The sequence below is a fragment of the Quyinboa sediminis genome, assembly GCF_042219855.1.
Classification (GTDB): Bacteria; Bacteroidota; Bacteroidia; order Bacteroidales; family UBA5342; genus JBHJHP01.
Genome location: NZ_JBHJHP010000008.1, coordinates 230685 through 278783, shown reverse-complemented (window position 1 = coordinate 278783; position 48099 = coordinate 230685). Strand labels below are relative to the sequence as shown.

Below are 48099 nucleotides of genomic sequence, written 5' to 3'. Positions count from 1 at the left end.
ATCCATAAAGATTTACCTGCTGAGAAAGAGAATTTAACTTAGGAAATTATGATTGTAAGTTTGAATTGAATTTCAACTAAAAACTAAATTGAAAAAAAACTGGCGCTAACACTATTCTAAGGGAAAACCAAAAAAATAGCCAACAAATTATGCAGTAAATCTACTTAGATCCACATATGGTGTTTGACGATTTACGACTGCAAAAATCCGTGATACCAGTTTATTTCGAATAATATTTAAAGTGCTCATTTTATTTTTCCCTTCGTCTGTTCGACGTTGATAATATGTTTTGTATTCTCCTTTAAGTTGTATTGCTCCCATAGCGGCAATGTTGAGAAGTGATTTTAACTGCCTATTTGCAAACGGATGGACCCTGGTTCTGCCTCTTATTGTAGATCCTGACGAATACTCAAAGGGAGCGATACCTGAATAGCAAGCAAAACTTTTAGCATTATTTATCCGGGTAAAATTCTCAGTATATATGATGATATATTTGGCCAGAACAGGACCAATACCCCTGACACTTTGAATAAGCTTATAGTTTTTGTTCCATTCTGAAGATGCCATGATAACTTCTTCTATTTTCGACTCCAGGAGGTTTATTTCTGTATTTAGATGTTCTATCATACGCTTTTGTGATTCTTTTATTAAAGTTGTTTCACCATTAAAAAATGAATCATGAATATCCTTAATCGAATTTTTATAGGCTGTCCGGTGGCGAACAAGTTTCTCGCGTAAAGCTAAGAGTTGACGTAATTGTGCGACCATTCCTGAATTAAGCCTGGTAGGGATCAGCTCATCTCTTTTTCGCCAGGCATACAAGGCTATTGCCTTTGCATCAAGTCTATCTGTTTTACCCCTTTTCATACCCATTGATCTTTTTATATCCATTGCCGGGGCCATGGTAAACAGAACATCTGATTCTGACAAGAAAACGGCTAATAAACGACTATAACGTCCTGTATTCTCAAAACAAAAATAAAGATCATTTAATTTGCATTTAAGATGTTTACATGAGGTTTCAAGCAAGCCTGAGAAGCCATTAGGTGTATTAGGAACTACAAAATAAACGTTAACCTGATGAAGGTAGACATCCAAGGTATCTTTTGAAACATCAATACCAATAAATCGCTTGTTTTTCATAATTTTACAATTAACATTTAACAAAGGGTTGCTGTAACTAGTAGCTTTAAAAGGCCTGTTGCCTATGATTCTAAATGGTTCTCAGCAACTAAGAAAGGAATAGGGACTAGAAGTGTTGATAGGTCTGCTAACCTACGCGGTCATAAAGTTCACCCTATTCCTTTTGTGATTATCAACATATAAACAACAATTAACAAAAAAAGAAAAAGTAACAAAAAGAAAAGAATATCAATCACTTACATGATTATATCATTCTTTTTGTTAATAAACAGTTGTAAATATAAAGCTCTTATACCAAGACTGATATCCTTTTTATTTCCAAAAGCTTATAGCAGAAAGAGATCATGAATAATAAAAATAGAATAAGTTCATTTTTATTCGGGTTAAACAGCACATCCTTTATCTGCTTTATGTTAAATTAAACAGTAAAACAAACCAAAGCAAAATTTTTATAATGCTATGAAAACAGCTATCCTAATGACGCTGATTCTCTTTATCCTTTCATCCACATCTTACGGAAAAGAACCGCAGGTACCGAATCCTGAGTATTCCCCGCTTTACACATGTATGCGCTCCTTTAAAACTCAGGATTCAATATCGATGATAGAGAGAGACCGTTTACTCAAAAATGCAGGCATCGAACTTATAAAAGCAGAAAGGAAGTTCTATCTCGGTGTTTCATTTGTGGCGCTGGGTGGTATAACATACCTTGTGGGACAGGGTAATAAACAAATGAATGTGCTTGGATTTGGATTTGGTGCATTTGGGGCACTGTTTTCTCTTGAATATGTATATCACATTGGAAAAGCCGGAAGAATTCTTAGTGGAACCAATCTAAGAGCCCAAAGTGGTATACACATTAAAAGTGCTCCCAATGGCATTGGACTGGCCTTTAAGTTTTGAGCCGGAATCTATTCTACTCTACCCAACTGCTATGACATTTCTTCATATCGCCATACCGTTCATGTGGAAAGGAAAAAACGTTAAGATCTCCATGCCATATGATTCTAATAAAAGGTTCCTTAAATAAGCCCTATCCAATTATAAAAAAAGCCTTCCACATATCTGTGAAAGGCTTTTTGTCGAGGTGGAGGGATTCGAACCCCCGACCCCCTGCTCCCAAAGCAGGTACACTAACCGGACTGTGCTACACCTCGAAAATCATCTGCTTTTATCGCTACAAAAGCGGATGCAAAACTATAACTTTTTTTTATTTCTACAAACAGAATTACATGATAGTGATGAATAAAATCACATCTTACTGTTTAATAGACATATAGAAGTGCCAGATCACAATTCCTGCAGTTATTGACACATTTAAAGAATGTTTGGTTCCAAACTGAGGTATTTCCAGACAACCGTCTGATACATCCACAACCTTCTGCTGAACCCCTTTTACCTCATTTCCCAGAATTACTGCATATTTTTCACGTGCAGAGGGTTTAAATTCGTCAAGACGAATACTCCCTTCAACCTGCTCAACGGCATAAACTTTAAAACCTTCCCTTTTAACATAATCTACAGCATCAAGTGTATCTTCATAATACGACCAGATTACTGCTTCTTCAGCACCTAAAGCAGTTTTATGAATTTCATTATGGGGAGGTGTTGCCGTAATGCCACATAACACAATTTCGGCAATCCTGAAGGCATCGGATGTACGAAATACAGAGCCTACATTATTGAGGCTCCGCACATTATCCATTATAATAATAAGTTCTGTTTTACTGGCAGCCTTGAATTCATCAACCGAAATGCGGTTCAGTTCGTCAATTTTCAATTTGCGCATTGTTATCCTTTTTGCAAAGATGAAGGTTTTGAACCGGACTACACACTATTCTACTTCCCAAACACTACCGGAACGGGCCAGTTCTTCAAATTTTGATATTCTTGAATTAGCCTGAACATCTTTTATCTGCTTTACAAGATTATCATTATAAGTTGATGTTTTTGCAGCTCGAATTACCCCAAGCGCTACCGGAAATGCAGGATATTCCATGTTTGCCAGAGCATTATGAAGTGTAGCATCTCTATCTTCAGCATCATGAATAAGAATATCATCCGCAGTGATTCCATCCTTACCAACTTCAACTACTTTAAGTTTCATTCCATTCAATACCAGTCCCTTGTCCATATTCTGGCCAAACAACATTGGTTTTCCATGTTCCAGTAAAATAGTCCGGTCAGCTCTGTGTGCTTTATCAGTAATGGCAGCATGTGTATCATCATTAAAAATCACACAGTTTTGGAGAACTTCAACCACAGAAGTCCCTTTGTGTTCATGCGCCGCAATGAGTACCTCCTGTGAAAGTTTCATATCAGTATCAATGGATCGGGCAAAAAATGTTCCTCTGGCTCCCAGCGCCAGTTCACCTGGCCGGAAAGGATACTCAATTGTTCCGAATGGTGATGTTTTGGATATAAAACCTTTTTTTGAAGTCGGTGAATACTGACCCTTTGTTAAACCGTAAATCTGGTTATTAAAAAGGATTATATTAATATCAATATTTCTTCTTACCGCATGTATAAAGTGGTTCCCTCCGATGGCCAAAGCATCACCGTCACCGGAAATCTGCCAAACGGTTAAATCCGGATTTGCACTTTTTACTCCCGAAGCAATTGCTGCAGCACGTCCGTGAATGGTATGAAAACCATAAGTATTCATGTAATAAGGCAGACGACTGGAACAACCAATACCTGAAATAACAGCTATATTATCCGGATCAACGCCGATGGTAGCCATTGCTTTATGTAGCGTATTAAGGATTGCATGATCACCACATCCCGGACACCATCTTACATTCTGATCACTTTTATAATCTTTTGGGCTGAATGTTTCTTTAATCTCCATAATCGCTATTATAAATATTTTTTAATTTCGTTTTTAATATCCTCTACAGCAAAAGGTAATCCTTCAATTCTGTTGAACTGATGATAAACCGGCCCCGGTATAGTCATCCGCAGGTAGTCTGCAAACTGTCCTTTGTTGATTTCACATACCACAATCTTTTTGTATTTTTTCATTATTTCAGCGGTATTCACCGGCAACGGCATAATATAGTTAAAATGCGTATAGGCGACCTTAATACCCTCTTCGTGCAACTCTTCGAAAGCAGTTGTAAGATGGCCGTAAGTTCCGCCCCAGCCTACCATAAGAATATCTGACTCCACATCACCAAGAACTTTCTGTTCAGGTATAAACTCTGCAACTTTCTGTACTTTCTCCTGCCTTACATCAACCATTTTCTGGTGATTTGCAGGGTTATGCGATATTGCACCTGTGGTATAATCTTTTTCCAGACCACCAACACGATGACTGAATCCGGGAGTACCTGGTGTAGCCCAATAACGGTTCAGTCTTGCCGCATCACGCTGCATCACTTCCCAGCTATCTTTCATCTCGGGAGTTACCATGGGTGGTGTAATGGCCGGAAGTTCATCCATTGAGGGGATCCGCCAGGGTTGGGATCCGTTCGCTAAAAACCCATCCGTTAACAGGATAACGGGAGTCATGTGCTCCATTGAAAGTTTCGCAGCCATGAATGCATAGTGAAAACAATCAGAAGGGGTACTTGCGGCAATCACAATGGCAGGACTCTCTCCGTTGCGACCGTACAATGCCTGACGTAAATCGGATTGTTCTGTTTTTGTTGGTAATCCGGTTGAAGGTCCTCCACGTTGCACATCTACAACTACAAGAGGTAATTCTGCCATAACTGCCAAACCAATAGCTTCACCTTTAAGTGCAAGTCCCGGACCTGAAGTTGTAGTCACTGCTAAATCCCCGGCAAAACTGGCGCCGATGGCAGTAGAAATACCAGCAATTTCGTCCTCAGCCTGAAATACTTTTACGCCAAGATCTTTCCTTCCTGAAAGTTCCTGAAGAATTTCTGTCGCCGGTGTGATAGGATAACTTCCGAGAAACAACTCCTTTCCACTTTTTTCCGAAGCAGCCAAAAATCCCCAGGCAACAGCCTGATTACCATTAATATTACGGTACGTTCCCTTTTCCTTTTTACCTGATCCTACCATATACGAAGGTGTCATTGCCTGAATGTTTTCACCATAATTGAATCCATCCTGCAACACCTTGATGTTGGCTTCCGCAATTTCAGGTTTCTTTTTAAATTTTCGGTTGAGCTTTTTCTCTATATAATTTAGCGGCTGATTAAATAACCAGGATACCAAACCGAGGGCATACATATTCTTACTGCGAAGTACGGTCTTGTTATCGAAACCAAACTCTTTGAGACTGGCAGCTGTCATCGTAGTAATCGGTGCCTTTACAATGTTAAAGTCAGCCAACTGATCCTCTACAATTGGATCCATTGTTTTATATCCTGCCTTCTCCAGATTTTTATCCGTAAATGCATCTACATCCAGAATGATAGTTCCTCCTGGCTTCAGATATGCTTTGTTTGCTTTCAGAGCAGCCGGATTCATTGCGATTAATACATTTGCAACATCACCCGGTGTATGTACTATTTTCTTCCCTAGATGTACCTGAAACCCACTTACTCCACCAATGGTTCCCCTTGGTGCTCGTATATCTGCCGGATAATCAGGAAATGTAGATATTTCATTACCCAATTCTGCGGATGATTCGGAAAACAATGTTCCGGTTAACTGCATTCCATCTCCGGAATCACCTGAAAACCGAACAACAACATCCTCTAACTCAATTGGTTTTACGCTTTTAGGCATTACTAAATTCAATTTTACAGATTACAACAATTTACTTTTAACAAAAAACGATGCAATTAAATGAAAATTCTGCACTTACAATATTAATTCTGTAATACTTTACAACATATTTTGTTTTTTATATATATTCTTAATTAGGAACTTACGCGGTTTAAAAATGTATTCCATTTGTTATTCTGTTTTGAAGTATTATTTTTATCATACCAATGTCTAAGGAAACAAAACATCACTCCTTCGGTCGCCGGCTGTGGAAAAAATTCTTTATCTGGCGACTGAAACATATCAGTGATCGCCAGTTTATGGCTTTCATCAGTGTCATTGTTGGTATTCTTACAGGAATAGGTGCGGTTGTCATTAAAAAATCCGTTCATTTTATACAGTCCAATATTCACCGGTTCGAAGCCGGTAACTGGTGGTTCATCTTTATGCCACTTATTGGTGTTAGTCTGGCCTTACTTTTTATGAAGTACATCATAAAACGTCCGGTACGGCACGGTGTGCCAAATGTTTTATATGCCAAAGGAAAAGCCAAAGGATTTATGCGGGCTCACAACATGTACTCTTCCATCATCACAAGTGCACTTACTGTAGGATTCGGTGGATCCGTCGGCCTGGAAGGTCCGACTGTTTCTACAGGAGCTGCTATAGGTTCTAACATTGGCCGTTTTTTACATCTGCGGTTAAGAGAGGTTATTCTTTTGCTGGGATGTGCCTCTGCCGGTGCAATGGCTGCTATTTTTAAAGCACCTATTACAGCCATCGTTTTCGCGCTTGAAGTGATTATGCTTGATCTGACAATGGCTTCAATTATTCCCCTGCTGCTGGCTTCCGTTTCTGCGGTTCTGGTTTCATACTCCTTAACCGGACAGGATGTACTTTACCCTTTTACTGTTGAAGATGCCTTTGTTTTAAAAGATATTACCTATTACATCTTACTGGGAATAACAACAGGATTTGTATCTGTATACTTTAAACGGATATATGTTTTCATCACCAGCATTTTTGAAAACATGAAATCCAAAGTTAAACGACTTATTGTTGGAGGTCTCGTACTTGGCGGAATAATTTATATTTTCCCATCCCTTTATGGTGAAGGTTATCAGGTGATCAATTCATGCCTCAAAGGAAACCTTGAATACCTGTTCACTGACACACTGTATAGTTCATTCAGAGGAAATCTTTATCTAACCGTTGCCATATTAATCGCAGTAGGTCTGACCAAGGTAGTAGCAACAACTATTACTTTCGGATCCGGAGGTGTAGGCGGTATTTTTGCACCAACATTATTTGTGGGTGTTCATGTGGGTCTGGCATTTGCATTACTGGCCAATCAACTTGGTCCCCACAATATCAACATCAACAATTTTGCCCTTATGGGGATGGCAGGCATGATTTCTGCCGTTCTTCATGCACCGCTGACGAGCATTTTCCTTATCGCAGAGTTATCAGGTGGCTACCAGCTTTTCGTCCCCCTAATGATCACATCTACACTATCGTTCTTTATTATCCGGCTTTTTGAGAAACATTCTGTATATACGTATCAGCTTGCTAAGAGAAAGGAACTGATTACCCATCATAAGGATCAGGCCATATTGTCGATGATGGAAGTTCCCAAACTTATTGAAACGGATTTTGCCACCATTTCTCCTGATGCAACACTGGGAGATTTGGTACATGTAATTGAAACTGCACACCGCAACCTCTTTCCAGTGGTTGATGCTAATGGCAAACTCCATGGAATGGTAAAGATGGATGACGTTAGAAAAATCATTTTTAAGCCGGAGCTTTACGATAAAGTAAAGGTAAGCGAACTGATGTATATGCCTGAACACTTTATCAGTCCCGATGACAGTATGGAAGAACTGGTAAATAAATTCAGCTCCTCGGCCCGATATAATATTTGTGTTCTTGACAACGGTAAATACCTTGGATTCATTTCAAGAGCCAAGGCATTTACCGCTTACCGTTATCAGATGAAACGGCATTCACAGGAGTAATTATAAGCTGTTTATCTTCCAGGCATCTGCAAATTCCTTACCAATGGTACGGTATTTATTATCCGGCATAGTCAGAATCATGCTTTTCATTTTGCCATAATCAGGGCTCCCCTCAGTCATCAAATCCGGATCACACCACACATTAGTGATTTCACCTACAATCCATAGATTGGATGGCAAAATAATTTTTTCCACCAGCTTACATTCCAGATTTAACGGAGCGCCCTCTATTAGCGGTGATTTCTTTTGATTTCCAAATGTGTATTCGAAAACATGAGATTTATCGGTTCGCTTTGCAGAAACCATTCCCACATAATCTGTTTCCCTGGTGAGATTCTTACCCGGTATGTTCACACTAAACTCTTTGTTTAGCAATACAGCATCACCGGTCAGACGATGCTTGCTGATTGCAAAACCCAACATCGGAGGATCAGCATTCACCCTTGTCATCCAGGCAATCGTAGAAAAATTGGGCTTCCCCTGAAACATTGTTCCAACAATTGCAATTGGCATGGGAAACTGTACATTTAAATCAATATTCTTTTTCAAACCCATAATTGTATTTTTGCAGGTATATAATATACAGTGTTATGTCTTTTATATAAAGACATTAAATATAAAAAGAATTTTCACAGGAACTTCAGCAAAAGGGATGAATGATTAATTTATCTTAAAAGAAAAACATTCAAATAAAAATTTTAACTACATTGTGCTTCCTATAATAAAATTGTTTATTACTTTTGCAGCCCAAATCTTATTGATCTGGAATAACGAATCTTTCAGCGGGGCTCTTGAAAAGAGATCAAAACGCATGGTCCGCCTCCTGGATTTAACAATAAAAAGTAATTAAAATTATGTACGCAATTGTTGAGATAGCAGGTCAGCAGTTCAAAGTAGAACAAGGAAAAAAAATCTTCGTTCACAGACTTGAACAGGAACAAGGTGCTGATCTTGAATTCGACAGAGTATTATTGGTTGACAACGACGGAAAAGTAAAAGTTGGAACGCCTGTTGTTAAAGATGCAAAAGTTGTTGCAAAAGTACTCGATCATGTTAAAGGCGATAAAGTTATCGTTTTTAAGAAAAAAAGAAGAAAAGGTTATAAAGTGAGAAACGGACACCGTCAGTATTTTTCACAGATTGAAATCACAGGAATCGAAGCTTAACTCCAAAATTATAAATTATGGCACATAAGAAGGGAGCAGGTAGCTCAAGAAACGGACGCGAATCGGAAAGTAAACGATTGGGCGTTAAAATCTTTGGTGGTCAGTTTGCCAAAGCTGGTAATATTATCGTTCGCCAGAGAGGAACACAACACCATCCCGGTAAAAATGTAGGCATCGGAAAAGACGATACTCTTTTTGCACTGGAAAGCGGCATTGTTGTATTCAAAAAGAAACAAAACGACAAATCTTACGTTTCTGTAGAGCCTACAGTAACTGAGTAACAGAAAGAATTTTAATGATATCAGATCTCCTGATTTTTTTACCTTTGCGTAAAAATCAGGAGATTTTTTTATTAAACACACTTATCCATGTTAACACTTAAGTATATTTCCGATAACAGAGATGAAGTTATTAACCGTTTGTCCGTTAAAAACTTTGATGCAAAGGATCTGGTTGATACAATAATTGAGGCTGATAAAAAACGCAGGGAGCTTAAAAGTGCGTCAGATGATGCCCAGGCAGAAATGAACAACCTGTCCAAACAAATTGGTTTGCTTTTCAGAGAAGGCAAAAAAGAGGAAGCTAACAAGGCTAAATCAAGAACTGCTGAATTAAAGGAAAATATTAAGTCACTGACAACAGAGCTTGCAGAAGTTGAAACATCCATTCAGGATAAGCTGGTTTTAATACCAAACCTGCCACACAGCTCCGTGCCGCGAGGGAAAAGTGAACAGGACAATGAAATAATCCGTCAGGGCGGTATTATTCCTGAGCTGGAAGCAAAACAACCACACTGGGACCTGATTAAACAATACGATATTATCGACTTTGAACTGGGAACCAAACTCACTGGTGCAGGTTTTCCTGTTTATAAAGGTAAAGGCGCTCGATTACAACGTGCATTAATTAATTTTTTTCTTGACGAAGGTGAAAAAGCCGGTTACAGGGAAGTACTGCCACCTATTGTCGTGAATGAGGATTCCGGGTTCGGAACAGGACAGCTTCCCGATAAAGAAGGACAGATGTACCATGTCACGGCAGACAACTTTTACCTGATCCCCACAGCAGAGGTCCCGGTAACAAATATTTACCGTGATGTTATTCTTACTGAAGAAGAACTTCCTGTAAAGAACATGGCTTATACACCTTGTTTCAGAAGAGAAGCCGGATCATGGGGAGCTCATGTCAGAGGACTGAACCGCCTTCACCAGTTCGACAAGGTTGAGATCGTACAGATTCAGCATCCTGAGAAGAGCTATGATACATTAAATGAAATGGTCGCCCACGTAGAAGGTATCATCTCTAAACTTGGCTTACCATATCGAATTGTAAAACTTTGTGGTGGTGATATCAGCTTTACCTCGGCTCTGACTTTCGATTTTGAGGTCTATTCTGCTGCACAGGAAAGATGGCTGGAAGTCAGCTCGGTATCAAATTTTGAAAACTACCAGGCAAACCGGCTAAAATGCCGCTATAAAGGAAAAGACATGAAAAAGCCGGAACTGGCTCACACCCTGAACGGTAGTGCACTGGCTTTACCCAGAATTGTAGCCGCACTTCTGGAAAACAATCAGACTCCCGATGGTATTAAAATTCCCGAAGTTCTGATTCCATACACCGGATTTTCGATAATTAACTAAGAAAAAACATGATACAAAAAAGAGGATGGCCCGCCGGTCATCCTCTTTCCTTTCTACTTAAGTACTTCTACGGTAAGGTATAGTAAATTTTTATACTCGGCCTCATTTCTGCATAATCATTATCACTTGAAGCAAAAGTTATGCCACCCGGCACATTTTCAGGATAATGTTGCAACATAAATCCATAAACAGGTGTATTTATCTGCCACGACTTTTTAATTAACTCCGTAATATCATAAACTCGGAGCAATGAACTCATCCAGGGCCTGTAATCCAGGTACATCATTACATCATCAGTCGTTTGAGGCTGGTTAAGCCAGGTTACCTTATGCTCATCCCAATCCTGTACAATCGCTTTTAGCACTCCTATATTAATGGTGTCCGTATTCTCATTTAATGGCATCTGTACACCTCCTGTTAAATGTAGCATCAATTCAATCTTCTGTATGGTAGCTGACTTGGGTAGGGCATTATGAAAATCCAGTCTGATCAGGCTCCGTTTGGTTCGCATAACCGTTAGCACAGGTTCAGTTAAAAATGATGCTGATAATTCTTTTACATCGCCGTAATTTTCATCAGGATTCAGATCAGTAATCATAGCATCATCCGTTGAATCAGGAGTTGTTCTGAGAATGATTTCATGGTAAACATTTGAATTACCAACAGTAATCATTAATGGTTTATCTTCTGTTGCATTTATAAGCTGTTCGCTGGTAAATGTAAGTGTTGCGCTATATAACTCTGTTTTAACCGAAAATACGTATTCACCCGGTGTGTTTCTGAGTACGGCTTTATTCCTGCCTGCCTTAAAATCGAACCGGTATACATAGCCATCCGGTCCGGTCACGATTACCCTTGCAGGCACAAGATTCAGTGGTCTCTCCAGCAATGGGTTATCCTCATAAACCATGGCATAAAATACCAGAGGATTTACGATTTGAACTCCAAAGCTGACATATCCAAATTGATCCGGCGTCTGATTATCTACCGGAATTACTTCAACATTCAAACCGGATTCTACTCCGGGTACAACTTTAAAATCCAGAGGCAAAGGATGATTTACCAGATATGCCAGTTCTGAGCCGTGTTTTGGAGATGCATAAACCACCTCTCCATTATTATTCACCACCATAAATTCCGTAAGAAAATAATACCCTTCATTCAATTCAATTTTCTCACTTATATACTGGTTACCAAACATATATAAAGGCACGATCTTCTTCTCGATAACAATATTGCTATCAGCATCAGCAATAGAAATTAACAAACTGAGTCTGGAAACAGATGCGGAATCATCAAAAGTTGCGGATTTTAAGACCTTATTGAATTCATCTCCGATCACCGTAAATCCTATTTTCCCCTTCTGCTCGACCCGGGATGGTTGCTTTTCACAGCTACCCAGTAGCAATAACAAAGAGATCACGACGAAAAGCGGTTTTAATCCCTTATACATATTAGTCTTCATATCAATGACGTTTTGATTAGCTTTTACTTTATCAAATTTACAATAACTAAAGTACTGTATAAACAGATGAACATGGTTATCAAATGGTTGCATCGGAGTTGTAATTTCATGTTCATGCCTGAGCGGAGCAATATTTAATAACGCTACTGGCTATTTGTACTGTACAATTAGCGCAAGAATGATTAATTTTGTGGTATGATATTGATTGCAGACGGCGGTTCAACAAAAACATCATGGGCGCTTCTTTCCATCGATGGTGTTTTAAAGATAAATACCTCGGGTATTAACCCGATGGTACATACTCCTGAGCTTATACAGAAAGTTATTCGGGAAGAACTACTGTCGGTATTATACGAGGAAATCAGCAAAATAGATTTACTTGCATTTTATGGCGCCGGTTGCAACGAAAATGGTTGCAGAATACTAACACATGAACTTCAAACGGTCTTTCAATGTGAAATAAGCTGTAGTTCAGATCTTGCAGGAAGTGCAATTGCCACGATTGGCGATGGTGAAGGGATAGTATCAATTCTTGGAACCGGTTCAAATTCAGGTTTTTATTCTAAAGGGGTTCTGAAAGATCACATCCCTTCACTGGGTTATATACTGGGTGATGAAGGCAGTGGCTCTTATTTAGGGAAACAATTATTAGCCGACTACCTCAAAAAGCAGATGCCTGCAAACCTGGCCAAACATTTTGAAGACTCATACCACCTGCATGAAACCGATGTTATTGAAGCAGTCTACAGAAAAGCAAAACCAAATCAGTATCTTGCGTCATTTGTTCCGTTTATTGTTGCAAATTCAGATGAAGAGTACTGCAAAAGTCTTGTTAAACAGGCATTCAGTTTATTTTTTCAACGCAATATCTGTGAGTATAAAGGTTATAAAAACTATCCCTTAGCCTTTACCGGCTCTGTTGCATTTGGATTCAGAAATTTTCTGGAGGAAACCGCCACGAAATATGGAACCCATATATCTGAAATTCTTCAGGATCCGGTTGACGGCATGATTAATTATTTCAAAAAACGACTATGACCAACAGCATAACAGAATCAGACTCTGTTCATAACAATCTTGAAACCAAAAGCGTCAACGAACTGCTTCATCTTATACACGAAGAAGACAAAAAGGTTTTACCGGCCATTGAAAAGGTGATTCCGGACATACAGGTTTTCGTTCAGGAACTAGTAAAACGCATGAAAAAGGGTGGCAGGTTATTTTATATCGGAGCAGGCACAAGTGGCAGACTGGGAGTGGTGGATGCATCAGAAATCCCACCGACTTTCGGTGTTGGTCACGGTGTGGTGATCGGATTGATAGCTGGAGGTGACGGAGCGATCCGAAAAGCTGTTGAGCATGCTGAAGATGATGCAGAACAAGGCTGGAATGATATTGTACAACACAATCCCAATGAACTTGACACCGTTGTTGGCATTGCTGCTTCTGGCCGAACGCCATACGTTATCGGCGGTGTAAAAAAGGCCCGGGAGAACGGCCTCTTAACCGGATGTATTACCAGCAACCTGAACACAAAGCTTGCCGAAGTGGCTGAATATCCGATTGAACCTGTTGTTGGACCGGAGTTTGTAACCGGATCTACCCGGATGAAAAGCGGGACTGCGCAGAAACTGGTTCTGAACATGATTACAACCACAACCATGATCCAGTTGGGCCGTGTTCGCGGGAATAAAATGGTGGATATGCAACTGACCAATCAGAAACTCATTGAACGCGGAACGCGTATGATAGGCAATGAACTTGGAATAAATGCAGAACAGGCAAAAAGTCTTCTTTTATTACATGGCTCAGTCAGAAACGCCATCGACGCATTCAGGGAGATTAAAAATTAAGCACTTCCTTCAGTCTTTTGGCTCCGCTTTTACTGGTTTTAATGTTTTCTCCACATTTTAATTGCAGAATGAAGGTTTCCTTTTCATAGCGTTCCATGCGTTTAATCTGCTGCGTATTTATGATATAGGAGCGATGAACGCGGATAAAATCATTTTCAGGCAGATTATTTTCAAAGTAATTCATTGTTGCCTTTTTCAGAAACCGACCACGTACGGTATAAAACATCACATAATCATCTTCGGCTTTGATATAATGAATATCTTCAACTGGTATAATCTCTATTTTTGAACGATCTTTTACCACTACCCGGTTCAGTGTTTCGCTGTTCTCCCTGATATCATCAAGAAGCTTTTCCACCTTTTGTGGTTCTTTCTGCTGTAACCTTTCATTGGCTTTCTCCAGTGCCTGGCTGAAACGTGCCGGTGTATAAGGTTTAAGCAGATAATCTATTGCATTCTGCTCAAACGCTTTCAGCGCATACTGATCATATGCAGTAATAAAAATAACGTGTGGTTTTTCCCCTTCATCCAATAACTCAAGCATCTCAAAACCTGTAAGTTTTGGCATCTGAATATCTAAAAAAACAAGATCCGGTGAGTGGTCTTTAATTGCTTTGAATCCATCGAAACCATTATTACACTCATCCACGATCTCATAATCTTCGTGTTGCGACAAGAGTTTTTTCACTAATTCCCTGGCTGGTTGTTCATCATCAATTATAACACAACGTATCATATCTTTTTAAATTGGTATAGTTATTACTGCTTTGAACGTATTTTTTTCCTTTACTGTTTTAAGCAAGCCTTTCTCATTAAAAACCAGTTCTAACCGGTCCGAAACATTCTGCAATCCAACACCTTCTCCTTTTCTTGGAACAGCTTCAGGATCAAAGGTATTACAAATTTCTATATATAGCATATTATTTTTAAACTGTGCAACTGTTTTAATGGTCACAGGATCAAGACTTTCATAGACACCGTGTTTAATCGCATTTTCATAGATTGGCTGCAATATCATTAAAGGAACCTTGACATCACAAACAGCTTCATCTATATCCTCCTGCAGAACCATTTTATCTCCAAACCGCAGGTGTTCCATGTCCAGAAATTTACGGCAGTTTTCCAGTTCGTCACAAAAAGTCACCAGGCCTTCATCCCCTTTCCTCAACGAATATCTTAAATAATCAGAAAGTTTTGCCAGCATGTTACTTGCCCTTTCCGGGTCATATCCAATAAGATAATTGACAGAATTCAGACTGTTAAACAAAAAATGTGGATTAATCTGTGCCTTAAGAGCGTTAAGTTCACTCTCTCTTACCAGACGTTGCATTTTTTCTTCATTCAGTTTTTTCTCTCTGTTTTCGCGGTAAATCAGAATCAGGTAACAGGTGCCGAACAATACAATATAATACGACAATCCAATGGCAATCTGCTCCGTTGTAATGTATGTTTTAAAAACCTTAGCCGGATAGAACTTAGCGAACAGGTTGATGATATAGGTTGTTGAAAAGATCCAGATGCCGACAACAATCGTTGCTCCGAGAATCTGACTTGATGCCACACTCCATGCATCCGCCTTGCCGGGTCTGTTATAAACCGTTAAAGGCCAAACGAGTAAACCCAGAACCGAAAAAATAACTGTAGACGCAGCAGCATCTACAGTTGCATGTTGAATTGGATAGTGTGTTTCGAAATAGAGCCAGAGCAGATGTATAATCCCAACTACAATCCAGACTCCAAAATAGATGATCCGGTTGATCCGGTTATTGAGAAACGGGTGACCCATGATTTAGATTGATTTTATTTCACCTCCTCCAAAAATAGCCACTCCTTTAACAATTAGAGTACTGTCAGTATCCCTGATACCATCAAAGCGTTTGGGTCTTAAATCCTTAAAACCTCCTAATATTCCGGTTACCTCAACTTTAACATTCCAGTTTGCAGGAATAATAAGTGTGTTACCACCAAAAATATTGGTCAGTTCAATCACCTGGATGCCGGGAGCAAGTCTGGCGCCGGTCAGATCAATTTTGGATCCTCCAAAAATAGCAGTCGCTTCACCACCTTTAAATGACTGACTGTCAATTTTCACATCACTCCCTCCAAAGATGGCCACATTATCCAGTATGTCCGTTGAGGATACATCCTTGTAGTTCCTGAATCCCGGTTTACGAACCGTGCGGTTCAGCACCATGGTTAAACCGATAAAGATGACCAGCAAGGGCCAGAATATCTGTTGAAAGCGAATGGAAAAATCGTAAATATCATTCAACAGAAAGAATCCTCCTATCAGTATCAGTATCGACCAGCCAACACCCTGGCCTTTGTTTCCGACCAATCCAACTAAACCTATGGCAATAAGTAACACCTGCCACGAAAAGAGATAATCCGCAAAAACGGGATTTAAACTTCCAACATTTCTAAGGAGCCATAATACTCCAAATACGATAGCGATCACCCCGAAAGCTACTTTTCGCCTGTTAGCTGCTTTTAAATGCTTTATTGTTTCATGTGTTTCCATAATTCGACTTCTTATACAATTAATTACAGTTCAAATATAAGACCATATATACCTTAGGTCCAATATTTAATCGGTAAACGGGGTTTTTTTAGATGGTAAATGAAGCACACATGAAATTTAAAAAGGAGATATTCCGGATTTCCACTTTATGTTACATCCTGAACTTGGTTTCTGATCCTCCTCTGGCATCACTTTTTCGTCGAGCGCCAGATCAAGGGCGTAGGTCAAATCAATACCTGTGGGAACCATTCCGTTTTTATGATTGGATTCATCAAAACGACCATGATATATGCATTCTGCTTTTTCATTAAAAATAAAGAAATCCGGTGTACAGGCAGCTTTATAAGCTTTAGCCACCTGCTGCGTTTCATCGTACAAATATGGGAATGGAAAATCGAACTCCTCGGCAACTTTTCTCATATTTTCGGGTGAATCATCCGGGAAATTTTCAACATCATTCGAACTGATTGCTATAAAGCTTACGCCTTCTGATATATATTTATTTGCGACGTTGACCATCTCTTTCCTGACATGTTTAACATAAGGACAATGATTACAAATAAACATAATAACGGTAATCATTCCTGAACCAAGATCGGAATATGAATATTCTTTATTTGAAGTTACCTCTGTTAATTTGAAATCAGGTGCTTTTTCACCCATTGGAAATTTCTGTGAAAATGTAAGACTCATAATGTTCTGAATTTTGTTATTCTGTTTAACCTTAAATAATCAACCGCTTTGCTGTTTTGCATACCGGCATTACAATTCAAAAGGAATAACATATTAAACCATGTTGCGGTTTAATTAATCATACATATTAACAGATTGGTAAAAGTTTAATCCTGAGAATCCAGATCATAAGGTGTCTCCTGGTAAACATAATAATTTAGCCAGTTGCTGAATAAGAGATTAGCATGACTTTTCCAGCGAACCACAGGAGCCTGTTGCGGGTCATCATCCGGATAATAATTCTTTGGTATTTTAATATCAAGTCCCTTCAGAATATCTCTCTTATACTCCTGATCCAATGTATTTGGAGAGTATTCAGTATGGCCGGTTACAAAAAACTGGCGCCCGTTTTTTCCCATCACCAGATGAACCCCTGCATCCTCAGAGGTAGATATAATCTCAAGTTCGGGAATCCTTTTAATATCTTCCTCACGAATTTCAGTGTAGCGTGAATGTGGGGCAAAGAAGAAATCGTCAAAACCTCTGAAAATAGGCAATTTAGGATCTGAATATGTATGCCGGAATACACCAAACCGCTTTTCATTCAGCATATATTTAGGCACACCGTAAAAATGATATAAGCCAGCTTGGGCACCCCAACAAATGAATAATGAAGAAGTGACATTTTTTATAGACCAGTCGAAAATAGTCTTAATCTCCTCCCAGTATTTAACTTCCTCAAACGGAAGGTGTTCCACTGGTGCACCGGTGATAATCATTCCATCATACTTTTTATGTTTGATCGAATCAAAATCATGATAAAACGCTTTCATGTGTTCCAGTGGCGTATTTTTCGGTTTATGCCCTTTGATCCGCAAAAAATCAACCACAATTTGCAAAGGCGTATTACTTAACAACCTGATAAGGTCTGTTTCTGTAGTAACCTTCAGCGGCATAAGGTTTAGAATAACAATTCGTAACGGACGAATATCCTGGTGACTGGCCCGGGATTCATCCATCACAAAAATGTTTTCTTTTTTCAGTGCCTCAATAGCTGGAAGTTTATCTGGCAGATTTAATGGCATAGTGACTTGAATTAAGCAGTCCGCAACATTGCGGACTGCAAAAATAATGAACTTAAAGTGATTATATTAAAAATTGATATTTTTTTCAATTGTTCTGAAATCCATCAAAACTTAATAACACTTACATTGCTTAAAATATTCTTTCTGAACTCTTTCAAATTTTACCTAAGGCCTGTTCAATATCTGCTTTAATATCTGCAATATGTTCAATTCCTACAGATAAACGTAACTGGTCCGGAAGGATCCCTGCACTAAGCTGTTCCTCGTCACTCAGCTGCTGATGGGTCGTGGATGCCGGATGAATAATCAGGGTCTTAGCATCCCCAACATTGGCAAGATGACTGATAAGTTCCAGGCTGTCGACAAACTTTGATGCAGCCTCTTTGCCTGCCTTCAGACGGAATGTCAGAACACCACCAAAACCGTTTTTCAGGTATTTCTTCGCCAGCTCATGGTACTTACTACTTTTAAGTCCGGGATAATTAACAGCTTCAACAGCAGGATGATTTTCCAGCCATTGTGCTATTTCGAGTGCATTCTGAACAGTTCTCTCCAGTCTTAAAGACAATGTTTCAAGTCCCTGGATCAGCAAAAACGAATTAAACGGGCTGATTGCAGTACCGAAATCCCGCAGACCTTCCACACGCAAGCGAATGGCATACGCTATATTTCCAAACGGACCGTCTGCTCCGAATACATCATTAAACACCAATCCATGATACCCTTCTGAAGGTTCCGAAAACTGCGGAAATTTTCCGTTTCCCCAGTTATAATTTCCTGCATCAATGACAACGCCGCCAATTGATGTTCCATGGCCACCAATCCATTTTGTTGCCGACTCTACAACCACATTTGCACCAAATTCAATTGGCCGCAGAAGATAACCTCCGGCTCCAAACGTATTATCTACAACCAGCGGAATGTCATACTTTTTGGCCAAAGCACCTATTTTCTCCCAGTCAGGAACATTAAAATTCGGATTACCAAGGTTTTCCACATAAATTGCCTTTGTTTCATCGTCGATCAGCTTTTCCAGTGATTCAACCGTGTCGTCCTTTGCAAATCTTGCCTCTATCCCTAAACGTTTAAATGATACTTTAAACTGATTATGGGTTCCTCCGTACAAAAACGGCGATGTTACAAAGTTGTCTCCTGCCTGTAAGATATTATTCAAGGCAAGAAACTGTGCAGCATGTCCGGATGAGGTAGCAACTGCAGCAACACCACCTTCCAAAGCTGCCATACGTTTTTCAAATACATCAGTGGTTGGATTCATTATCCGTGTATAGATATTCCCGAATTCCTTCAGCGCAAACAGGTTTGCACCGTGTTCTGAATTATTAAAGACATAAGAACTTGTCTGATAAATGGGTACTGCCCGGGAATTTGTTGTTTCATCGGGTTCATGTCCAGCATGCAGCTGTAACGTTTCAAAGTGATAATTAGCCATGATTATTATAATATTTGAAGTTAGATACAAAATAAAAATACAAAATGATAACATATGGAAATAGAAAGAGGGACCCTCCTTCTGAAAGATAAATCAGCGCATTAGCTGCGCATTCGCATACACATACAATCCATCCGGGCAGAACAGTTAAAAGAAGAAATGATATAATCTGTATGTGTTTTCATCAGGAGCAAATTAAAAGAACATTTATTATTCCTCCAAATAAAAATATTAAAAAATTAAATTTTTAACAATTTAGACCAAATAAACATTAGGCTTCATGCCACAAAAAAACAGGCACTAGTCCTGTTTTGTACTTTTATATTTTTTTATGCCATATGCCGTTGCCAGCCCCAAAAGGACTAAAAGTCCACCGCCCACAGGTGCACCCGGACCGGGTGGCAAAGGACCCGGAGATCCATATATCGTCGTTGGTGGTTTTTTACCTTTATCAGGCAGATCAGCTGCTTTAGCTATCCCGAAAAACGGAATCAGAATCAGCAACATTAGTATTTTTCTCATCCAAACTTTCATTCACACAAAGCAATAACCTTGATTCGATCCTTTTAAATCTTCGCCAAAAGTAGAATAATTTAATTTAACAAAAAAATAATTTACCATTAGCTTCATCTTAGATTTATCTTAAATTCAATCGTTTAGTAAAGCGTTTATCCATACTCTCATAATTAACAATGACAAACTGAGAGGGAAGATCACTTACTCTGATAATCGTGTTATTATCAGTAATCGATTCATCCAGTAATATTTTCCCTGCAAGATCATACATTCTTACGTTTCCAACCGCATAACGGTCAGAAGTATTAATATACAGGTTTCCATTGTTGGCATATATCAACACCTCATCTTTTTGCACTTCTCCAACTGCAGTTGAATTTCCAACCACATGCACAATCAGTCTGCTTTTCTCTACTAACTTATTCAACTCGATGTTTATTGTATCACCATCGTTCAAATTGTAAAAAGAACCATCCTGCTTATCCTCCAGCACATATTCAAAATCCCCCATAGAATTGTCAATATTAAACGCCAGCTTATAGGTATCCGCTTCCGGCACTGATATCATCAGAGGAACTTCCTGATTCGGATAATCATAATACGAAAAGCTGTTGATTGACAAACTTGTATTCCCTTCCTCAGTATAAATCTGCGGTGATACATTAGAAAGGTTTTTTAATTTATATGCGTCATATTTACCTTCATACATTAATCCGGCATCGTCTTTATGACGAATGTAGGTTTTATCATAGTATTTCTCTCCATCTCTGAAAATTGTGGTTCTCAGATAATGTTTTTCAGATAAGGCGGAAGTCTTAAACGTTACATCCTTATCAATTGAAACCAAAGAACTTAACATCTCAAGTGAACCGCCAGTTGTATTTGCTTTAGCGAAAAATCCCTGTACCTGCGGAATCTTTTCCGTAGTACCGTCAATTGGATCACTGGGTATTACAAAATAATTCTGAAATGCATTACTGTAAAAATATGAAGCCTGATCAACATAAGTCACATCTGTTCCAACCCAGGAAAACGGAGCCAGATACGGATTAGATATAAGGTTCCACCCCCTGTCACTTAGATCCCCTACCGTAGAATAAGCTAAATTATGTGTAAAATTATTACTAACAATTGCTCCTGTAAAAATAGCCTTTTGTGGCACATCACACCAGACAATGTATCCGGTTCCTCCAATAAGGCTTCCTGAATTTACGGGTTTCCAAACCAAATCTGAATGGCCATTAGCAGCCCTTTCTGCCTGATCATGATAGAATACCCAATAGTCACCACCGGAATATGTATAGGCAGAACCACTCCATGTCGCAGTACCCAAAGTTGCCCCAGGTATAATTGTAGATACATCAATAGAACCAACAGGAATTCCGAGAAAATTCCATTGATTACCAAATAGGTATTGTTCAATCTCAAAAGATGACATTATTATCGTACCTGTATTTATAAACTGTCCGGTTCCTGTTGAGTTACTCATTAAAAATATACTTACGCCTCTCATACCAGCAGTATTCTTAAATGCGCCGTAGTTGCCTACTATAATTTTCAGTCCAGGTACAAAAATTGTTGAAGTACTGATTGGATAATTGGAACCTATACAATTATCAATAATGGCATATACATCTGTTGCAGCCGGGGCATTTACTCCTGTCCAGTTTGCAGCATTATTCCAGGCAGTTCCTGATGCACCTGTCCAAACATTAATACTGACATTCGTTTCAATTGCACCCAATTCTGAACGGCTTCTCCTTATTATACCGTTCTGATCCTGTGTTGGAACATAGTTTTTTGCTCTGCCAGCTGCAACTTTAATTCCGTAATCCGTTAAATTTAAGGTAGGAACTATACCTCCATTATTATAAGCAAAAGTTGATTCAACAATGGCGTTTGGATATGCTTCGTAGTAATTATCACTATTACCAAAAGAAACACCCCCTGTTAGGTTCTCAAACATATTTCTGTCACCACCTATCGAGACGGCAGCAGATGAGGTAATGTCAAAAGAAGAGTTATCAATTATTAAGTTATTATAAAATGACATATTGAACATGGTATAGTCTATGTTAATCCCACCAGAACTATTATAGGCTATTGTATTATTTCTTAATGATATCGTGCTGGTACTACCTGTTCCTGTTAAATACACTGCACTATTCCCTGTGCTTTGATTGCCTATTGTACTGTTAATAATATTAAGATTAACACTTCCTCCGTAATACGCATCATAGAAAAGTGCAGCTCCATATCCTCCTGAAGAATTTGAATCAAAACTGGTCTTCGTTACACTGCATGCAATACCTGTACCTATAGCATCATTCATAAAACAAAATCCACCACCATTACCTGCAGCTGAATTGGAATCAAAATAAACCCTATCCAGTGTTATATTTCCTGAGGTTGCATATAGCCCTCCTCCATTAGCACTTGAATTACAATTAAGGAATACAACATCTTTTAGTGTAAGAAAAGAAGGGGCAAAAGCATATATACCTCCCCCATCTGTAGTAGTTTTGAAACCCCATGGATCAGAAGCTAAACCTTCTCCGTCTACAATACTTAAAGACTCTATGGATACTGCTTCAAAAAAATCAATGTAAAATGCATAAGTAGCATTATTGCAATCTAAAATTGTATTTGAAGATCCATTTCCAATAACGGATAAGTCCAATCCGAAAAAATACACATAACTACTAAAATTATAAGTTCCGCTAGCTAATTGAATTGTATCACCACTTGTGGCACCATTAATTGCATTTTGTATATCAACATCAGTACCTAGTGCCACATTTATTACCGTTGCCTTAGCAGTATTACCCATTAGCATTGCAACCACCATGCCCAAAATTATCCCAAGATGTCTCATATGATGATACTTTTTGTCAATCTCACAAAGTTAACAAAATATTAACAATTACAACTGTAAATGCAAATTATTTTCACAATAACATTCAAAATTCTATATATGTTCTTAAAAATTATGAAAACAGTTAATTTTTAATATATTTGTGCCTCTTGTATATTTGAATGTAAAAGTATAAAAAAACGATTATGAAAAAAATATTGGTTTTTGCTGCGGTTGTTTTGGTTTTCATACTTTCTTCCTGTAAAACTACCGAGACTTGTCCAAAAGCATACAGCGAAATCTTACCAACAGAGTTAGCCGAATAATATCCACATATAATTTAACTCTTTTTTTAGATTACAGTCTAACAATTATTTGATATTATGGACTGTAAATTATAATTTTGCGCCGGAAAAAAATACGAACTATATAAATATTAAAGCAATGATTAAAATTGGTATTAATGGATTCGGACGTATCGGTCGATTCGTTTTCCGTGTAGCTGTTGCTACTGAAGGTGTTGAAGTTGTAGGTATCAACGACCTTATTGATGTTGACTACATGGCTTATATGTTGAAATATGATTCAACGCACGGCCGTTTTAAAGGTACTGTTGAAGTTGTTGACGGAAACCTTGTAGTAAACGGAAAAACAATCCGCGTAACTGCTGAACGTAATCCTGCAGACTTAAAATGGGACGCAGTTGGTGCAGAATACGTAGTAGAATCAACCGGTCTTTTCCTTACTGACGAAAAAGCTCGTGCACACATCACTGCCGGTGCAAAAAGAGTAGTATTATCGGCTCCATCCAAAGACGCTACCCCAATGTTTGTAATGGGTGTAAATAACGACACTTATGCAGGTCAGGACATCGTTTCAAATGCGTCCTGTACTACAAACTGTTTAGCTCCTATCGCGAAAGTACTGAATGATAAATTTGGTATCGTTGAAGGTCTTATGACTACAGTTCATGCTACCACTGCAACTCAGAAAACTGTTGACGGTCCTTCTATGAAAGACTGGAGAGGTGGACGTGGTGCCGGCCAGAATATCATTCCTTCGTCTACTGGTGCTGCTAAAGCTGTAGGTAAAGTAATTCCTCAGTTGAACGGCAAACTCACAGGTATGGCTTTTCGTGTACCGACTCCTGACGTATCAGTTGTTGACTTAACATGTCGTCTGGAAAAAGGTGCAACTTACGAAGAAATCTGTGCTGCAATGAAAGAAGCATCACAAGGTGCAATGAAAGGCATTCTTGGATACACTGAAGATGCCGTTGTATCAAACGACTTTGTTGGTGAATCATGCACTTCAGTTTTTGATGCAGGCGCAGGTATCAGCCTGAACGATAATTTCGTTAAAGTTGTATCATGGTATGACAATGAAATGGGTTATTCTACAAAAGTTGTTGAGCTGATCCAGCACATGGCAACCGTAAAGTAATCCTGATTTACAATACGTTTAAAAAACCTGATCATAACCGATCAGGTTTTTTTGTATCTGTTTGCATTGGCATTAAACGCTTTTAGGTTTGATTTGTTATATCAGATAGACCTTGAAAAATGAGGTCATTAAACAAAAGTTTTTAATTTTACCTTTGCAATACTTACGTTAAAACAAAATTTTTAATTATGGTTTTTGATATTGATATGATCAGGAAGGTTTATGCCGGATTTCCTGAAAAAATTGAAGCTGCAAGAAAGGCGGTTGGCAAACCCCTGACGCTTGCAGAGAAAATACTTTATGCTCACCTGTGGGACGGTAAAACAGATACGGCTTTTGAGCGTGGAAAGTCCTATGTGGATTTTGCACCCGACAGAGTAGCAATGCAGGATGCCACAGCCCAGATGGCTTTGCTTCAGTTTATGCAGGCCGGAAAAAAAAGAGCTGCGGTTCCTTCCACTGTTCATGCAGACCATCTTATTCAAGCCAGATTAGGTGCAGATAAAGATCTTCAGGAGGCATTGAATAAAAACAATGAAGTATTTAATTTTCTCTCGTCAGTATCAAATAAATACGGTATCGGATTCTGGAAACCCGGAGCCGGAATTATCCACCAGGTAGTGCTGGAAAACTATGCATTCCCGGGCGGAATGATGATTGGTACCGATTCACACACCGTGAATGCCGGAGGCCTGGGTATGGTAGCAATAGGTGTTGGTGGAGCAGATGCGGTAGACGTAATGGCTGGCATGCCATGGGAACTGAAATTTCCAAAACTGATCGGCGTAAAATTGACAGGCAAATTAAACGGATGGACAGCTCCCAAAGACATTATCCTTAAAGTAGCCGGCATCTTAACCGTTAAAGGCGGAACCGGATGCATCGTAGAGTACTTTGGAGAAGGTGCGCAGTCCCTTTCATGTACCGGTAAAGGAACTATTTGTAACATGGGTGCTGAAATTGGCGCTACCACTTCAACGTTTGGCTATGATGATTCCATGAGACGATATCTTAAAGCGACCGGAAGAGAGGAAGTCGTTGAACTTGCAGACAAAGTTGCAGAACATTTAACCGGCGATGCAGAGGTATATGCTGATCCTGATAAATACTTTGATGAACTGATTGAAATAAATCTTTCGGAACTTGAACCACATTTAAACGGACCATTCACTCCGGACAAAGCAACTCCGGTATCTAAAATGAAAGAGGTTGTTAAGGAAAACGACTGGCCTCAAAAAATTGAATGGGGCCTAATCGGATCCTGCACCAATTCATCATACGAAGATATATCAAGAGCCGCATCCATAGCACAACAGGCTGTGGATAAAGGGTTGGTGCCCAAAGCAGAATTCGGAATCAACCCGGGATCAGAGCAGGTTCGTTATACAGTAGAACGGGATGGTTACATTGACATATTTAAAAAGCTGGGCACCAAAATATTTACCAACGCCTGCGGACCATGTATAGGACAATGGGCAAGAACAGGTGCTGAAGAAGGAAAGAAAAACTCAATCATACACTCTTTTAACCGTAACTTCTCCAAGCGTGCTGATGGAAATCCCAATACGCATGCCTTTGTATCATCTCCCGAGATTGTTGCGGCGGTAGCCATTGCGGGGGATCTTACATTCAATCCTATCACTGATACACTCACCAACGATAAAGGCGAGCAGGTAAAATTTGATCCACCTCACGGATGGGAACTTCCTCCAAAGGGATTCGATGTGGAAGATGCAGGTTACCAGGCTCCGGCTAAGGATGGCGGCAATGTTGAAGTAGTGGTAAAACCGGATTCAGAACGTTTGCAGCTGCTAACACCATTTGATCCCTGGAACGGGGAAAACCTCATGGGAGCTAAACTATTGATAAAAGTTCAGGGGAAATGTACAACAGATCATATTTCTATGGCAGGTCCATGGTTGCGTTATCGTGGTCACCTCGATAACATATCCAATAACATGCTTATTGGGGCTGTAAATGCTTTTAATGGTGCAACCAACAAAGTCAAGAACCAGTTAACCGGAGAATATGGTGAGGTACCGGCAACACAAAGAGCGTATAAAGAAAAGGGTATTCCTACCGTTGTAGTTGGTGATCACAATTACGGGGAAGGTTCATCCCGTGAACATGCTGCAATGGAACCGCGTCATCTGGGCGTTAGAGTGGTTCTTGTAAAATCCTTTGCCCGTATTCACGAAACAAACCTGAAAAAACAAGGTATGCTCGGGATAACTTTCGAGAATGAAGCTGATTACGATAAGATCCGTGAAAATGACGAGTTCAATTTTATTGATCTTAAAGATTTTGCACCGGATAAACCATTAACAATTGAAGTGATTCACGATGATGACACAAAGGATGTTATTAAAGCAAACCACACGTACAATGCACAACAAATAACCTGGTTTAAAGCAGGTTCTGCTCTCAATCTGATTAAACAACAATCAAAATAATCATTGCTGATATAAAAAAGAAAAGAGGGTTTTGAACAAAACCCTCTTTTTTTATAATGATCTTCGATCTCCCTTTTATTCCACTACAGTTATCCAACCATATTTATCCTTTTCCAAACCATTCTGGATATCTCTGAGTTTTCTGTAAAGCATTTCAGAAACAGGCCCCGGTTTCCCGTCTTTTGAATAAATAATTGATGTATTCAGATCAGCATCATCAATTCTGGCAATCGGGCTGATTACTGCAGCCGTTCCACACATGCCAACCTCGTTAAATGTTTCAAGCTCCTCATAAGGCACTCTGCGACTGATAACTTCCAATCCCATGTCTTCAGCAATAACCTTCAGACTCTTGTTGGTTATGGATGGCAAAATGGATTTTGATTCCGGAGTAATATACTGGTTGTTCTTAATTCCAAAGAAATTAGCCGGTCCACATTCATCAATATATTTTTTCTCCTTGGAATCGAGATAAAGCACAGCACTGTAACCTTCACTGTGTGCCTTAATACCTGAGCGCATTCCTGCAGCATAGTTACCACCCACTTTTAAATTCCCGGTTCCCTGAGGTGCTGCACGATCAAACTCACGCATAATTACCACAGGTGTTGGTTTAAAACCTTCTTTAAAATACGGCCCAACAGGTGTTACAAATACCATAAATAAATATTCGCTGGCAGGCTTAACACCCACCTGTGCACCGGTACCAATCAACAAAGGCCGAATATACAGTGCAGCTCCGGAACCATACGGAGGAACATAATCCCTGTTTAATTCAACAGCTTTAATCACAGCTTTCTGAAATAATTCTGATGGAACTTTTGCCATCAGTATTCCATCAGCTGAGCTTTGCATTCTTTTGGCGTTTTCATCCATCCGGAAAATACGAATTTTCCCGTCTTCACCCATAAAGGCTTTCAGCCCTTCAAAAGCTTCCTGTCCGTAATGCAAACAGGTGGCTGCCATGTGCAATTCTATTTTATCAGAATCGTGCACTTCAAGCTCTCCCCATGCATCATCCCTGTAGTAGCAACGTACGTTATAATCGGTTTTTATATAACCAAAATTTAAATTCGACCAATCCAATTTTGCCATAGTTCTGGAAAAAAAATTTGAGATAGCGAATGTACTAATTTAAAGTGACAACTTTAATGAAATTTATCATAAATTGCACAGTCAGCATCAAAATGTGCAATTGCAATACTTTTACATCCAAAGACATGTAAATACGCTTAAAAAGTTTATTTTTGTTCTAAACAACTATTCAACCCCGGTAATATCCAAAATTCATAGGTATGAAAGACTTTTTTAAATACGTATTAGCAACTTTCACAGCGCTTTTCCTTTTCTCTGTAATTGGTTTTTTCATCTCAGTTCTCGTTATAGGAGGAATTGCAGCAATGGGTGAAAAAGAAGTTCAGGTTAAACCAAACAGTGTACTCAACCTCAAGGTTCAGGGTCAGATTGTAGAACGCAAAGCAGACAATCCACTGGAAGACCTGCTGTTTTCCAATCAGGATGAAATAAGGATGATGGGTCTTAATGAAATCCGTTCTTCCATTTACAAGGCTAAATTTGATCCTAACATTAAAGGCATTTACCTCAATCCCGGTCTGTTTTCCTGTGGTATATCAACAGTGGAGGAAATCAAGGATTATATTGAGGATTTCAAAACCACAGGTAAGTTTGTTATTGCCTATTCCGGTAATTATTCTCAGCTGGGATACTACCTGGCAGCATCTGCAGACAAAGTGTATATGAATCCACAGGGCATGCTTGAAATCAGAGGCTTATCAGCAAATTATACCTTCTTCAAAAAAGCAATGGATAAGCTTGGCATTGAAGCCAATATTTTCAAGGTAGGAAAATACAAATCTGCTATTGAACCATTTATAAATGACCAGATGAGTCAATACAGTAAGGAACAGAGTGAGGTACTGATAAATTCTCTATGGGGTACATATAAAGACCGTCTGGCAAAAGACAGAAATATAACGGACAAAGTCCTGGAAGATTTTGCACAACAGGGGCTTATGCTTTCCAATCAGGAAGTGGCTGTAACAGCCGGTCTCATAGATGATCTTAAATATGCAGACCAGATACTTGCAGAATTAAATGATTCGTGTGACAGAAAAGAATCTGCTGAACCCAACTTTATCTCCCTGCAGAAATACACAAAAGCAAATGTTAAGACTGACCGGAAATACTCGAGAAACAAAATTGCATTTATATATGCATCCGGCGGTATTGATGATGGTTCAAACGATGGCATCAAATCCGGTGAACTTGCTGCTTCAATCCGTGATGCCAGAACAGACACGACTGTAAAAGCCATTGTTCTACGGGTTAATTCACCCGGAGGCTCTGCCTATGGTTCAGAACAGATATGGCGCGAGCTGGAATTAGCCAAAGAAGGCAAACCACTGATTGTATCCATGGGAGATGTGGCTGCATCCGGCGGTTACTATATATCCTGTAATGCGCATACCATCATGGCACGTCCATCAACCATAACAGGCTCAATTGGCATTTTTGGCATGATCCCAAATTTTAAAGGGCTTACAGACAAAATAGGTGTTACATTCGATGGCGTAAAAACCAACGAGTATGCTGACCTGATGAGTGTTGTCAGGCCAATGACTCAGAGTGAGAAGAATATGCTACAGGCATGGGTGGAAAGAGGCTATAATACATTTCTAACCCGTTGTGCTGATGGACGCAACAAAACGCCTGAAGAGATCAATGAAATAGGACAAGGCCGTGTATGGAGCGGAGAAGATGCAAAAAAGATCGACTTAATTGATAAGTTCGGAGGAATAGATGATGCCATAGCGCTTGCAGCTGAAATGGCCGGCCTGAAGGAATACCGCTTAATGGAACTTCCGGAACAGAAAGATTTTTTCCAGCAGCTTATAGACGACCTTTCAGCAGAAGTTAAAACCAGCATGCTGGAGATGCGAATGGGTGAAAACTACGAGATTTATAAAAAGCTGATTCACTATAAGGGACTTTCAGGTCTTCAGGCCAGAATGCCTTATGAATTGAACATTCAATAAGTAATCGGATTTATGCCCGACAGGAAGAAATTTGCGCTGATCCTCTCGCCTTTTTCCCTTCTTTACAGAATAATTGTTACATCGCGTAACCTTTTGTTCGACTGGGGTTTTATCAAGGCAGAGAAATTTGACATTCCTGTAATAAGCGTTGGCAATATCACAGTTGGAGGAACAGGAAAAACACCACATACCGAATACCTCATACAACTGCTGCATAAAAAGTTCAGCCTTGCAGTTTTAAGCCGGGGATATAAGCGCAAAAGCAAAGGTTTTGTTTTAGGTTCAACCGGTTCAACAGTAAGGGATATTGGCGACGAACCGTTGCAGATTAAACGCAAATTTCCAAAAATTACTGTAGCAGTAGATGCCAAACGCATAAATGGAATTCAAACGTTACTGAAGAACAGCGAACAGGACCAAAAACCAATTGATGCTATTCTTCTGGATGATGCATATCAGCACCGTTATGTCATTCCCGGACTTTCCATATTACTGATAGATTACAATAATCCGATTGATGAAGACCGCATGCTTCCCGCAGGTAATCTGAGAGAGCCTGAAAAAAGTAAACAGAGGGCAAATATTATTATTGTAACCAAATGTCCGGAGAATTTAAAACCCATTGATTTACGCATTCTGATTAAACGGTTTAAAACAGTAGCCCATCAAAGCCTGTATTTTACCACACTGAAGCACAATGAACCCCAGTCTGTTTTCGATCATACCAGATTATTTGAAAGTATAAACGAGACCTCTACGGCATTGGTAGTGACCGGCATTGCGCAACCGGAAATTTTTAAAGCACATATTGACAGTATTGTAAAAGAATCTGAACTGCTTCAGTTTCCGGATCACCATCAGTTCACAAAAAAAGACTTTGAACTGATAAAAAAAAGATATTTACAGATTGGCAATAAGGATAAGGTTATTATTACAACAGAAAAAGATGCCATGAGACTTTTTGAGGTGGAAACGCTGATCCCTAAAGAGATCAAGTCATTTATGTACTATATCCCCGTAAGAGTAGAATTCCTGTATAACGGGAAAAAAGAATTTGATAAAACTATAATAGATTATGTTAACCAAAATAAAAGAAACCGCTGAGTTTCTTAAAAGAGAAGAGTTTGTTTCTGAAGTAGCAATTATTCTTGGCACCGGACTAGGCGGGCTTGTGAACGAGATAGAAATTGAAAAGACCATCGGTTACGATAAAATACCAAACTTCCCGGTTTCAACGGTTGAAGGGCATGAAGGAAGACTGATCAAGGGAAAAATCAATGATAAAACAGTTCTGGCAATGCAGGGGCGCTTTCATTATTACGAAGGCTATGACATGAAAGAAGTCACATTTCCGGTCAGGGTATTCAAATTCATCGGTGTTAAAACGCTGATGGTGTCAAATGCTTCCGGTGGCCTCAACCCTGGATTTAAGGTCGGTGACATTATGGTACTGAACGATCATATAAACCATTTCCCCGAACATCCTTTACGTGGTAAAAACTTTAATGAGCTGGGCACCCGCTTTCCGGATATGAGCCAGGTGTATGATCCGCAACTCATCGATGCTGCGTTCCGTATTGCTCAAGAAAACGGCACTGACTTAAAAAAGGGAGTTTATGTAGGTACATCAGGACCTACTTTCGAAACTCCATCAGAATACAAATATTTCAGAATGATGGGAGCTGATGCTGTTGGCATGTCTACTGTACCGGAAATTATTGTGGCACGACATATGAATCTCCGCTGTTTTGCCATCTCCATTATAACAGACAGCGGGGTACCAGGAGAAATTGTAGAGGTATCGCATGAAGAAGTTCAGCAGGTAGCGGCAGCGGCAGAACCTAAAATGACAGCCATTATCAAGGGACTTGTTGATCAGCTTTAAAAACTAACGGATGGGCTCAAGGCCCATCTCTCTGGCAATATTCAGCATATATTTTCGGGCTTCATCATGCTCATTCGGTATAATTCCATCCAGAATAGCATCTTTAATTGCGGACTTAATATCTCCAACCTCCCTGCAGGGTTTAAGGTCAAATGTTTCCATAATTTCTTCACCTGTTACAGGAGGTTGAAAATTTCGAATCCGGTCTTTGGCTTCAATTTCTTCAAGCTTTTCCCTCACCATCCTAAAATTATTCAGATACTGCTTTACCTTATCCTCATTCTTCGAGGTAATATCCGCTTCACATAAATTCATCAGCTTATCAATATCATCTCCGGCTTCAAACAACAGGCGACGAACCGCAGAATCTGACACCGTATCTTCAGCCAGCACAATCGGTCGCATATGAAGGTTCACCATCTTTTGAACAAATTTCATTTTTTCGTTCAGTGGCAGTTTCATGCGCCTGAAAATACCCGGTATCATTTTTGAACCAATAAAATTATGGTTGTGAAAGGTCCAGCCCAGATTATCGTCGAAGCGTTTTGTTTTTGGTTTCCCAATATCATGCAGGATGGCTGCCCATCTTAACCATAAATCACCGGTAACCTGAGACAGATTGTCAAGAACCTTAAGCGTATGATAAAAATTATCCTTGTGTGCCACACCTGACTTCGTCTCCACCCCTTTCATACCCGATAATTCAGGGAAAATTACTTGTAATAAACCAGACTTTTCCAGCAAAATAAAACCAACCGAAGGCTTAGGAGACAACACAATTTTATTTAACTCATCTACAATTCTTTCTTTGGACACAATAGTTATCCGTTCCCGGTTTTTCTGTATTGCTTTAAAGGTTTCAGGATCAATAGTAAAATCAAGCTGGCTGGCAAAGCGGATAGCCCGCATCATACGCAAGGGATCATCCGAAAAGGTAATGTCCGGATCCAGAGGCGTCACAATGCGCTTATCCCTGATATCATCTAGACCGTTGAACGGATCCACCAATTCACCAAATGAAGCTTTGTTCAGAGAAATTGCCATCGCATTAATTGTGAAATCTCTTCTGTTCTGGTCATCTTCCAATGTACCACTCTCCACAATGGGTTTTCTGCTGTTTCTGTTATAGGATTCCTTTCGGGCTCCGACAAACTCAATTTCAACACCTTTGAGTTTAATCTGTGCAGTACCAAAATTCTTAAAAACGTGCACACTGACATTTTGTCCTAATTGACCTGCACATCGTTCAGCTATTTTAATTCCATCTCCCAGCACCACAACATCAATATCCTTGGATGGCCGTTCTAAAATTATGTCACGCACATAACCACCAATGACATAACACTGCACCTTTTCCTGCTCGGAAATGTCCGAAATTACCTGAAAAACCTTATGTTTGAGATATCTTATCATTTGTTAATCCATGAACAATGAAACTGATGATATTGTTTCAACTTAAAAGCTGACAAAATTAAAAGATATTTTTTAATATGGTTGTCAGCTATTTTTTTCTGGCACATATTTTGATATATAGATTTTTATATATTAATTTAAAAAATTTTTACGATGATTGAGCATTTAACAGACGAGACATTTAAAACCAAGGTTTTCAACTGGGTAGATAATAAAGATTGGAAATTTGAAGGTGAAAAACCTGCAGTAATAGACTTCTATGCAGATTGGTGTGGACCATGTAAGATGGTAGCTCCTATCCTGGAAGAACTGGCCGATGAATATGCAGGCAAGATTGATATTTATAAGGTAGACACTGAAGCTCAGAGAGAAGTATCTTCAATATTCGGAATACAGAGCATCCCGTCCATATTGTTTGTACCGGTAGACGGACAACCGCAGATGGCAATGGGTGCACTTCCAAAGGATACTTTTAAAAGAGCATTTGAGGACGTATTTAATGTAAAGTAACCAAATACAGGAACAAAGCAACAGATATGAAAAAGAGTATTAAAAGCCTGACTTTAATGTTAGTTTCAGGTTTCGTTTTGATAAACTTCTCTTATTGCTCAAGTAAAGCAAAAGGTGAAAATGTAACCGAAGAGAAGAGTGTGGTAATGGACGCGCAGCCCGTTGAGGAGGAAAATGCAGGTGTGATACATCTGACATCTGAAACATTCAGGGATCAGGTTTTTGATTACGTTAACAGTAAAGAATGGAATTATAAAGGTGATAAGCCTGCAATATTAGATTTTTATGCAGACTGGTGCAGACCTTGTAAAATGCTGGCACCGCACCTTGAAGCCATTCAGAAAGAATATAAAGGCGAGGTTCAGATTTACAAAATAAATACGGATGAAAACCGCGAGGTAGCAGGTGCATTTGGTATTCAGAGCCTTCCGACTATTGTTTTTGTTCCTAAAGAAGGACAACCTCAGGCTGTGATGGGATACAGACCTCAGGCCGATCTGGAATCCATAATTACGGAAGTACTTAAAGTTGAAAAACCAGAGTAAAAGATAGTATAATGGAATAAAAAAATCCGGTTTAAAAACCGGATTTTTTTTTGTCTTATTTTTTATGTCTCTTTCTAAGCTCTTTCGATACATCCTCGATTCTGTATCCTTTGTAAGTCAACATTACAATCAGGTGATACATCAGATCGGCTGCCTCCATAATCATGCCTTCATCTGTTCCGTTCAGGGCATCAATAATTACTTCTGCAGCTTCTTCGCCAATTTTCTGGGTTATTTTATTGATCCCACGATTAAATAGTTTTGTGGTATAGGAACCTTCAGGCATTTTTTCCCTTCTCTTTTCAATAAAATCCTGAAGCTGCTTAATGAACATAATATCCTCGCTGTTCTTTTCATCCCAGCAGGTATCAGCTCCGGTATGACAAACAGGACCTTTGGGTTTTACCTTGATCAGCAAGGTATCATTATCACAATCTGATAAAATGTCAACCACCTTAAGGAAATTACCACTTTCCTCACCTTTAGTCCATAACCTTTTCTTTGAACGGCTGTAAAAAGTGACCAGTTTATCGTCTACTGTCTTTTTATAAGCCTCTTCATTCATATAACCAAGCATCAGTACTTTGTTGGTTTTTGAATCCTGAATAACTGCAGGAATGAGACCATCGCCTTTTGCAAAATCAAGTTTCATATCTATAATGTTAATTTATATTCTTACTGGTATTCCTTTTTGATGCAAATACTGTTTTAAATCTCCAATTGCAATCTCTTTATAATGAAAAATACTGGCCGCTAATCCGGCATCCGCTTTCCCTTTAGTAAAGGTGTCTACAAAATGATCCATCGTACCTGCGCCACCTGAAGCGATAACAGGTATGGATAAATTCTCCGATAACTTTCTTAGCGCATCATTAGCAAAACCGTTTTTGGTGCCATCATGATTCATACTTGTAAACAGGATCTCTCCTGCACCTCTTGATTCTGCCTCCTTTGCCCATGAGAAGAGCTCCTTTTCAGTAGGAATTCTACCCCCATTAACAGTTACAGTCCAATGATTGTTTTCTTCCCTTGCATCTATGGCACATACAACAAACTGACTGCCGAAATTTCTGGCCATATCACTGATGAGCTGAGGATTTCTGACGGCAGATGAATTTATGGAAATTTTATCGGCACCGGCATTAAGTAGAGCCTCAGCATCACTCAATTCACTTATACCTCCACCAACCGTGAACGGGATGTTAATATGATGTGCAATGCGGCCTACAAGATCAACAAAGGTTTTACGACCTTCGTGCGTTGCAGTTATGTCCAGAAAAACCAATTCATCCGCACCCTGTTGAGCATATAATGCACCCAGTTCAACAGGATCCCCAACAGCCTTGATGCCTACAAAATTAATCCCCTTAACCGTTTGTCCATCTTTAATATCAAGGCATGGTATGATACGTTTTGCAAGCATAATCAAGCATTTAAAATGTAACGGTTAATATCTTTCAGAGATATTCTCCCCTCATATATCGCCTTTCCAGTAATTACAGCAGGAACACCATTCGCTTCAAGTTCAGTGATATCATTAAAAGAACTTACACCACCACTCGCAATCAGGTACAATCCGGGAATTTCTTGAAGCAACGTTTTATATAACTCTGTTGAAGGACCAGTCAGCATGCCATCTCTACTTATATCAGTCGATATAACTTTACTGATTCCCTGCTCGACATACTGCTTAATAAACGAACCGATCTCCATATCTGTATCTTCTGTCCAGCCGGTTACAGCAATCCTGTTATCTTTGGCATCAGCTCCCAGAATAATTTTTTCACCACTATAGGTATCCACCCAGTTCTGAAAAGTTTCAGGATCCTTAACTGCAATACTTCCACCGGTTATCATTGCCGCACCTGAGCTGAATGCAATTTTCAAATCATCGCTGCTTTTCAGACCACCACCAAAATCAATAACCAATCGCGTTCTGTTAGCTATCCTTTCCAGCACACGCCAGTTGACAATGTGCTTTGCTTTTGCACCATCCAGATCCACCAGATGCAGGCGTTTAATTCCATTGGCCTCAAACTCCATTGCGACCTCCAGTGGATCTTCCCTGTAGGTTGTCATCTGATTATAGTCTCCCTGGCTTAGCCTGACACATCTCCCTTCTATAATATCTATTGCCGGAATTATTTCAATCATCTCTATAACTCTAAAAATGCTTTCAGTATTTTTTCTCCCACCTGGCCGCTCTTTTCCGGATGAAACTGAGTAGCATAAAAATTATCCTTTTGTAAAGCGGAACTGAATGGAATAATATAATTGGTTTTTGCTGCTGTTTCTTCAGATATTTCTGCATAATAGGAATGGACGAAATAAACATATTCTCCATTTATTTCTAACGGAATAAACCCATTCTCAGCAACATCAAGGCTGTTCCACCCCATATGAGGCACTTTAGTTACATTTTCCATACCCGGTTCAGGTCTGAATAATTTAACCCGGTTTTTAAAAATTCCCAGACAATCCACATCATTCTCCTCCGAATGGCTGCACATTAGCTGCATGCCAAGACAAATACCAAGAACAGGCTGCGTTAAACCTTTAATTAACTTATCCAGGCCCTGTTTTTTAAGATAACTCATGGTCGTACTTGCCTCGCCAACTCCGGGAAATATAACCTTATCTGCCGCTTTAATTGTTTCAGGATCAGCAGTAATTTGTGCCTCAATACCTAAACGACTCAAAGCATGATAAACCGACCTGATGTTTCCGGCATTATATTTTATAATGACTACATTCATTATTCCTGATCCAGAATTTCGGCGATTTTTTTCTTCATAGAATCAAACTCATCACGGTTAAAGAGCCGGGTAAGATATACGATTTTTCCGGTTCTGTCAATGATGACATTCCGCGTAACCCCTGCTTCTTTCAGAGCAAACTTTGCAAAAATATCAGCTCCCGGATCAAGTGCCAGGGGATACGTAATCCCTACCGTTTCAGCAAAATTCTTTACTTTATCAAGAGGTTCATCCCTGTCAATACCGGCAAGAAAGAAATCGTTCCTATCCTTGTATTTCTGCCATATTTCGCTTTCTATAAAGGGCATCTCTTTACGGCAAACACTACACCAGCTTGCAGTAAACTGCAACATTACCACTTTTCCTCTCAAAGATCCAAGGCTGACACTGTCACCGTTCGTAAGATGAAGCATAAAATCCGGTGCAATCTGTCCCACCTCCACTATATAGCCTCTGTCATTCTCTGAAAGCGCTTCTCCGTTTGAAACTTTTACACCTAATCCAATGAAAAAAACGATCAGAAATGCATATGTTAAAAATGATCTCATATCAACTGAATACTACGGTTCTGTTTTTATATACCAATACTTTTCTTTCAAGGTGTTTCTGAACGGCTCTTGACAAAACAATTTTCTCAAGATCACGCCCTTTATGGACAAGGCTTGATACAGAATCCTTATGTGTGATACGTACCACATCCTGCTCAATAATCGGCCCAGCATCAAGATCTGACGTTACGTAATGACTTGTCGCACCAATAATTTTCACCCCACGTTGATGGGCAGCATGGTAAGGTTTGGCTCCCATAAATGCCGGTAAAAAGGAATGATGGATATTGATCACACGTTCAGGATACTGTTTTATAAAGTCAGCCGAAAGAATCTGCATATACCTTGCAAGTACAATGAAGTCTACATCATGTTTTTTTAAGAGTGCGAGTTCTGCGGCTTCAACCTTGTTCTTGGTGTCTCTGTTTACAGGAAAATGATGATATGGAATCTTAAACTGCTCAGCGACATGAGAAAGATCGTCATGATTACTAATTATCAATGGTATTTCAACCTCCCACTCACCCGCTGCATGACGCGCAAGCAAGTCATACAGACAATGAGGCATTTTTGACACCATAATTGCCATGCGCGGTTTTCTGTCGGAAAAATATATTCTCCACCATGTCAGGTTATATTTGCTGCCAAATAAAGTTTCGAAGTAATCCTTTACCTTTTCTTTCGGAATTACAAAACCATTCAGATCCCATTCTATCCGGGTATAAAATATACCTTCTTCCCTGTCAACATGCTGATCAAGGTAAAGAATATTACCATTATTTTCATTTATAAATTCAGTAATAGCAGCCAGAATACCCTGCTTATCCGGACAATGCATTAATAATACCGCCGTTTCCCGTCCGTTTTTATCACCAATTGTCATATATTTCCTTATTATTGGTTTGCAAAAATAACCAAAAGCATTTAATATGTGGCAATATTGCACTAACAGTTGTGAAACAAAGATATAAATCATTTCACGTTTGTAACATCATTTCATGTAAAGTGTCAGATGCCTTGTAATAGCATTGTTTAGATGTTTGATTAGAATAAAAAACGTAGTATCTTAGCTTCTTAAATTAATTCCAATAAATTTCCAGTATTATGAAAACACTTTTTAAAACAGCATTTATTTTAACTGCCATAGCGCTAATACATTCCTGTGCACCAAAAGCACCGGCTAATAAGGCCGGCATTGATCCGCAGGCGTTCAATAAAGTCATTGATGGCAAACAGGTTTCCCTGGTGACACTTACGAACAAGAACGGACTAGAGATGACCGTTACAAATTACGGTGCAAAAGTTGTTAGTCTGATGGTTCCGGATAAAAACGGAGAAATGGCCGATATTGTACTTGGTTTCAATAATATTGACGATTATCAGAAATTCAAACCATATTTCGGCGCTGCCATAGGCAGATACGGCAACAGAATCGCTAACGGTGAATTCACGTTAAATGGCGAGGTTTACCATCTGGCTAAAAATGACGGCAATAATCATCTGCATGGTGGAATCAAAGGATTTAACGCTGTTGTTTGGGATATGAAAAAGGTAGACGATCATACCGTTAAGTTCACCTATGTATCGAAAGATGGCGAAGAAGGTTATCCCGGTGAACTGACAGTTCATATGACCTACCAGCTGACAGATGATAATGAATTTAAAATAAACTATGAGGCAACTACTGACAAGCCTACAGTGTTAAACCTTACTCATCACAGTTACTTTAACCTTCATGGTGAAGGCACCGAAACTATTAACGATCTTGTTTTATATATAAATGCCGACAATTTCACACCAACGGATTCAGGTCTGATCCCAACCGGTGAAATTATCCCGGTTGCAGGAACACCTATGGATTTTACTACACCAACTGAAATTGGCCAGCGTATAGATGCCGATTATGAACCACTGATTCTGGGACATGGTTATGATCATAATTATGTTCTGAACCAGGAAGAACCTAAAACGATGGTATTGGCAGCAACTGTTTATGATCCTGCAAGTGGTCGTTACATGGAAGTTCATACGGATGAGCCTGCTATTCAGTTTTATGGTGGTAATTTTCTTGATGGCACGGTAGTAGGCAAAAGTGGAATTGCTTATCCATACAGATCTGCCCTTTGTCTGGAAACGCAACACTATCCGGATTCTCCAAATAAACCGAATTTTCCTTCAACGGTATTAAATCCGGGTGAGACCTACACCCATACATGCATTTATAAATTTGATGTAAAATAGGTTACAAATAACCCATATAAAAAAAGCTCTCCAATGGAGGGCTTTTTTTATTGACACTGCGGAAAGCTTCCCCATTATTCTAATAAATTCCCCATTTTTAAGGCCCTGAATTTTTCCAAACCTTCTTATTGCCCTTACCTTCCGCCAATTACACTCGATCTCATACAAATGGCACGATATTTAAACGAATAAGTATCGTTAACAACTAAAATTAAATCAAATGGATAAATTATTCACGACTGATTTTTGGGAAAAGGCTTTAAGCACATTGTCTAACTGGGCTATTACAGAATTACCATCTATTGTTATTCTTATCGTAATTCTCATTGTATCCCTGAAACTGATGTCCTTTTTTATTGGCAAATTACGTGATATCCTTGCAAAACGGACAGTCAACCAAACAGATGAACCCAATACAGAAGCAGAAAAACGGCTGACCACATTAATGGAAATCCTGAAGAAAGCCGCCGCCATTGTCATTTGGGCCGTCTTTATCATGATTTTCCTTAAAAAGATAAACATTGACATAGGCCCCATTCTTGCCGGTGCGGGTATTATTGGTCTTGCTGTCGGTTTTGGTGCACAGGAGCTGGTCAGGGACTTCTTATCCGGTTTTTTTATCCTGCTTGAAAACCAGATCAGAACAGGCGATGTTGCAATATTGAACGGAACCGGCGGTCTTGTAGAGAAAATTGAACTCAGGACAATAACACTCAGGGATCTCTCAGGTGTAGTTCATGTATTCCAAAACGGAAAAATAAATTCGCTATCCAATATGACAAAAGAATGGTCAGCGATGGTATTTGATATTGGGGTTGCCTACAAGGAAGACCTGAACCAGGTAATGAAAATTATGAAAGAAGTATCGGAAGATCTGAAAAGTGATAAAGAATTTGAGGACAAAATTCTTGAACCAATGGAAATATTCGGACTGGACAGCTTTGGTGACAGTGCCCTGGTTGTAAAAGGACGTATTAAAACCAAACCCATCCAACAGTGGACTGTCGGTCGTGAATACCGTAAACGACTGAAAGAAGCATTTGACAAGCACAATATTGAAATTCCATTCCCACATCACACGATATACTGGGGCGAGGAAATTGATCCGTTAAGGCTTACAATGGAAAAAGCAGAAGAACAGGCTAAGACGTCGAAGAATTAGAATGATGATCAGTGTAAATATAAAGAGGAATCCTGCGATTCCTCTTTTTTTCATTTATGTTAATTCGTTTTAAAACAACTGGAGGCAACAACTCAATACAGATAAAATTCATATTTAAAGCCATTTAAATAGTCAATATTTAATATTTATTAATTTTATTGTTTATTTTTTGTTAATTTTAATTTATTTTTCTTTATATTTACAATAACATTTAAATAAATTCTTATCGAAAAAAATATACCATGAAATCATTCCTACTTTTTACACTAATTTCAGCCACACTTCTTCTTTCTCTGAGCAGCCTTGTTGTGGATAAAGAAAAAGTTGATGAAGTCGCCGTGGTATCGGCAGACGATTTGGTTTCAAATAATCTGGTTCCAAAAGCTACATATGTTCAGGGAGAACTGGAGGTCATAACACTGGAAAGCATAGAGACGCATACGGTAAGGGTTTCGGCTTTTCCGAATCCGATAAAGCAAAACATTACATTGCTTACCTTTGGAAAGAGCAGTGAAGATTTAAAATTTCTCTTAAAGGCACAAAATAAAACGTTACTGGAACAACAGATAAAGAACCCGAAAGAAAGCATTGAGATCAAAGAGTTCGAATGTGATGTTTGCTATCTGTTCGTATATAAATCTAAAGATCAGATTAAGAAATATAAAATTATAAAGCATTAAGATACACCTTGTTGAATAAGGATTCAACAGGTTTTTGGGTGATTACAGTTACTAAAAAAGCTGCCTGACCGGGCAGCTTTTTACATTTTCTTATTTTATTACTACGATTTTTCAATAAAACTTACCAACCAGTCCCCAACATCTGAGGTTCCGGAGGCTTTTGATTTATCTTCCGCAATATCCTCAGTTACGACGCCTGCATCCATCGAAGCATTAACGGCCGCACGAATCAGGGAACCTTCATCCATCAGATTAAAGGCATACTCAAACATCATAGCTGCAGAAAGCACTGTGGCTAAGGGATTTGCAATATTTTTACCCGCAGCCTGGGGATAAGAACCATGAATGGGTTCGAATACACTGGTATGTATACCAATTGAAGCAGACGGTAACATACCTAAAGAACCTGTGATTACTGATGCTTCATCAGTCAGAATATCACCGAACATGTTTTCAGTCACCATCACATCAAAATTCTTTGGCCATTGAATAATCTGCATGGCAGCATTATCTACAAACATAAACTCTGTTTTTACCTCTGGGTATTGTGGTGCAATCTCCTGCCCCACTTCACGCCACAAACGCGAAGTTTCAAGTACATTCGCCTTATCAACAATTGTCAGCTTTTTATTGCGCTTCATGGCATATTCATAGCCCAGATGAATAATACGCTCAATTTCTTCCCTTGTGTAGGTATTTGTATCGAAGGCCATATTACGGTCTTCAGAACGTCCCTTTTCACCAAAATATATTCCACCTGTAAGTTCCCTTATGCACATAAAGTCCGCATTCTCAACCAGATCTTTCCGCAACGGAGATTTATGTATTAAGGATGGAAATGTTACTACCGGACGAAGATTGGCATACAAGCCCAGTTTTTTGCGCATCAGTAGCAAACCCTGTTCGGGACGAACGGTTGCTTTTGGATTGTTATCAAATTTCGGATCTCCTATGGCGCCAAATAATACGGCATCTGAATTCATACACAACTCATGTGTGGCATCCGGATAGGGTTCACCCACCTTATCAATTGCCGATGCACCGGTGATTCCAAATTCATAGGATAAATCGTGGCCGAATTTATCACAAACCGCCTTAGTTACTTTCAATGCCTGATCTATAATCTCAGGACCAATCCCGTCACCGGGAAGAACTGCAATGTTTAATTTCATCTGTTAAATATTTCTTTCTGTTATTCTGTTAGAATGTTTCTATGAGGTTCAGCATTTTAATAGTCGCTTTAATAGCTGCCTCAGACTGGTCAACATCAAGACCACGGGTTTTAAATTCCCTGTCGTTGTATGACCACAAAATAGTGGTTTCCACAAGCGCATCAGTCATACCGCCCGGAGGTATTGAAACGGAATAATCCATAAGAACCGGATGTTCTTTTTTAAGCCGTTTGTATATTTTCCACACTGTTTTCATAAAAGCATCGTACTGACCATCACCTGCGCTGTTGTCTTCATAAACCTTATCGTAGATTCTGATTTTAACATTGGCAATAGGCTTCAGACCGTATGTCAGGGATAATGAATAGTTCATCACCTCTATATTGCTACCGTGCTCTCCACTTTCGAGTACGTCTGCTATAATGTAAGGAAGATCCTCTTTGGTTACGCGTTCTTTTTTGTCACCTAACTCAATAATCCGCTGTGTCACTCTTTTCTGGGATTCGATATCCAGGTCTATGCCCAACTCTTCCAGATTTTTCTGAATACTGGCCTTTCCAGAGGTTTTTCCCAGCGCATAAGAACGGGTCCTGCCAAATCGTTCAGGAAGCAGATCATTGTAATAGAGATTATCCTTATTATCTCCGTCAGCATGTATTCCTGCACATTGTGTGAACACAAACTCACCAATCAGAGGCTTATTGGCAGGTATGCGAATGCCTGAAAATGTCTCTACCATTTTGCTGACCTTCGTGATTCTGGATTCATCAAGATTTGTACCGACCTTTAACTGATCATGTAACACACCGATCAAACTTGAAAGTGAAACATTCCCTGCCCTTTCACCCATGCCGTTAACAGTACCATGCAAACCACTCACCCCTGCCTTAACTGCACTGAAAGCATTTGCAGCAGCAAGATCGTAGTCGTTATGGCCATGAAAATCGAAGTGAAGATCAGGATACCGCGCCACCATTTGTGAACAGAAATCAAATGTCTGGTCAGGATTTAGAACACCCAGAGTATCCGGCAGCATAAACCGTTTTATTGGTTCATCTTTGAGCCCTTCAACAATCTGAAACACATATTCCGGTGAATTTAGCATCCCATTCGACCAGTCTTCCAGGTAGATATTTACCTGAATACCCTGCGAGTTCGCATAGCTTATAGTATTCTTAATATCTGCTATATGCTGTTCAGGGGTTTTACGCAACTGTTGGGTTACGTGCCTGAGTGATCCTTTAGCCAGAAGGTTCAAAACTTTACCTCCGGCATCCCGTATCCAGTCCACGGAAATTTTTCCGTCAATAAAACCCAAAACCTCAATAGCTTCTAAAAAACCATGGTTAGCTGCCCAGCCTGTAATACGTTTTACAGCATTAAACTCCCCTTCTGACACCTTTGCTGAAGCTACTTCAAGACGATCAACCCTGACCTCTTCAAGTAAAATCCTTGCGATGGTTGTTTTTTCATTTTGCGAAAACGATACACCTGAAGTTTGTTCTCCATCCCTCAGGGTAGTATCCATAATTTCAACCTGCTGTTTCATCGTTTTTTCTGTTTGCCTGATAGAAATAAATCAATAAAAACTTGATACCTCCCAGGCTTTTATTTTATCCATATTGCTGAGAAGATAATCGATATCATCATATCCGTTCAGCAAACAATTCTTTTTGTAACCATTTATATCAAAAGATTCACTTTCTCCGGTGGCATCAATTGTTATGGTTTGATCCGGAAGGTTGACCGTCAGACCAGCCTTTGGATCTTTATCTACAGCCTCGAAGATCCGGCTCAGAAACTCCTCGCTGACCTGAACCGGCAGCACCCCATTATTCAGTGCATTGTTTTTAAAAATGTCTGCAAAGAAACTTGAAACAACCACTTTAAACCCGTAACCTGCAATTGCCCAGGCTGCATGTTCTCGACTTGAACCACTGCCAAAGTTTTTACCTCCAACAAGTATCTCTCCGGAATAAGTTGCATCATTTAATACAAAATCCTGCTTAGGATTGTCATTACTGTCATATCTCCAGTCTCTGAAGAGATTATCACCAAATCCCTCACGGGTAGTTGCCTTAAGAAAGCGCGCAGGAATAATCTGGTCCGTGTCCACATTTTCAATCGGCAACGGAACACAGGATGATTTTACAATATTTATTTTTTCTATAGCCATTTTAATGTTCTTTTCTATTGAATACTAATAAATCAAAGATTGTGTTCTGATCAATCCATTAATTCCCTCGGATCAGTTATCACTCCGGTTACAGCTGCTGCAGCTGCTGTAAGTACGCTAGCCAGCATTGTACGTGCACCAGGTCCCTGACGGCCTTCAAAATTTCTGTTTGATGTTGAAACCGAATATTTTCCGGCAGGAATCTTATCGTCATTCATAGCCAGACAGGCAGAGCATCCGGGTTGACGCATCAGAAATCCCGCTTTTTCAATGATCTCAATCAATCCTTCCTCCTGGGCTTGTTTTTCTACCTGACGGCTTCCCGGCACTATCCAGGCTACAACACCCGGCGCCTTTTTCTTTCCATCCACGAAAGCTGCAAATGTTCTGAGGTCTTCAATACGCCCATTTGTACATGAGCCTACAAAAACATAATCCACTTTCTTTCCTTTCATCTGTTCTCCTGGTTTATATCCCATATAATCCAGCGATTTCAGGTAAGTTTTCTGTCCGGACTTATCCACTGAATCCAGTGAAGGAATAGAACCGGATACACCCACACCCATTCCGGGATTGGTACCATAAGTTATCATTGGCTCAATATCCACGGCTTTAAAGTTATGCTCCTTGTCAAACACAGCATCATCATCCGACTTCAATGTTTTCCAGTAGGCAAGCGACTTATCCCATTCCTCACCTTTGGGGCCGAATGGTCTGTCTTTCAGATAAGCAAATGTGGTCTCATCCGGAGCCATCAGACCTCCACGTGCTCCCATTTCAATGCTCATATTACATACCGTCATACGGGCTTCCATAGTCAGGCTGCGAAAAGCACTCCCTGCAAACTCCACAAAATAACCTGTTGCACCACCGGTAGAAATCTGTGATATGATATACAGAATAATATCTTTTGATGTCACTCCTTTTGAGAGCTCACCTTCAACATTTATACGCATTCGTTTGGGCCTTGGCTGAAGAATACACTGACTAGCCAGAACCATCTCCACTTCACTTGTACCTATTCCAAAGGCTATTGTGCCAAATGCACCATGGGTTGAAGTATGACTGTCACCACAAACAATGGTCATACCGGGCAGGGTATATCCGTTTTCGGGTCCAACCACATGAACAATACCATTACGGTCGTTACCCAAACCATACAGGGTGATGCCAAACTCATTGCAGTTTTTAGTCAGCGTCTCAACCTGGTATCTTGAAATCGGATCTTTAATTGGTTTATCCTGATCCCATGTCGGAACGTTATGGTCAGGAGTGGCAATGGTTTTTTCAGGACGTAAAACCTTCAAACCACGTTCTCTTAATCCATTGAATGCCTGTGGGCTGGTAACTTCGTGTGCAAAATGACGGTCAATATACAATTGCGTTGGTCCGTTTTCTACCTCAGAAACCACGTGAGCATCCCAAATTTTATCAAAAAGTGTCTTTCCCATTTTATATTATTATTTTCTTGCCGTATTAATTAAACTTATTCAATGCATCAATATAAGCCTCTACAGAAGCAGTTACGATATCGGTATTAGCTCCAAAACCGTAATAAATCCTGTTATTGAATTTCAGCTGCATGTGTACTTTACCAATGTCGTCACTCCCTCTTGTTATTGCCTGTATAAGGAATTCTTCGAGTAATGCATTTTTCTTCACAATCTCTTTGACAGCCTTTATAGCTGCATCAACAGGTCCGTTTCCCGGTTCAGTGGCAGAGTATATTTTACCTTCAATGTTAAGACGTACCGTAGCCATCGGAATCGTTGTTTTACCACTAACTACCTGGAGAAAATCAAGTTTGATATTTTTCTGACCCTGGGCTTTTTCTCCCATCAGGATTGACAAATCCTCGTCGGTAATATTTTTCTTTTTATCAGCCAGGTTCAAAAATTCCTGGTAAACCTTATCAAGTTCCTCCTGAACCAATGTATAACCTAAAACTTCGAGTCTGTGTTTTAATGCAGCTCTTCCGGAACGGGCTGTAAGGACAATAGAAGATTCATTAATTCCTACCTCAACAGGATCGATAATCTCATAGTTTTCACGATGTTTTAAAACGCCGTCCTGATGAATACCTGATGAGTGGGCAAAAGCATTTCTACCAACAATAGCTTTATTAGGCTGAACCGGCATATTCATTAATGAAGAAACCATTCGGCTGGTCTGATAAATTTTCTTGGTATCAATCTCAGTATGCAGACCCAGGTCGTGGCTTTTCAATGTCATGACAACTTCTTCAAGAGAGGTATTACCGGCCCGTTCACCGATACCGTTAATTGTAACCTCAACCTGACGTGCTCCATTCATCACACCACTAACAGTATTGGCAGTTGCCATACCCAAATCATTATGACAATGTGTTGAGATCGTTGCCCTTTCAATATTGGACACATTATCGAACAAAAACTTTATTTTTTCACCAAACTGAACCGGCAGACAATACCCTGTTGTATCTGGTATGTTTACTACTGTAGCTCCGGCAGCAATAACTGCTTCCACCACTTTTGCAAGGTATACATTATCGGAACGGCCGGCATCTTCTGCATAGAATTCAACATCTTCAACAAATTTCTTTGCATATTTAACCGCTTCAACAGCTCTTTCAAGAATCTCGTCCTCGTTTGAATTAAGTTTATACTTAATGTGGTAAGGTGAAGTACCTATTCCCGTATGAATTCTACCTTTCTTTGCATATTTAAGTGCTTCAGCAGCAACCTCAATATCTTTTTTAACGGCCCGTGTTAATGCACAGATTGTTGGATTTTTTACGGCTTTTGAAATTTCCACAACCGACTGAAAATCGCCCGGGCTTGACACAGGGAAACCTGCCTCTATAACATCCACACCAAGTTCCTCAAGTGCTTTTGCCACTTCAATCTTTTCAATCGTATTCAACTGGCAACCAGGCACCTGTTCTCCGTCTCTCAACGTAGTGTCAAAAATATAAACTCTGTTATTATCCATGATTAGTTATTTGTTTCTTAATT

Annotated in this window: 44 protein-coding genes and 1 tRNA gene; 17 read left to right on the top strand and 28 right to left on the bottom strand. The window is 39.5% G+C overall.

All coding sequences use genetic code 11. The features are described 5' to 3' along the window. Positions 1-147 precede the first annotated feature (147 nt). On the bottom strand, positions 148-1143 hold the full coding sequence (locus tag ACE1EF_RS17775; protein WP_375722047.1) for an IS110 family RNA-guided transposase: 996 nt from the start codon (positions 1141-1143) through the stop codon (positions 148-150). A 459-nt stretch (positions 1144-1602) separates the two neighbouring features. Between ACE1EF_RS17775 and ACE1EF_RS17770 the strand changes: the two genes are divergently transcribed. Beyond that, a complete protein-coding gene (locus tag ACE1EF_RS17770) occupies positions 1603-2046 on the top strand; it encodes a hypothetical protein (protein ID WP_375722046.1) in 444 nt (147 codons plus the stop codon). 179 nt (positions 2047-2225) lie between these two features. Here the strand turns inward: ACE1EF_RS17770 and ACE1EF_RS17765 are convergent. From ACE1EF_RS17765 to ACE1EF_RS17750, 4 genes are all read right to left on the bottom strand, one after another. Then, positions 2226-2300, bottom strand: a tRNA-Pro gene (locus ACE1EF_RS17765). Between the two features lie 101 nt (positions 2301-2401). Next, positions 2402-2932, bottom strand: a complete 531-nt coding sequence (locus ACE1EF_RS17760; protein ID WP_375722045.1) for an RNA methyltransferase — start codon at positions 2930-2932, stop codon at positions 2402-2404. Between the two features lie 45 nt (positions 2933-2977). Then, on the bottom strand, positions 2978-3994 hold the full coding sequence (locus tag ACE1EF_RS17755) for a 2-oxoacid:ferredoxin oxidoreductase subunit beta (RefSeq protein ID WP_375722044.1): 1017 nt from the start codon (positions 3992-3994) through the stop codon (positions 2978-2980). Positions 3995-4002: 8 nt separating this feature from the next. Next, the gene (locus ACE1EF_RS17750; protein ID WP_375722043.1) at positions 4003-5847 is read right to left on the bottom strand and encodes a 2-oxoacid:acceptor oxidoreductase subunit alpha; all 1845 of its coding nucleotides are present in this window, start codon (positions 5845-5847) and stop codon (positions 4003-4005) included. Between the two features lie 206 nt (positions 5848-6053). Here ACE1EF_RS17750 and ACE1EF_RS17745 point away from each other — a divergent pair, with 206 nt between their 5' ends. After that, complete coding sequence (locus tag ACE1EF_RS17745) at positions 6054-7844, top strand: chloride channel protein (protein WP_375722042.1); 1791 nt, start codon at positions 6054-6056, stop codon at positions 7842-7844. Here ACE1EF_RS17745 and ACE1EF_RS17740 read toward each other — a convergent pair whose 3' ends face one another. Then, entirely contained in the window at positions 7845-8399 is a 555-nt protein-coding gene (locus ACE1EF_RS17740; protein WP_375722041.1) for a flavin reductase family protein, read from the bottom strand. Between the two features lie 299 nt (positions 8400-8698). Between ACE1EF_RS17740 and rplU the strand changes: the two genes are divergently transcribed. From rplU to serS, 3 genes are all read left to right on the top strand, one after another. Next, positions 8699-9010 (top strand): 50S ribosomal protein L21, encoded by a 312-nt coding sequence (rplU, locus tag ACE1EF_RS17735; protein WP_375722040.1) that lies wholly within the window; start codon positions 8699-8701, stop codon positions 9008-9010. A gap of 17 nt (positions 9011-9027) precedes the next feature. Then, positions 9028-9291, top strand: coding sequence for a 50S ribosomal protein L27 (gene rpmA, locus ACE1EF_RS17730; RefSeq protein WP_375722039.1), 264 nt, complete (start codon positions 9028-9030; stop codon positions 9289-9291). Positions 9292-9378: 87 nt separating this feature from the next. Further along, positions 9379-10650 carry a serine--tRNA ligase gene (gene serS / locus ACE1EF_RS17725; protein ID WP_375722038.1) on the top strand — a complete coding sequence of 424 codons (1272 nt, stop codon included), beginning with the start codon at positions 9379-9381 and terminating at the stop codon, positions 10648-10650. A gap of 67 nt (positions 10651-10717) precedes the next feature. On the opposite strand, the gene ACE1EF_RS17720 is transcribed toward serS, so the two are convergent. Beyond that, the gene (locus ACE1EF_RS17720; RefSeq protein ID WP_375722037.1) at positions 10718-12115 is read right to left on the bottom strand and encodes a DNRLRE domain-containing protein; all 1398 of its coding nucleotides are present in this window, start codon (positions 12113-12115) and stop codon (positions 10718-10720) included. Positions 12116-12310: 195 nt separating this feature from the next. Between ACE1EF_RS17720 and ACE1EF_RS17715 the strand changes: the two genes are divergently transcribed. Together ACE1EF_RS17715 and murQ are read left to right on the top strand one after the other, a co-directional pair. Beyond that, the gene (locus tag ACE1EF_RS17715; RefSeq protein WP_375722036.1) at positions 12311-13153 is read left to right on the top strand and encodes a hypothetical protein; all 843 of its coding nucleotides are present in this window, start codon (positions 12311-12313) and stop codon (positions 13151-13153) included. Then, the gene (gene murQ, locus ACE1EF_RS17710; RefSeq protein ID WP_375722035.1) at positions 13150-13968 is read left to right on the top strand and encodes an N-acetylmuramic acid 6-phosphate etherase; all 819 of its coding nucleotides are present in this window, start codon (positions 13150-13152) and stop codon (positions 13966-13968) included. Before ACE1EF_RS17715 ends, murQ begins: the two co-directional genes overlap by 4 nt. Here murQ and ACE1EF_RS17705 read toward each other — a convergent pair. The 8 genes from ACE1EF_RS17705 to ACE1EF_RS17670 form a co-directional block, all read right to left on the bottom strand. After that, positions 13958-14704 carry a LytR/AlgR family response regulator transcription factor gene (locus ACE1EF_RS17705; RefSeq protein ID WP_375722034.1) on the bottom strand — a complete coding sequence of 249 codons (747 nt, stop codon included), beginning with the start codon at positions 14702-14704 and terminating at the stop codon, positions 13958-13960. The genes murQ and ACE1EF_RS17705 overlap by 11 nt on opposite strands. Before the next feature lie 6 nt (positions 14705-14710). After that, entirely contained in the window at positions 14711-15754 is a 1044-nt protein-coding gene (locus ACE1EF_RS17700; protein ID WP_375722033.1) for a sensor histidine kinase, read from the bottom strand. Positions 15755-15757: 3 nt separating this feature from the next. After that, positions 15758-16489, bottom strand: coding sequence for a LiaF transmembrane domain-containing protein (locus ACE1EF_RS17695; RefSeq protein ID WP_375722032.1), 732 nt, complete (start codon positions 16487-16489; stop codon positions 15758-15760). 117 nt (positions 16490-16606) lie between these two features. Next, entirely contained in the window at positions 16607-17182 is a 576-nt protein-coding gene (locus ACE1EF_RS17690) for a thioredoxin family protein (RefSeq protein WP_375722031.1), read from the bottom strand. 146 nt (positions 17183-17328) lie between these two features. Next, the gene (gene metA / locus ACE1EF_RS17685; RefSeq protein ID WP_375722030.1) at positions 17329-18246 is read right to left on the bottom strand and encodes a homoserine O-acetyltransferase MetA; all 918 of its coding nucleotides are present in this window, start codon (positions 18244-18246) and stop codon (positions 17329-17331) included. A 154-nt stretch (positions 18247-18400) separates the two neighbouring features. Next, on the bottom strand, positions 18401-19696 hold the full coding sequence (locus tag ACE1EF_RS17680; RefSeq protein ID WP_375722029.1) for an O-acetylhomoserine aminocarboxypropyltransferase/cysteine synthase family protein: 1296 nt from the start codon (positions 19694-19696) through the stop codon (positions 18401-18403). Between the two features lie 300 nt (positions 19697-19996). Continuing rightward, the gene (locus ACE1EF_RS17675) at positions 19997-20218 is read right to left on the bottom strand and encodes a hypothetical protein (protein ID WP_375722028.1); all 222 of its coding nucleotides are present in this window, start codon (positions 20216-20218) and stop codon (positions 19997-19999) included. A 115-nt stretch (positions 20219-20333) separates the two neighbouring features. Further along, the gene (locus ACE1EF_RS17670) at positions 20334-23087 is read right to left on the bottom strand and encodes a hypothetical protein (RefSeq protein ID WP_375722027.1); all 2754 of its coding nucleotides are present in this window, start codon (positions 23085-23087) and stop codon (positions 20334-20336) included. A gap of 423 nt (positions 23088-23510) precedes the next feature. On the opposite strand from ACE1EF_RS17670, the gene gap reads away from it, so the two are divergent. Together gap and ACE1EF_RS17660 are read left to right on the top strand one after the other, a co-directional pair. Then, positions 23511-24509, top strand: coding sequence for a type I glyceraldehyde-3-phosphate dehydrogenase (gene gap, locus ACE1EF_RS17665; RefSeq protein WP_375722026.1), 999 nt, complete (start codon positions 23511-23513; stop codon positions 24507-24509). 188 nt (positions 24510-24697) lie between these two features. After that, entirely contained in the window at positions 24698-26962 is a 2265-nt protein-coding gene (locus ACE1EF_RS17660) for an aconitate hydratase (RefSeq protein ID WP_375722025.1), read from the top strand. A gap of 75 nt (positions 26963-27037) precedes the next feature. On the opposite strand, the gene ACE1EF_RS17655 is transcribed toward ACE1EF_RS17660, so the two are convergent. Beyond that, the gene (locus tag ACE1EF_RS17655; RefSeq protein ID WP_375722024.1) at positions 27038-28057 is read right to left on the bottom strand and encodes a branched-chain amino acid aminotransferase; all 1020 of its coding nucleotides are present in this window, start codon (positions 28055-28057) and stop codon (positions 27038-27040) included. Positions 28058-28257: 200 nt separating this feature from the next. Here ACE1EF_RS17655 and sppA point away from each other — a divergent pair, with 200 nt between their 5' ends. Genes sppA through ACE1EF_RS17640 form a run of 3 tightly spaced genes read left to right on the top strand, consistent with a single transcriptional unit; the run spans position 28258 to position 31903 of the window. Next, complete coding sequence (gene sppA, locus ACE1EF_RS17650; protein WP_375722023.1) at positions 28258-30018, top strand: signal peptide peptidase SppA; 1761 nt, start codon at positions 28258-28260, stop codon at positions 30016-30018. A 12-nt stretch (positions 30019-30030) separates the two neighbouring features. Then, positions 30031-31122, top strand: a complete 1092-nt coding sequence (gene lpxK / locus ACE1EF_RS17645; RefSeq protein ID WP_375722022.1) for a tetraacyldisaccharide 4'-kinase — start codon at positions 30031-30033, stop codon at positions 31120-31122. Then, positions 31094-31903 carry a purine-nucleoside phosphorylase gene (locus ACE1EF_RS17640; RefSeq protein ID WP_375722021.1) on the top strand — a complete coding sequence of 270 codons (810 nt, stop codon included), beginning with the start codon at positions 31094-31096 and terminating at the stop codon, positions 31901-31903. Before lpxK ends, ACE1EF_RS17640 begins: the two co-directional genes overlap by 29 nt. Before the next feature lie 3 nt (positions 31904-31906). On the opposite strand, the gene ACE1EF_RS17635 is transcribed toward ACE1EF_RS17640, so the two are convergent. Beyond that, positions 31907-33316 (bottom strand): CCA tRNA nucleotidyltransferase, encoded by a 1410-nt coding sequence (locus tag ACE1EF_RS17635; RefSeq protein WP_375722020.1) that lies wholly within the window; start codon positions 33314-33316, stop codon positions 31907-31909. A gap of 153 nt (positions 33317-33469) precedes the next feature. Between ACE1EF_RS17635 and trxA (ACE1EF_RS17630) the strand changes: the two genes are divergently transcribed. Both trxA (ACE1EF_RS17630) and trxA (ACE1EF_RS17625) read left to right on the top strand, forming a co-directional pair. Then, a complete protein-coding gene (trxA, locus tag ACE1EF_RS17630) occupies positions 33470-33826 on the top strand; it encodes a thioredoxin (RefSeq protein WP_375722019.1) in 357 nt (118 codons plus the stop codon). Positions 33827-33852: 26 nt separating this feature from the next. Next, entirely contained in the window at positions 33853-34371 is a 519-nt protein-coding gene (gene trxA, locus ACE1EF_RS17625; RefSeq protein WP_375722018.1) for a thioredoxin, read from the top strand. Positions 34372-34426: 55 nt separating this feature from the next. Here the strand turns inward: trxA (ACE1EF_RS17625) and hisIE are convergent, their stop codons facing one another. From hisIE to purU, 6 genes are read right to left on the bottom strand one after another with little or no spacing between them, the layout of a single operon-like run. Continuing rightward, a complete protein-coding gene (gene hisIE, locus ACE1EF_RS17620; RefSeq protein ID WP_375722017.1) occupies positions 34427-35023 on the bottom strand; it encodes a bifunctional phosphoribosyl-AMP cyclohydrolase/phosphoribosyl-ATP diphosphatase HisIE in 597 nt (198 codons plus the stop codon). Positions 35024-35038: 15 nt separating this feature from the next. Then, positions 35039-35794, bottom strand: coding sequence for an imidazole glycerol phosphate synthase subunit HisF (hisF, locus tag ACE1EF_RS17615; RefSeq protein WP_375722016.1), 756 nt, complete (start codon positions 35792-35794; stop codon positions 35039-35041). Positions 35795-35796: 2 nt separating this feature from the next. Continuing rightward, complete coding sequence (hisA, locus tag ACE1EF_RS17610) at positions 35797-36525, bottom strand: 1-(5-phosphoribosyl)-5-[(5-phosphoribosylamino)methylideneamino]imidazole-4-carboxamide isomerase (protein WP_375722015.1); 729 nt, start codon at positions 36523-36525, stop codon at positions 35797-35799. A 2-nt stretch (positions 36526-36527) separates the two neighbouring features. Further along, positions 36528-37127: an imidazole glycerol phosphate synthase subunit HisH gene (hisH, locus tag ACE1EF_RS17605; RefSeq protein WP_375722014.1), complete on the bottom strand. Its 600-nt coding sequence runs from the start codon at positions 37125-37127 to the stop codon at positions 36528-36530. Further along, on the bottom strand, positions 37127-37675 hold the full coding sequence (locus tag ACE1EF_RS17600; protein WP_375722013.1) for a TlpA family protein disulfide reductase: 549 nt from the start codon (positions 37673-37675) through the stop codon (positions 37127-37129). Before ACE1EF_RS17600 ends, hisH begins: the two co-directional genes overlap by 1 nt. Before the next feature lies 1 nt (position 37676). Further along, the gene (gene purU, locus ACE1EF_RS17595; RefSeq protein WP_375722012.1) at positions 37677-38558 is read right to left on the bottom strand and encodes a formyltetrahydrofolate deformylase; all 882 of its coding nucleotides are present in this window, start codon (positions 38556-38558) and stop codon (positions 37677-37679) included. A gap of 221 nt (positions 38559-38779) precedes the next feature. Here purU and ACE1EF_RS17590 point away from each other — a divergent pair, with 221 nt between their 5' ends. The 3 genes from ACE1EF_RS17590 (at position 38780) to ACE1EF_RS17580 (ending at position 41758) form a co-directional block, all read left to right on the top strand. Then, complete coding sequence (locus ACE1EF_RS17590) at positions 38780-39916, top strand: aldose epimerase family protein (RefSeq protein ID WP_375722011.1); 1137 nt, start codon at positions 38780-38782, stop codon at positions 39914-39916. A gap of 220 nt (positions 39917-40136) precedes the next feature. After that, the gene (locus ACE1EF_RS17585; protein ID WP_375722010.1) at positions 40137-41078 is read left to right on the top strand and encodes a mechanosensitive ion channel family protein; all 942 of its coding nucleotides are present in this window, start codon (positions 40137-40139) and stop codon (positions 41076-41078) included. A 242-nt stretch (positions 41079-41320) separates the two neighbouring features. After that, positions 41321-41758: a hypothetical protein gene (locus ACE1EF_RS17580; protein WP_375722009.1), complete on the top strand. Its 438-nt coding sequence runs from the start codon at positions 41321-41323 to the stop codon at positions 41756-41758. Between the two features lie 101 nt (positions 41759-41859). On the opposite strand, the gene leuB is transcribed toward ACE1EF_RS17580, so the two are convergent. From leuB to ACE1EF_RS17555, 5 genes are read right to left on the bottom strand one after another with little or no spacing between them, the layout of a single operon-like run. Next, positions 41860-42930 carry a 3-isopropylmalate dehydrogenase gene (leuB, locus tag ACE1EF_RS17575; protein ID WP_375722008.1) on the bottom strand — a complete coding sequence of 357 codons (1071 nt, stop codon included), beginning with the start codon at positions 42928-42930 and terminating at the stop codon, positions 41860-41862. A 28-nt stretch (positions 42931-42958) separates the two neighbouring features. Next, the gene (locus tag ACE1EF_RS17570; RefSeq protein WP_375722007.1) at positions 42959-44479 is read right to left on the bottom strand and encodes an alpha-isopropylmalate synthase regulatory domain-containing protein; all 1521 of its coding nucleotides are present in this window, start codon (positions 44477-44479) and stop codon (positions 42959-42961) included. 30 nt (positions 44480-44509) lie between these two features. After that, positions 44510-45106, bottom strand: coding sequence for a 3-isopropylmalate dehydratase small subunit (leuD, locus tag ACE1EF_RS17565; RefSeq protein WP_375722006.1), 597 nt, complete (start codon positions 45104-45106; stop codon positions 44510-44512). 50 nt (positions 45107-45156) lie between these two features. After that, the gene (leuC, locus tag ACE1EF_RS17560; RefSeq protein WP_375722005.1) at positions 45157-46557 is read right to left on the bottom strand and encodes a 3-isopropylmalate dehydratase large subunit; all 1401 of its coding nucleotides are present in this window, start codon (positions 46555-46557) and stop codon (positions 45157-45159) included. A 25-nt stretch (positions 46558-46582) separates the two neighbouring features. Then, the gene (locus ACE1EF_RS17555) at positions 46583-48076 is read right to left on the bottom strand and encodes a 2-isopropylmalate synthase (RefSeq protein ID WP_375722004.1); all 1494 of its coding nucleotides are present in this window, start codon (positions 48074-48076) and stop codon (positions 46583-46585) included. Positions 48077-48099: the final 23 nt, after the last annotated feature.

What these genes read in the sequence shown, in the direction of transcription:
- ACE1EF_RS17775 (WP_375722047.1), bottom strand. Translation starts at nt 1,143, where the DNA reads ATGAAAAACAAGCGATTTATTGGTATTGATGTTTCAAAAGATACCTTG.
- ACE1EF_RS17770 (WP_375722046.1), top strand. Translation starts at nt 1,603, where the DNA reads ATGAAAACAGCTATCCTAATGACGCTGATTCTCTTTATCCTTTCATCC.
- ACE1EF_RS17760 (WP_375722045.1), bottom strand. Translation starts at nt 2,932, where the DNA reads ATGCGCAAATTGAAAATTGACGAACTGAACCGCATTTCGGTTGATGAA.
- ACE1EF_RS17755 (WP_375722044.1), bottom strand. Translation starts at nt 3,994, where the DNA reads ATGGAGATTAAAGAAACATTCAGCCCAAAAGATTATAAAAGTGATCAG.
- ACE1EF_RS17750 (WP_375722043.1), bottom strand. Translation starts at nt 5,847, where the DNA reads ATGCCTAAAAGCGTAAAACCAATTGAGTTAGAGGATGTTGTTGTTCGG.
- ACE1EF_RS17745 (WP_375722042.1), top strand. Translation starts at nt 6,054, where the DNA reads ATGTCTAAGGAAACAAAACATCACTCCTTCGGTCGCCGGCTGTGGAAA.
- ACE1EF_RS17740 (WP_375722041.1), bottom strand. Translation starts at nt 8,399, where the DNA reads ATGGGTTTGAAAAAGAATATTGATTTAAATGTACAGTTTCCCATGCCA.
- rplU (WP_375722040.1), top strand. Translation starts at nt 8,699, where the DNA reads ATGTACGCAATTGTTGAGATAGCAGGTCAGCAGTTCAAAGTAGAACAA.
- rpmA (WP_375722039.1), top strand. Translation starts at nt 9,028, where the DNA reads ATGGCACATAAGAAGGGAGCAGGTAGCTCAAGAAACGGACGCGAATCG.
- serS (WP_375722038.1), top strand. Translation starts at nt 9,379, where the DNA reads ATGTTAACACTTAAGTATATTTCCGATAACAGAGATGAAGTTATTAAC.
- ACE1EF_RS17720 (WP_375722037.1), bottom strand. Translation starts at nt 12,115, where the DNA reads ATGAAGACTAATATGTATAAGGGATTAAAACCGCTTTTCGTCGTGATC.
- ACE1EF_RS17715 (WP_375722036.1), top strand. Translation starts at nt 12,311, where the DNA reads ATGATATTGATTGCAGACGGCGGTTCAACAAAAACATCATGGGCGCTT.
- murQ (WP_375722035.1), top strand. Translation starts at nt 13,150, where the DNA reads ATGACCAACAGCATAACAGAATCAGACTCTGTTCATAACAATCTTGAA.
- ACE1EF_RS17705 (WP_375722034.1), bottom strand. Translation starts at nt 14,704, where the DNA reads ATGATACGTTGTGTTATAATTGATGATGAACAACCAGCCAGGGAATTA.
- ACE1EF_RS17700 (WP_375722033.1), bottom strand. Translation starts at nt 15,754, where the DNA reads ATGGGTCACCCGTTTCTCAATAACCGGATCAACCGGATCATCTATTTT.
- ACE1EF_RS17695 (WP_375722032.1), bottom strand. Translation starts at nt 16,489, where the DNA reads ATGGAAACACATGAAACAATAAAGCATTTAAAAGCAGCTAACAGGCGA.
- ACE1EF_RS17690 (WP_375722031.1), bottom strand. Translation starts at nt 17,182, where the DNA reads ATGAGTCTTACATTTTCACAGAAATTTCCAATGGGTGAAAAAGCACCT.
- metA (WP_375722030.1), bottom strand. Translation starts at nt 18,246, where the DNA reads ATGCCATTAAATCTGCCAGATAAACTTCCAGCTATTGAGGCACTGAAA.
- ACE1EF_RS17680 (WP_375722029.1), bottom strand. Translation starts at nt 19,696, where the DNA reads ATGGCTAATTATCACTTTGAAACGTTACAGCTGCATGCTGGACATGAA.
- ACE1EF_RS17675 (WP_375722028.1), bottom strand. Translation starts at nt 20,218, where the DNA reads ATGAGAAAAATACTAATGTTGCTGATTCTGATTCCGTTTTTCGGGATA.
- ACE1EF_RS17670 (WP_375722027.1), bottom strand. Translation starts at nt 23,087, where the DNA reads ATGAGACATCTTGGGATAATTTTGGGCATGGTGGTTGCAATGCTAATG.
- gap (WP_375722026.1), top strand. Translation starts at nt 23,511, where the DNA reads ATGATTAAAATTGGTATTAATGGATTCGGACGTATCGGTCGATTCGTT.
- ACE1EF_RS17660 (WP_375722025.1), top strand. Translation starts at nt 24,698, where the DNA reads ATGGTTTTTGATATTGATATGATCAGGAAGGTTTATGCCGGATTTCCT.
- ACE1EF_RS17655 (WP_375722024.1), bottom strand. Translation starts at nt 28,057, where the DNA reads ATGGCAAAATTGGATTGGTCGAATTTAAATTTTGGTTATATAAAAACC.
- sppA (WP_375722023.1), top strand. Translation starts at nt 28,258, where the DNA reads ATGAAAGACTTTTTTAAATACGTATTAGCAACTTTCACAGCGCTTTTC.
- lpxK (WP_375722022.1), top strand. Translation starts at nt 30,031, where the DNA reads ATGCCCGACAGGAAGAAATTTGCGCTGATCCTCTCGCCTTTTTCCCTT.
- ACE1EF_RS17640 (WP_375722021.1), top strand. Translation starts at nt 31,094, where the DNA reads ATGTTAACCAAAATAAAAGAAACCGCTGAGTTTCTTAAAAGAGAAGAG.
- ACE1EF_RS17635 (WP_375722020.1), bottom strand. Translation starts at nt 33,316, where the DNA reads ATGATAAGATATCTCAAACATAAGGTTTTTCAGGTAATTTCGGACATT.
- trxA (WP_375722019.1), top strand. Translation starts at nt 33,470, where the DNA reads ATGATTGAGCATTTAACAGACGAGACATTTAAAACCAAGGTTTTCAAC.
- trxA (WP_375722018.1), top strand. Translation starts at nt 33,853, where the DNA reads ATGAAAAAGAGTATTAAAAGCCTGACTTTAATGTTAGTTTCAGGTTTC.
- hisIE (WP_375722017.1), bottom strand. Translation starts at nt 35,023, where the DNA reads ATGAAACTTGATTTTGCAAAAGGCGATGGTCTCATTCCTGCAGTTATT.
- hisF (WP_375722016.1), bottom strand. Translation starts at nt 35,794, where the DNA reads ATGCTTGCAAAACGTATCATACCATGCCTTGATATTAAAGATGGACAA.
- hisA (WP_375722015.1), bottom strand. Translation starts at nt 36,525, where the DNA reads ATGATTGAAATAATTCCGGCAATAGATATTATAGAAGGGAGATGTGTC.
- hisH (WP_375722014.1), bottom strand. Translation starts at nt 37,127, where the DNA reads ATGAATGTAGTCATTATAAAATATAATGCCGGAAACATCAGGTCGGTT.
- ACE1EF_RS17600 (WP_375722013.1), bottom strand. Translation starts at nt 37,675, where the DNA reads ATGAGATCATTTTTAACATATGCATTTCTGATCGTTTTTTTCATTGGA.
- purU (WP_375722012.1), bottom strand. Translation starts at nt 38,558, where the DNA reads ATGACAATTGGTGATAAAAACGGACGGGAAACGGCGGTATTATTAATG.
- ACE1EF_RS17590 (WP_375722011.1), top strand. Translation starts at nt 38,780, where the DNA reads ATGAAAACACTTTTTAAAACAGCATTTATTTTAACTGCCATAGCGCTA.
- ACE1EF_RS17585 (WP_375722010.1), top strand. Translation starts at nt 40,137, where the DNA reads ATGGATAAATTATTCACGACTGATTTTTGGGAAAAGGCTTTAAGCACA.
- ACE1EF_RS17580 (WP_375722009.1), top strand. Translation starts at nt 41,321, where the DNA reads ATGAAATCATTCCTACTTTTTACACTAATTTCAGCCACACTTCTTCTT.
- leuB (WP_375722008.1), bottom strand. Translation starts at nt 42,930, where the DNA reads ATGAAATTAAACATTGCAGTTCTTCCCGGTGACGGGATTGGTCCTGAG.
- ACE1EF_RS17570 (WP_375722007.1), bottom strand. Translation starts at nt 44,479, where the DNA reads ATGAAACAGCAGGTTGAAATTATGGATACTACCCTGAGGGATGGAGAA.
- leuD (WP_375722006.1), bottom strand. Translation starts at nt 45,106, where the DNA reads ATGGCTATAGAAAAAATAAATATTGTAAAATCATCCTGTGTTCCGTTG.
- leuC (WP_375722005.1), bottom strand. Translation starts at nt 46,557, where the DNA reads ATGGGAAAGACACTTTTTGATAAAATTTGGGATGCTCACGTGGTTTCT.
- ACE1EF_RS17555 (WP_375722004.1), bottom strand. Translation starts at nt 48,076, where the DNA reads ATGGATAATAACAGAGTTTATATTTTTGACACTACGTTGAGAGACGGA.